General features: G+C 39.5%; 45 protein-coding genes (2 of these 45 cut by a window edge). 22 read left to right on the top strand and 23 right to left on the bottom strand.

The features are described 5' to 3' along the window. On the bottom strand, positions 1-89 hold the 5' portion of the coding sequence (locus PL9214_RS23480) for a formylglycine-generating enzyme family protein (protein ID WP_437126750.1). The gene continues 1,204 nt to the left of window position 1, outside the view; the window shows 89 of its 1,293 coding nt (coding positions 1-89); its start codon is at positions 87-89; its stop codon lies beyond the left edge, outside the window. A gap of 49 nt (positions 90-138) precedes the next feature. Beyond that, on the bottom strand, positions 139-537 hold the full coding sequence (tnpA, locus tag PL9214_RS23475; protein WP_072717176.1) for an IS200/IS605 family transposase: 399 nt from the start codon (positions 535-537) through the stop codon (positions 139-141). A 35-nt stretch (positions 538-572) separates the two neighbouring features. Here tnpA and PL9214_RS23470 point away from each other — a divergent pair, with 35 nt between their 5' ends. Next, the gene (locus PL9214_RS23470) at positions 573-1,799 is read left to right on the top strand and encodes an RNA-guided endonuclease InsQ/TnpB family protein (protein ID WP_222425192.1); all 1,227 of its coding nucleotides are present in this window, start codon (positions 573-575) and stop codon (positions 1,797-1,799) included. Here the strand turns inward: PL9214_RS23470 and PL9214_RS31555 are convergent. From PL9214_RS31555 to PL9214_RS23450, 4 genes are all read right to left on the bottom strand, one after another. Beyond that, positions 1,791-2,054: a hypothetical protein gene (locus PL9214_RS31555; protein ID WP_072721451.1), complete on the bottom strand. Its 264-nt coding sequence runs from the start codon at positions 2,052-2,054 to the stop codon at positions 1,791-1,793. The two genes, PL9214_RS23470 and PL9214_RS31555, sit on opposite strands and share 9 nt — an antisense overlap. 132 nt (positions 2,055-2,186) lie before the next feature. Then, the gene (locus PL9214_RS23460) at positions 2,187-3,266 is read right to left on the bottom strand and encodes a hypothetical protein (RefSeq protein WP_072721449.1); all 1,080 of its coding nucleotides are present in this window, start codon (positions 3,264-3,266) and stop codon (positions 2,187-2,189) included. Next, on the bottom strand, positions 3,259-4,257 hold the full coding sequence (locus PL9214_RS23455) for an AAA family ATPase (RefSeq protein WP_072721447.1): 999 nt from the start codon (positions 4,255-4,257) through the stop codon (positions 3,259-3,261). Before PL9214_RS23455 ends, PL9214_RS23460 begins: the two co-directional genes overlap by 8 nt. Beyond that, positions 4,254-5,282, bottom strand: coding sequence for a hypothetical protein (locus tag PL9214_RS23450; RefSeq protein ID WP_139295142.1), 1,029 nt, complete (start codon positions 5,280-5,282; stop codon positions 4,254-4,256). The genes PL9214_RS23455 and PL9214_RS23450 overlap by 4 nt, the downstream gene beginning before the upstream one ends. 407 nt (positions 5,283-5,689) lie before the next feature. On the opposite strand from PL9214_RS23450, the gene PL9214_RS23445 reads away from it, so the two are divergent. The 4 genes from PL9214_RS23445 to PL9214_RS23430 all read left to right on the top strand — a co-directional run bounded on the left by PL9214_RS23445 (position 5,690) and on the right by PL9214_RS23430 (position 8,304). Next, on the top strand, positions 5,690-6,199 hold the full coding sequence (locus PL9214_RS23445) for a cysteine dioxygenase (protein ID WP_083580158.1): 510 nt from the start codon (positions 5,690-5,692) through the stop codon (positions 6,197-6,199). Positions 6,200-6,281: 82 nt separating this feature from the next. Further along, positions 6,282-7,040 carry a hypothetical protein gene (locus PL9214_RS23440; protein WP_072721443.1) on the top strand — a complete coding sequence of 253 codons (759 nt, stop codon included), beginning with the start codon at positions 6,282-6,284 and terminating at the stop codon, positions 7,038-7,040. Positions 7,041-7,044: 4 nt separating this feature from the next. Next, positions 7,045-7,239 carry a hypothetical protein gene (locus PL9214_RS23435; protein WP_072721441.1) on the top strand — a complete coding sequence of 65 codons (195 nt, stop codon included), beginning with the start codon at positions 7,045-7,047 and terminating at the stop codon, positions 7,237-7,239. 72 nt (positions 7,240-7,311) lie between these two features. After that, positions 7,312-8,304, top strand: a complete 993-nt coding sequence (locus PL9214_RS23430; protein ID WP_072721439.1) for a hypothetical protein — start codon at positions 7,312-7,314, stop codon at positions 8,302-8,304. A 24-nt stretch (positions 8,305-8,328) separates the two neighbouring features. Here PL9214_RS23430 and miaA read toward each other — a convergent pair whose 3' ends face one another. Then, positions 8,329-9,252, bottom strand: coding sequence for a tRNA (adenosine(37)-N6)-dimethylallyltransferase MiaA (gene miaA, locus PL9214_RS23425; protein WP_245824345.1), 924 nt, complete (start codon positions 9,250-9,252; stop codon positions 8,329-8,331). Between the two features lie 189 nt (positions 9,253-9,441). Here miaA and gyrB point away from each other — a divergent pair, with 189 nt between their 5' ends. Together gyrB and PL9214_RS23415 are read left to right on the top strand one after the other, a co-directional pair. Continuing rightward, on the top strand, positions 9,442-12,132 hold the full coding sequence (gyrB, locus tag PL9214_RS23420) for a DNA topoisomerase (ATP-hydrolyzing) subunit B (protein ID WP_072721437.1): 2,691 nt from the start codon (positions 9,442-9,444) through the stop codon (positions 12,130-12,132). A gap of 127 nt (positions 12,133-12,259) precedes the next feature. After that, a complete protein-coding gene (locus tag PL9214_RS23415; protein WP_072721434.1) occupies positions 12,260-12,643 on the top strand; it encodes a hypothetical protein in 384 nt (127 codons plus the stop codon). 124 nt (positions 12,644-12,767) lie between these two features. On the opposite strand, the gene PL9214_RS23410 is transcribed toward PL9214_RS23415, so the two are convergent. Together PL9214_RS23410 and PL9214_RS23405 are read right to left on the bottom strand one after the other, a co-directional pair. Further along, positions 12,768-14,180 carry a M16 family metallopeptidase gene (locus PL9214_RS23410; protein ID WP_083580201.1) on the bottom strand — a complete coding sequence of 471 codons (1,413 nt, stop codon included), beginning with the start codon at positions 14,178-14,180 and terminating at the stop codon, positions 12,768-12,770. 128 nt (positions 14,181-14,308) lie between these two features. Continuing rightward, a complete protein-coding gene (locus PL9214_RS23405; RefSeq protein ID WP_072721430.1) occupies positions 14,309-15,889 on the bottom strand; it encodes a M16 family metallopeptidase in 1,581 nt (526 codons plus the stop codon). Positions 15,890-16,074: 185 nt separating this feature from the next. Here PL9214_RS23405 and PL9214_RS23400 point away from each other — a divergent pair, with 185 nt between their 5' ends. Next, entirely contained in the window at positions 16,075-16,683 is a 609-nt protein-coding gene (locus tag PL9214_RS23400) for a TetR/AcrR family transcriptional regulator (protein ID WP_072721428.1), read from the top strand. A gap of 6 nt (positions 16,684-16,689) precedes the next feature. On the opposite strand, the gene PL9214_RS23395 is transcribed toward PL9214_RS23400, so the two are convergent. Continuing rightward, positions 16,690-17,124 (bottom strand): DUF4332 domain-containing protein, encoded by a 435-nt coding sequence (locus PL9214_RS23395; protein WP_072721426.1) that lies wholly within the window; start codon positions 17,122-17,124, stop codon positions 16,690-16,692. A 191-nt stretch (positions 17,125-17,315) separates the two neighbouring features. Between PL9214_RS23395 and PL9214_RS23390 the strand changes: the two genes are divergently transcribed. Together PL9214_RS23390 and PL9214_RS23385 are read left to right on the top strand one after the other, a co-directional pair. Further along, the gene (locus tag PL9214_RS23390; RefSeq protein WP_072721423.1) at positions 17,316-18,695 is read left to right on the top strand and encodes an aminopeptidase P family protein; all 1,380 of its coding nucleotides are present in this window, start codon (positions 17,316-17,318) and stop codon (positions 18,693-18,695) included. A gap of 25 nt (positions 18,696-18,720) precedes the next feature. Beyond that, complete coding sequence (locus PL9214_RS23385; RefSeq protein WP_072721420.1) at positions 18,721-20,376, top strand: glycosyl hydrolase family 28-related protein; 1,656 nt, start codon at positions 18,721-18,723, stop codon at positions 20,374-20,376. A 13-nt stretch (positions 20,377-20,389) separates the two neighbouring features. Here the strand turns inward: PL9214_RS23385 and PL9214_RS23380 are convergent, their stop codons facing one another. Continuing rightward, positions 20,390-21,247: a DUF72 domain-containing protein gene (locus tag PL9214_RS23380; protein WP_072721417.1), complete on the bottom strand. Its 858-nt coding sequence runs from the start codon at positions 21,245-21,247 to the stop codon at positions 20,390-20,392. A 431-nt stretch (positions 21,248-21,678) separates the two neighbouring features. Here PL9214_RS23380 and PL9214_RS23375 point away from each other — a divergent pair, with 431 nt between their 5' ends. Then, entirely contained in the window at positions 21,679-22,743 is a 1,065-nt protein-coding gene (locus PL9214_RS23375; RefSeq protein ID WP_083580157.1) for a calcium-binding protein, read from the top strand. A gap of 312 nt (positions 22,744-23,055) precedes the next feature. Here the strand turns inward: PL9214_RS23375 and PL9214_RS23370 are convergent, their stop codons facing one another. Both PL9214_RS23370 and alaS read right to left on the bottom strand, forming a co-directional pair. Then, entirely contained in the window at positions 23,056-23,388 is a 333-nt protein-coding gene (locus PL9214_RS23370; RefSeq protein WP_072721414.1) for a hypothetical protein, read from the bottom strand. A 146-nt stretch (positions 23,389-23,534) separates the two neighbouring features. After that, complete coding sequence (gene alaS / locus PL9214_RS23365) at positions 23,535-26,165, bottom strand: alanine--tRNA ligase (protein ID WP_072721412.1); 2,631 nt, start codon at positions 26,163-26,165, stop codon at positions 23,535-23,537. 42 nt (positions 26,166-26,207) lie between these two features. Here alaS and PL9214_RS23360 point away from each other — a divergent pair, with 42 nt between their 5' ends. Beyond that, entirely contained in the window at positions 26,208-27,680 is a 1,473-nt protein-coding gene (locus PL9214_RS23360; protein WP_072721408.1) for a DUF3370 domain-containing protein, read from the top strand. Between the two features lie 91 nt (positions 27,681-27,771). Next, on the top strand, positions 27,772-30,969 hold the full coding sequence (locus PL9214_RS23355; protein WP_072721406.1) for a type ISP restriction/modification enzyme: 3,198 nt from the start codon (positions 27,772-27,774) through the stop codon (positions 30,967-30,969). Positions 30,970-31,524: 555 nt separating this feature from the next. On the opposite strand, the gene PL9214_RS23345 is transcribed toward PL9214_RS23355, so the two are convergent. Then, positions 31,525-32,139: a Uma2 family endonuclease gene (locus PL9214_RS23345; protein WP_072721401.1), complete on the bottom strand. Its 615-nt coding sequence runs from the start codon at positions 32,137-32,139 to the stop codon at positions 31,525-31,527. Positions 32,140-32,213: 74 nt separating this feature from the next. Between PL9214_RS23345 and PL9214_RS32800 the strand changes: the two genes are divergently transcribed. Next, entirely contained in the window at positions 32,214-32,342 is a 129-nt protein-coding gene (locus tag PL9214_RS32800; RefSeq protein ID WP_281250364.1) for a hypothetical protein, read from the top strand. Between the two features lie 60 nt (positions 32,343-32,402). Here the strand turns inward: PL9214_RS32800 and PL9214_RS31550 are convergent, their stop codons facing one another. From PL9214_RS31550 to PL9214_RS23290, 3 genes are all read right to left on the bottom strand, one after another. Further along, the gene (locus PL9214_RS31550; protein WP_186440445.1) at positions 32,403-40,025 is read right to left on the bottom strand and encodes a LamG-like jellyroll fold domain-containing protein; all 7,623 of its coding nucleotides are present in this window, start codon (positions 40,023-40,025) and stop codon (positions 32,403-32,405) included. Positions 40,026-40,237: 212 nt separating this feature from the next. Then, positions 40,238-40,894: a cadmium resistance transporter gene (locus PL9214_RS23295; protein WP_072721399.1), complete on the bottom strand. Its 657-nt coding sequence runs from the start codon at positions 40,892-40,894 to the stop codon at positions 40,238-40,240. 7 nt (positions 40,895-40,901) lie between these two features. Beyond that, complete coding sequence (locus PL9214_RS23290) at positions 40,902-42,020, bottom strand: bilin-binding protein (RefSeq protein WP_072721397.1); 1,119 nt, start codon at positions 42,018-42,020, stop codon at positions 40,902-40,904. Between the two features lie 552 nt (positions 42,021-42,572). On the opposite strand from PL9214_RS23290, the gene PL9214_RS23285 reads away from it, so the two are divergent. Beyond that, positions 42,573-42,812, top strand: a complete 240-nt coding sequence (locus tag PL9214_RS23285; protein ID WP_072721394.1) for a LapA family protein — start codon at positions 42,573-42,575, stop codon at positions 42,810-42,812. A gap of 40 nt (positions 42,813-42,852) precedes the next feature. On the opposite strand, the gene holA is transcribed toward PL9214_RS23285, so the two are convergent. After that, positions 42,853-43,854: a DNA polymerase III subunit delta gene (gene holA, locus PL9214_RS23280; RefSeq protein ID WP_072721391.1), complete on the bottom strand. Its 1,002-nt coding sequence runs from the start codon at positions 43,852-43,854 to the stop codon at positions 42,853-42,855. A gap of 34 nt (positions 43,855-43,888) precedes the next feature. On the opposite strand from holA, the gene PL9214_RS23275 reads away from it, so the two are divergent. The 3 genes from PL9214_RS23275 (at position 43,889) to cbiE (ending at position 46,696) form a co-directional block, all read left to right on the top strand. Further along, positions 43,889-44,671 (top strand): DUF1868 domain-containing protein, encoded by a 783-nt coding sequence (locus tag PL9214_RS23275; protein WP_072721386.1) that lies wholly within the window; start codon positions 43,889-43,891, stop codon positions 44,669-44,671. Between the two features lie 69 nt (positions 44,672-44,740). Next, entirely contained in the window at positions 44,741-45,352 is a 612-nt protein-coding gene (locus PL9214_RS23270) for a cobalt-precorrin-8X methylmutase (protein ID WP_072721384.1), read from the top strand. Between the two features lie 48 nt (positions 45,353-45,400). Then, positions 45,401-46,696, top strand: coding sequence for a precorrin-6y C5,15-methyltransferase (decarboxylating) subunit CbiE (gene cbiE / locus PL9214_RS23265; RefSeq protein WP_072721383.1), 1,296 nt, complete (start codon positions 45,401-45,403; stop codon positions 46,694-46,696). Between the two features lie 162 nt (positions 46,697-46,858). Here the strand turns inward: cbiE and PL9214_RS23260 are convergent, their stop codons facing one another. Further along, complete coding sequence (locus PL9214_RS23260; protein ID WP_072721381.1) at positions 46,859-49,603, bottom strand: efflux RND transporter permease subunit; 2,745 nt, start codon at positions 49,601-49,603, stop codon at positions 46,859-46,861. A gap of 84 nt (positions 49,604-49,687) precedes the next feature. Further along, on the bottom strand, positions 49,688-50,047 hold the full coding sequence (locus PL9214_RS23255; RefSeq protein WP_072721379.1) for a hypothetical protein: 360 nt from the start codon (positions 50,045-50,047) through the stop codon (positions 49,688-49,690). A gap of 66 nt (positions 50,048-50,113) precedes the next feature. Between PL9214_RS23255 and PL9214_RS23250 the strand changes: the two genes are divergently transcribed. Beyond that, positions 50,114-50,851, top strand: a complete 738-nt coding sequence (locus PL9214_RS23250) for a YdcF family protein (protein ID WP_072721377.1) — start codon at positions 50,114-50,116, stop codon at positions 50,849-50,851. 32 nt (positions 50,852-50,883) lie between these two features. On the opposite strand, the gene PL9214_RS23245 is transcribed toward PL9214_RS23250, so the two are convergent. Together PL9214_RS23245 and PL9214_RS31545 are read right to left on the bottom strand one after the other, a co-directional pair. Beyond that, on the bottom strand, positions 50,884-51,096 hold the full coding sequence (locus tag PL9214_RS23245; protein WP_072721376.1) for a hypothetical protein: 213 nt from the start codon (positions 51,094-51,096) through the stop codon (positions 50,884-50,886). Between the two features lie 23 nt (positions 51,097-51,119). Continuing rightward, complete coding sequence (locus PL9214_RS31545; RefSeq protein WP_186440444.1) at positions 51,120-51,293, bottom strand: hypothetical protein; 174 nt, start codon at positions 51,291-51,293, stop codon at positions 51,120-51,122. A gap of 431 nt (positions 51,294-51,724) precedes the next feature. Between PL9214_RS31545 and PL9214_RS23240 the strand changes: the two genes are divergently transcribed. The 3 genes from PL9214_RS23240 (at position 51,725) to PL9214_RS23230 (ending at position 57,270) form a co-directional block, all read left to right on the top strand. Continuing rightward, positions 51,725-54,814, top strand: a complete 3,090-nt coding sequence (locus PL9214_RS23240) for an ABC transporter transmembrane domain-containing protein (RefSeq protein ID WP_072721374.1) — start codon at positions 51,725-51,727, stop codon at positions 54,812-54,814. Positions 54,815-55,176: 362 nt separating this feature from the next. Then, positions 55,177-56,856 (top strand): beta-barrel domain-containing protein, encoded by a 1,680-nt coding sequence (locus tag PL9214_RS23235; protein WP_072721373.1) that lies wholly within the window; start codon positions 55,177-55,179, stop codon positions 56,854-56,856. 30 nt (positions 56,857-56,886) lie between these two features. Next, on the top strand, positions 56,887-57,270 hold the full coding sequence (locus tag PL9214_RS23230; protein WP_072721371.1) for a HetP family heterocyst commitment protein: 384 nt from the start codon (positions 56,887-56,889) through the stop codon (positions 57,268-57,270). A 369-nt stretch (positions 57,271-57,639) separates the two neighbouring features. On the opposite strand, the gene PL9214_RS23225 is transcribed toward PL9214_RS23230, so the two are convergent. Then, positions 57,640-57,671, bottom strand: partial view of a hypothetical protein gene (locus PL9214_RS23225; RefSeq protein WP_072721370.1) — the 3' portion only. It continues 292 nt past the right edge of the window; only the last 32 of its 324 coding nucleotides appear in the window; its start codon lies off the right edge, out of view — the gene reads right to left on this strand; its stop codon occupies positions 57,640-57,642.

The following is a 57,671-nucleotide window of genomic DNA, read 5'->3' as shown; positions in this document are numbered from 1 at the left end:
AAACGGTTAAGGCGACGTTCTCCAAAGTTGGCTTTGAGGCGACGGAGTAACAAGTCTCGAACTTTACAATAACCGTATTCAAAGCCCACGTCTTTCAAGCGTGGGATGTAGAATACCCGCCTTTAGGCGGAGTGAAGGCTAGTGAGAGTTTTGGTTAGCAATATACTTTTTGATAGTTTCACTAGAAACAGAACCAGCCGTCCCACAATAATAGCTTCGACTCCACAAAGAAGGTAGTTTAAGTAAATGAGGAAATTCTTTTCTTAATATTCTTGATGATGCCCCTTTGATTCTGAACATAATTTGATGTGGAGCAATCAAAGGGTGACAACTAATAAATAAATGCACATGATCAGGCATTATCTCCAGAGCTAGGACATCACATTCTAGCTCTTTTGCTTTTTGGTAGATAATTTCCTCTAATCTTCTGCTCACTCCGTTAACCAACACCCTTTTCCTCCTTTTTGGGCAAAAGACAAAATGATAGTTGATCAGACTAACTGATGTGTTTTTTCTTCTATATTGATTTTCTGTCATTGTCGATACACACGATTCATCAACCTTATGTTATCATGGATGACATGACAAAAATAACTCGGACGATTAAATTGAAATTCGTGGATCTCAACCGTTGTAAAGCTCAGGTGTTTGAGCAAATGACGGCAGAAAACACACGGGTTGCCAACAAGCTGTTGTCATTGCCGATTAAAGAACGGCGTAAAATGACAACAGCTAAAATTATGTCCGAGTTAAAATCTGCCCTTGTTAACCAAGTAATCCGACATACCACATCACCCACAGGTCGTAAAACCAAACAATATAAAGTTCTTCCTGTGGAAGTTAACAACCAAAACTGGAAGTTAACCCTAAAAGGGAATACTTATTCAATTAGTTTTCCAACCCTTAAAGGTGAAAAAAGAATTCCCATTGAAGTTGCATCTCCCCATTGGCAACCTGTTTTAGACGGATTGTTAGAGGGAACAATTCAAGGGGGTTCTTTTAAATTAATTAAACATCGAAATAAGTGGTATGCCTATCTGTCAATTACTGAGGATGTTCCAGAAGTTAAGACGGAGAAAAGATTAGGATGTGACCGAGGACAGAATAATTTAGCGGTAGTTGCACCTAAACAGGGTTTTGGTAAGTTCTTTAATGGTCAAAGCGTTAAGCATCGGAGACGTTATTTTCAACAACGAAGAAAACAACTTCAAGAAGCTAAAAAGTTTCGAGCATTAAAGAAATGGGACAAAAAAGAACGACGATGGATGGATGCAATCAATCATACAATCAGCCGTCGAATTGTTCGTTTTGCCGAATACCATAATGCTGATGTTGTTATTGAGGATTTAGAAGGATGTCGAAGCACAATGAAACAGAGCCAAAAATCTCGTTCTGATTCCGGTGAATCTCGACATAATTGGTCTTATTATTCTTTGGAACAGAAACTTAATTATAAGTTGGCTCTTAAAGGATTGAAATTAATTAAAAGACCTGCGCCATACACTTCCAAATCCTGTTCAACCTGTGGTTTTATTGGTAAAAGAAATCGACATGATTTCAATTGCCCTAATGGTCACTACCATAACTCTGATTTGAATGCTGCGAAAAACCTAGCTCAATGGGACGGTTTTTCTTGTCAGTTAGACCTACAGAGAGATGCTTCTGTAATGGATTCATCCGGTTTAACTGATGGGGTGCTTGGCACACCCCTGAACTCGGTGAATACAGTCAAACAAGAGTATATTCAACTGTCTCTGCTTGACTGGACTAGATACGAGAATCCCACCCCTTTAGCGTAGCGCAGGGGTGGGAGTGTCAACATCTATAGCATAGAGTTCCCGTCCGACTGAAACACAGAGGGAAGACAACAAGATATCCGCAACAGCAATAAAATCACAGTCAGGAACGAAATTTTCCCGCAAACAATATAACAAATGGGGCGTGAGGGCGAGGGGAAAAGCCGCATGACATAATAAGTCCATCGTCTTAGGAAAGCGTTCTGCAAAGGCTTCCAACCGATGGTCAGCGAGTTGTTGTCGGATGTCATGAACCATTAGAAACCGAGTTTTTATAGGGATTTTAACCTGTCATCCTTGTTCCCTGGTTCTACCAGGGAATATTAACGGGGAGCTCTGCCTCCAAATCATAGCAGGCGGAGCCTGAAATTAGGCATTGCTAGGTAGAACCTAGCAACGAGAAATCACACGAACCATTGCATTGAGTCCAGAACAGTTAAACTCAAACATAGGAAGATTGAGAGTTTCTATTATTCCTGCTGTGGTTGTATTTTGCCAACGATCTTCGGGTAAAGGATTAAGCCAAATTAAAGATCGTACTAAGGGTTCTATTTTATCAAAAAAGACTTGAGTTAATTCAATTCGTTCTGGATTATAATTTCCCCGTCCTGCACCTCCATCACTAAAAATTACCACAATAGTCCGATTTTTATGTAGGGTTGGGAGGATTTCATTGATGGGTTTCGCTTCGGGTTGGTTGGGAAATAAATAAAGATAATGATGGGGACAATTTCTAAAGTAATAAATTTGGGTTTTACCAAAGGTGTGTTTTTTTAGACTGGTGATCAATTGTTGGGCTAGAATATGAAACGGAATCATGGAACCATCCCAGTCTATTAATAGTAACAATTCCAATCTATTAACCCGGCGAGGACGTAAAACGGGTTCAAAGATTTGACCTTGACGGTAAATTTGAGCTAAGGTTGCGGGGATATCGAGTTCAGTTGCTTGACCTTCTGTAATGGGATAGCGTAAAAAACGCCAAGTTTGCAGAATTTGACGTTCTGTAACGGGTAAATTTTGAACGTTAAAACTAAAGTCTTTGGAGGTTTTTTTTGAGGTTTGGGGTTGAAACCCTTCGCGGCGTACAGCAATGGGAATTTGCACAGAACTCGATGGTTTTGGGGTAGGTATTTTGTCAGGAGTTGAGGAGGTTTGATTGGGGGTGATTTCGAGAGTAGGGGGAGTTGGAATTGTCTCAGGTTTTAATAAGGTTTCTGGTAATTTTTGCGACTGAAAACGGGCAAAATAACGATCAAATTCTGTATCAAAAATATCAGAGTTAAAAGATGCTTTGGGTTTAAACCACAGCAAACGACAGAGTTGTTTCAGGTCTGCTAAATTGCTTTGACCAAACCCTAAAGTTAATGCTTTTTGAAATAACAGATATTGTTCAACGGTTAGCGACATTCCCGCATCTCGTAGGTGTAGAAATAAACCTAAATAATTAGGGTGATTTGGGTTATTCATCGTGTTTCCGTTGATAGGAGTCCTGACTTTCTTTTGTTTTTAGTAAAGTTCCCAATAAAGGAAGATTACCCGCTAAATCTTTAATATCTTCAAATGCTTCAGATACAGGTTTATTGAGTAGAATTTTCATCAAGTCCAACAGTTCACTTGTTCCAGCTTTTTTAGTGTTTGGGCGGTTACTTCCCATGTCTCGTATATTTAAAAACTGATCAACGGCTTCATCAACTAATTCCCGTTGTTCCAAGTTGAGCTTAGGAAAATGCAGTTTAACAATTTCAATTAATTCTTCTTCATCGGGAAAATTCAAGTAATAATATAAACACCGACGGAGAAACGCATCAGGAAGTTCTCTTTCTCGGTTACTGGTAATAATTACAATAGGAGATTGTTCAGCTTTGATAGCATTATCTCCAGTGGCTCCAATTTCGGGTATTTCAAAACATAATTTATCTAATTCTAACAATAAATCATTGGGAAAGTCAATATCTGCTTTATCAATTTCATCAATTAATACAATGGGTCGATTTTCTTCGACTACAAAAGATTTCCCTAATTCTCCTAGTGTCAAGTAGGCACTTTGATTTTGCAATCGTTTAATCACTTCATCAATTTGATCTCGATCTAAATAAGTTTCTAAGTTATTCATCCCTAAAAATTGAGCATCTCTTAACCGTGCGATCGCATCATAGGTGTATAATCCATCTTGGGCGCGAGTAGTAGATTTAATATTCCAAGAAAAATAAGGCCATTCTTTAGTTCCTTGGAGATAACGTTGACCAAATTCATACGCAATAGCAGGTGCGAGTTGTGTTTTACCACAACCGGGTTCCCCTTCTAAAAGTAAGGGACGTTCTAAAGCGATCGCTAAATTAACCGCTTTAACTAACCCCGGTTCAGGACGATAGGGATACTGTTTCTTTCCCCGTTGATTCGGTTGCGGTTGCGGTTGATATTGTTCGCCTGTGTATTCTAATTCTAAAGGTTCATTCATAGGGTAAAACTCCGTTCTATATCTGAATAATAGTTTATACTGCAAGACTTACAAATTCGCTCTAAAGTAGAAATTGGCACAATATTTCGTTGTATAATATCTTTAATAGAATCTTGGCTCTGTTCTCTGGTGTATTTTTTTAAATCTGATAATAAATCAGAGAGTTTAGCACCTCCCCAACGCCTAAGTTCCTCAGCTTCAAAACCCTGTATAGGAGTTAAGTCAATGAGTAAGTTAGAAGGTGAGTTAAAAGTTTTATTCCCAACAACAAATAAGATCATTTTAAAGGAGTCTTCAGAATAATTATGGCTATTAGTTTTATCAATAACTTTTAACCAGACTTGTTCTAAAAATGACTCTAAACCTTGATCAACCTTATGAATATCTGTAATAGATAGAATGACAGTTTGAGTCGTCCAATGTTGATAAAGTTTTTCAGCGATCGCTTCAGGATTAGGTTTACATTTGATTGATTCTCCTATATCTTCCCAAAAATCTAGGAGAGGTTTTTTATGAAGAATATTAAAAGGTTTTTGGTAAGCGGTGGAATTATAAGGAATTAAACCTGCTAAACGGTTTACTAACCATCGTTGTCCATAGCCTTCTTCTCCATGTATTAAAAAGGCTCCAACAGAACCCATTTGTCCCAAGGATCTGCGAAAATGATATTCTTGATCAATATAATTCAGATCAAATAACGCTTTTTTGAATTGTTCTATAGCAGAGGTTTGTACTATGTTTTGAATGGTTTGCTGTTGGGGTGAAACACAAGTTAGAATTTGCCTGTAATCATTTTGTGTTAATTGCAAGCCTACACATAAAAATAGTTTATCAAGGGTACTTTCATCGACTCCGTTTTCTCTATCGAGAACTTTAGACACCGTATTACGGCTTAAACCTGCTTCTTGTGCTAATTGAGATTTGAAACGCGATGTTCCATACTGCTTTGATATAGCCGTTGTTAGCTTATCGAGTCCTTTCTCTGTTAGAATATATCCTGGTTTGCTTACTTTGTTGGTAGTCACAGAGTTACTATCGCGCTAGGTGTAACAAAACTGGTCTTGAGTAGCCACCGTTAACAACCTAGACTCAGTGTTACTCGGTGAAGCTCCCCAAAATAGAGATTTTAGAGGATTTTTCGGACTTTATCAAAAAAAGTTTTGCTAATAATTAGCAAATTTTCAACCTTAAATCGCTACAACCCTTGTCAAATCTAGGATAAAAAAATTTTTAGATGGGGATGCTAATTATTAGCAACTCCCTTTTGTGCTTGGTTTATTCTAGTTGGTATCGAAGGAAAAGCCCCAAAGCATCACGCTTTTGAGTTTCTTTGATATGAACCTTGACAATTGCATAGCAACCTTGGGTTGAGGCGATAAAAAGCCATTGATTCAGTTGCAAACACACAACCTTACCAAAGGCTTAAAAATTAATGATCACTCAAATTGTATCTCAGAACAAAGCTGTTCCGTCATCGGACAGGGATATTCATCCGTTAATCCTTGAGAAGTTCTTGATTGAAATCAAGACGATCCCGTCTCACCTGTTAACTCTGGATAAGCTGAAAGACCTGGTGACTCGCTTAGATTTACCAAAGGAATGCTGGGAAGCGTTTATGCTGTTTCTTCCTGACCGCTATGGGTGGCAAACTTTGGTTCGTAATGACGATTTTGAAATTGTGGTGATTTGTTGGGCTCCGGGTCAAACGTCCGGTGTTCATCCTCATCGAAATGCGGCTTTAAATGTTACGAAAGTGCTCCAAGGATCGATTACCCAGCAACGTTATATTCCTGATGAACAACGCCAATTAATTTTGTGGAAAGAAGAAACTGTAAACGCCGGAGATGTTACTTGGACAGAACGCTATGAGTTTCATCAACTGGTTAATCAAAGTTCTGAAAATTGCGTAACTTTGCACGTTTATTCTCCCGTTCGAGGTTAGCAATTAAACCCCAAGGAAAAGGTCAAGTTTAGCCTTTTCCTTTCTTCAGAATTGTCATTAAAAGAAAAGGAGGTTTTATTTTATGGATTGTCCAAGAGATCATAAACAGGGACGTAGAATGTGTGACTTAGTACAACTCCCAAATCATCAAGAATGGCTGTGCACTGAATGTAAGTCTGAATTTATTAAAAAAGGAGAAGGAGGTGATATTGATTGGGGCTGGTTACTGATTTGTATTTTAGGCTTTCTCTTCTTAGTATTAGTGCTGAGTGGGTGCGAGAAACCAGCCAATTTATTGTTAATCAGAATAACAGATATTAGTGCTTCAGCCTTAAATGATCCTGAGCAACTCAAAATTTCTAAAGATGCTTGTTTTGGGGTGGCTGATGTTGCTAAATCTGGGGATAAAGCCGCTTTAATTCAAGTCAGTCAAGATCTGATTGCATCTGATCCAACTGTGATCAAAGACCAGAGTGCTCTGTATTCTCTGTGTCATAAAAAAACTGAACCCACCAAAGGACAGGGAACCTATATTTGTGGTGCTTTAGAATTAGCTGGAGAAATGAGCGATCGCCATTCTGAAACTCTGATGGTTATTCTACAAGTTCAAGCCAACGAACAGGAAGAATTTTGTCCCAAAACCTTAACGAATTTAGGTGATAAAGTTGCTTCCCGAAACGGGATGTTATTAGTGGTTGGGAGTACCAATGATGGCAATACAGGCTTTAATTCACAACTTTGGGATAGTCTAAAAGACTTACATAATACCCACTTTTGTAATCAGAATATCCGCAACTGCGTTAAAGATTCAATTCAAAAAATTCGTTCTCATCAGGAGTAACATTATGATTTCTAAATGGGATGAAGACGTGATTTTACAGGAGTTAATGGCTGAGAAGTTGTTACCTGATCAACTCTCAACAATTTATACCCTTTACTCTCCATTATCTCAAAACATCAGCATTCTTGCCCCTTTAAAGTATGCGCTAGAAATGAAACGAAAATATCAAGATAATTCCCCTTCATCTTTTAAACCGTAAACCAGCATGGGAAATTGTTTTTAAACACACTTTCCCTACCCTTCAAGTTCTAGTAGTTTGAGGAATGAAACCATGAATTGGCATAAATTTTTTGTACTTTTTGCTGTGACTTTGGCTGCTTTAATGAATAGCCGTGCCCCCTATGCAGCCTTAGCAGGCTTTCCTGGGGAATGGCGATTAGTTTCTGCTCTATTAATCAGTTTTCCCTTAGTTTATTTCACTGAATGGGCGATTAGTTATTGGGTGGCTATTTCTAGCATCCAACGAGACATCCAGAATGATCAAACACAAATTAATCTCAAACACAAAAAGGCACAAATTACTGGAAATCAACTGATTGCCATTCGGGCTGAAGCAGAACAAGAGGTATTTAATGCGGTATTAAAAGACTATCTTCATCAAACAACAAAGTTGTTTGTGGCGTTAGCTCTCACTCTTTTAATAATTGAATACGCAGCAACTCTTTTCTATGTGAGATTTCAAGGGGAAGATGGAGATTGGATTACCTACGTTGTGCCGTTATTGGGTATTGCGTTAACAATTATTACAGCCTTTTATAAAGGTAAAATCGTTGATTATCCTCAATGTAAACGCCAAATTGCTCAAAAGTTTGACCTCTATTTTCAACACCGTAAAAGTGAAAACCTTAATACTATTAAAGACGCAAGCCGAAAATTTTGGGTACTGGATGGATTAACCCGATATTTGTTAAACTATCCCCAAGCAACGCCAGAGCAAAAAGACAAAAAGGAAAATCAACTTTGGATTGAACAACTGAAGCATGAATATCATAAAGTCTTAAAAGAATGGCAACAAACGATTCATGAAAAGGAACGGGAGTTAAGTCAACCTGCTATGGGTTTAATCAATCGAGAAGCTTGGGAAAATGCCATTAAACAGCAGATAAAAGCCATTAATGAAAAATTCAAATTAGAACTCCTTCAAATTCAAGATGAATTACAACAACGGGGCTATTCTATTGAATCCAATCATGGGTTATCGAATGGGAATGTTAATCAGGGTTTAAATCCTCAGTTCCAACTTAAATCTAATCCCCATTCTTAATGATTGAATGAAGTCTCACTAATGCTAGTGGGACTTTCTTGAATTTATAAAGTAGAAAACCTCATCTAATAGGTTAGGACTCTCTGCATCAAACCATTGAATTTCAGAAATTGCTCGAAACCAAGTTCTTTGTCGTTTGGCAAATTGTCGCGTATGCAATACCGTTAATTCCTTGGCGGTTTCTAAAGAAATATCACCCGCTAAATATTGTTTAATTTCCTGATATCCCAAAGTTTCTAACAAAGATAACTCACTCCCATATTTCTGACATAACTGTTCAACTTCTTGCACAAATCCTTTTTCAATCATCTCTTCCGTTCGCCTTTGAATTCGAGAATTTAATGCGTCCGATTCACATTGTAAACCTATTTGAAAAATCGGATAATCGGGGGGATTTTCCCCTTTTTGTTCAGAAATGGGGCGACCTGTAATATAATAAACCTCTAAAGCTCGTAAAGTTCTAACTTGATCATTAGCGTGAATTTTTTGCGCTGCCATCGGATCAATTTGCTGTAAGATTTGATAACATTGAAATTGACCTAATGCTTCAAGTTGCGATCGCAATTCAAGCTGAGGTGCAACCCTCGGAATTTTCATTCCCCGCACAATAGATTTAAGATATAATCCTGTACCTCCAACTAACAATAAAGGTGGAGATTCAGGAGCCTTTGCAATCAAATGTTGAGCTTGATCTTGATAATCTGCTACAGTTAAAGTCTCCGTCGGTTCACAAATATCAATCAAATAATGGGGAACACGCTGACGTTCTTCCCGCGTCGGTTTAGCCGTACCAATATCAAACTCTCGATACACCAACCGAGAATCCGCGCTCAAAATCACAGACCCCAAGCGTTCCGCCAACTGAATTGCTAATCCTGATTTCCCCGTCGCCGTCGCACCGCAGATTACAATTAACCGGGGTGGCTGTGATATTGTAGAAATAGTCAACTCTCCTCCTATTCAACGCCTCACTCCGAACTGAGTCTATTGGGTACATACCCTGTCCAAATTTCTTTTGAGAATGCTCTACAATCCTCTCCAACCTATTTGTGCTACAATTTTTGAAAGTTTTGTCATTTTACTGTAAGAACGCCATAAGAGACGTTTTTACTTTATCAATACTGGAGTCGTGATCAAATGACCAGCAATTACAGCGCCGACCAAATTCAAGTTCTTGAAGGTTTGGAAGCCGTTCGCAAACGCCCTGGAATGTACATTGGTTCCACCGGGCCGCGAGGACTCCACCATTTAGTATACGAGGTTGTAGACAACGCGATCGATGAAGCGCTGGCTGGCTATTGCACCCACATCGAAATTGATTTCAACGCCGATGGTTCTGTCACCGTCACCGATGATGGTCGAGGTATCCCCGTTGATACCCATTCTAAAACCGGAAAGTCTGCTTTAGAAACCGTGTTAACCGTTCTGCACGCTGGAGGAAAATTTGGCGGTGGTGGCTATAAAGTTTCTGGGGGTTTGCATGGTGTGGGGGTTTCTGTAGTTAACGCCTTATCGGAATGGGTAGAAGTTACGGTTTTTCGGGATAAAAAAGAATATCGCCAACGCTTTGAACGGGGAACTCCGGTGACGGAACTCACCTCAAAACCCATCAAAGAAAACAGAACGGGAACCTCTTTGCGCTTTTTCCCCGATTCCTTAATTTTTACGACTGGAATTGAGTTTGATTGTGATACAATTGCTTCGCGTTTACGAGAACTTGCCTACTTAAACGCGGGAGTTAAAGTCACTCTCAGCGATCATCGTTTAGAACTGTTAAAACGGGAAACTCCTCGGATAGAAACCTACTGTTATGAAGGCGGGATTAGGGAGTATATCGCCTACATGAACAACGATAAACAACCCCTCCATGAAGATATTATTTATATTTCTGGAGAACGGAATAATGTTCAAATTGAAGTCGCTTTGCAGTGGTGTACCGATGCCTATAGTGATACAATTTTAGGCTTTGCTAATAATATTAGAACCATTGATGGAGGCACCCATTTAGAAGGGTTAAAAACTGTTCTAACTCGAACTTTAAATACAATCGCTCGTAAACGGAATAAACTCAAAGAAGGAGAAGCTAATTTAGGCGGGGAAAATATTAGAGAAGGGTTAACGGCCGTCATTTCCGCGAAAGTTCCCGATCCTGAATTTGAAGGACAAACTAAAACCCGATTAGGAAATCCAGAAGTTCGGGGAATTGTTGACTCCTTGGTCGGGGAAGCGTTAACCGAGTATTTGGAATTTAATCCAGGAATTGCCGATGCGGTGATTGAAAAAGCCATCCAAGCGTTTAAAGCCGCAGAAGCCGCTCGACGAGCACGGGATTTAGTGCGTCGAAAATCGGTCTTAGAATCTTCTCCTTTACCTGGTAAATTAGCCGATTGCAGCACCCGTGATCCCCAAGAATCCGAGATTTTCTTAGTTGAAGGCGATAGTGCGGGCGGTTGTTTTTTGGATTGTACTTATATATCGCTGGCTGATGGTTCTAAAAAGACAATTAAAGAAATTGTTGATGAACAAGCTGAGGGGAAAGAGCATTTTTGCTACACCATTAATCAAAGTGGCAATATTGCCATTGAACGCATTATTAATGCACGACTGACCAAAAAAGATGCCCAAGTCGTGAAATTAACTTTAGATAATGGAGAAACCCTGATTTGTACTCCTGATCACCCCTTTATGTTAAGGGATGGTAGTTATAAAGCCGCAGCAGAATTAACCCCTGATGATTCCTTGATGCCATTTCATCGAAAAATTTCTCAGAAAGAAATAGAGGGGGAATTCAAGGATGAGGAACTGGTATGGAATCCAGGTTCTGATCAATGGATTGATACTCATTTATTAACAGAGGCTTATCAATTAAAACAACAGGCAGATCAAGAGCGTTTAGAATGGCAATGGAAACAAACGAATGAAAGCGATTATACTCAAACCATTGCGACTCTATACAAACTTTATTCTGATCTTGAAGACAGTAAAAGTGAGCAAGAACAGCAAACGGATAACAGTATATTGACCTTTAAAACGTTTTGCGATCGCTATTTTGATGGAAATGAAGTTGCAACTCGCATGGCAATTCGGAACTATAACCATCGGGTTGTTTCCATTGAATGGCTAGAAGAACGGCATGATGTTTATGATATCGAAGTTCCCCATAGCCATAACTTTGCGTTATCGGCGGGTATCTTTGTACATAATAGTGCCAAACAAGGACGCGATCGCCGTACTCAAGCCATTCTTCCTTTACGCGGAAAAATCCTCAATATTGAGAAAACCGATGATGCCAAAATCTACAAAAACAATGAAATTCAATCTTTAATTACTGCCTTGGGATTAGGCATTAAAGGAGAAGAATTTGATTCCTCTCAATTGCGGTATCATAAAGTCATCATTATGACTGACGCGGACGTTGATGGAGCCCATATCCGTACTTTATTGCTCACCTTTTTCTATCGTTATCAACGGGAATTAGTCGATCAAGGCTATATTTATATTGCCTGTCCTCCGTTGTATAAAGTGGAACGGGGACGCAACCATCAATACTGCTACAATGAGCGAGAATTGCAGGAGTATTTGGGAAGTTTACCCGCCAATGCGAACTACAATATTCAACGGTTTAAAGGGTTAGGAGAAATGATGCCAGAACAACTTTGGACAACCACCATGAACCCCGATACTCGCATGATTAAACAAGTTGAAATTGAAGATGCGGCGGAAGCAGATCGGATTTTTACCGTGTTAATGGGCGATCGCGTTGCTCCTCGTCGGGAGTTTATTGAAACCCATGCTCCCCGCTTGAATTTGACGGATTTAGACATCTAAAAAACAGGATTATTAGAGGGGATGGAATTAGGAAAACCCTGAGTTTCATTCCCTCTAATAATTTTAAGTTCGTTAAAAAGGCAAAAAAATGCTATGATTCAATTAAAAAATCATCACTAGCAATGCCATGACTCTTAATCTTCCGTCTCTAAAATTATCTCAGTCGCTTCCTGTAAAATTTAATATTTTGCTTGATCGTTCAAATGCAACGCAAATACGTGCATCTTTTATAGAACTTCCTAACTTGCAGGTTGAAACTTCAACGCAGGAAGAAGCCCTAGAAAATTTAAAAACCTTGTTGTATACTTATTATGATAAGCTAGAAATTATTCCTTTTGAAATAGAAGAAGTATCTACTCAACAATCGGAAAACCCTTGGTTGAAATTTGCGGGTGTTTTTCAGGATGATTGTGACTTTGCTGAAATTGCTAAAAGTCTTATAATTGAACGATGTGATGATGATAGCGATAATTATGATCCTGATAATTATGATGAAAAGATTTTTCCTTAATTTCTGGTTTAGTTATTGAAGATTGGACAGATCCCTTCCTTCTATTAAGAAAAGGAATTTTAGATGAAAGAAAGTTCGGGTTTTAACCTATAGGAGAATAAGGTGGGTAAAACCCACCCTGATATTAACTCCCAGGAATTGTCACATCAATAGTCGTAACCTTTGATTTTTGATCTAAACTGCTTAAGGGTGGATTAATCATCTTTTCATTTCCTACAATTAAAATCACTAAATTTTCGGGTTTGAGATATTGTTGAGCAACTCGTTGAACATCTTCAATCGTTGTTGCTTCCACTTGACGTTGATAATCAAAGATAAAATCCTTGGGATAGCCATAATATTCATATTGCATTAAACGCGACAAGGTTTGACCGGGATCTTCAAAATTGAAAATAAAAGAATTCAATGTTGATTCTTTCGCAAACGTTAATTCTTCCGGCTTAATGGGTTCTTTTTGTAAGCGTTCCAGTTCAGCTTTTACTCCTTGAATAAAAGGAACTGTTGTTTCTGAACGAGTTTGTCCACCTGCGTTAAAAATCCCTGGATAATCATAACTTACACCCCAAGATCCATAAACAGAATAAGCTAATCCTTGGCGCGAGCGCACATTATTAAATAAACGTCCACCAAACCCATCAATTACATTATTCATAACGCTTAATTCGGGATAATTCGGATCATTTAATAACCCCCCTAAATGCCCCATTTCCACATAACTTTGAGTCAGTTGAGGTTGATCAACAAAGAAAACTCCCCCCGTATTAACTTGAGAAACAGAAGGAAGGGGAGGAATCACAGCTTTTTGAGACGGTTTCCAATCTCCTAATTTTTCAGCAATTAATGCTTTCATTTTTTGCCGATCAAAATCCCCAACAACTCCCAAAATCATCGTTTCAGGATGAAAATATTGTTGATAAAAATTAACTAAATCCTCACGGTTGATTTTGTTTAATGTGGAATATTCTGTAGTTCTTGCATAGGGACTATCTGCACCATAAATGAGTTTAACTAACTCTCTGCCCGCAATTTCTTCAGGTTCATCATTCCGACGAGCAATCCCACCTTTTGCTTGAGTTTTTGCTAACTCTAATTTATCTTGGGGAAAGGTAGGATTGCGAATTAAATCCGCCAATAATCCAAACACAGTTGGTAAATCTTCGCTCAATCCTCCAAAGCTAATGCGACCGGATGTTGTATGAATTCCAGCTTCGATATAAGCGGCTTTGTCTTCTAAGATTTGATTGAATTGATCGCCGGGATGTTGAGAGGTTCCACCATTTCGCATCACCTCTGCGGTTATACTGGCTAAACCCACTTTATCCGCCGGCTCAAATCGATCTCCAGTCCGAAATAAAGCGGTTCCTCCGACTAAAGGAAGTTCATGATCTTCGATTAAATAAACCGTAATTCCATTATCTAATTGATAGCGCTCATAGTCGGGAAGTTGAAGTTCAGGTAAGGGGGGAAACGTTAAATCGGTGTAATGTTTGGGTGTGGCTGCAATGGCAGGAATATGCCAAAAAATAGTAACAACCATTGTGAGCAATAGTAATCCTGCCCACAATAATTTAGATTTTTTCGTGCTGAAAATATTGAAAGTCAACATAGTTAATCAAAAGTTGAATGAGACTGAAAAAAAACCAATAAAACTCTGAATTTTACCTCTTATTCGTCCGATAATAACCGTCCAATGGTACGATTTTCAGGACGAAACATAGTTTGGGCTACTCGCTGAATATCCTGGGCAGTAATGGCATCAATTTTTTCTAACTCTTCAAATAAATTGACCCAAGATCCTGTTTTAACCTCATACTCAGCTAAGGCAAATGCCATACCCATATTAGAATCTAAGGATCTCAATAAACCCGCTTTAGCTTGAGTTTTAACCCGTTCTAATTCAGTTTCAGATACTAATTCGGTTTTGAAACGTTCAATTTCTTGACGTAATGCTGTCGCCACTTCATCAACGGTATGACCCGGTGCTGGCATCGCGTAAAAGAACATTAAATTAGGATATTTATTCCCCGGATATCCATTTGATCCCTGGGCAGCTAAGGCAATTTTTTGTTCTTCCACTAAGGATTTATACAAACGAGAAGTTCGACCATCACTGAGGAGACTAGAAATTAGATCATAAATCACAGAATCAGGATGATTTAAGGCTGGAATTGGGTATCCTTCAAAATACCAAGGTTGAGTTTTTAATTTTAACGTAATTTCACGCGCTTCCGTTTGAGGCGGTTCGACAATATTCAATTGAGGAGGTTTGGGTTTGGCACTGTAACGACCAAAATAAATTTCAGCGAAATTTTTGACATCATCAGGATTAACATCTCCTACAATAACGGCTGTTAAATTATTGGGAACATAGTGGGTTTCAAAGAAATCTTTAACATTTTCACGGGTTAAATTTTCTAAGTCTTCCACATATCCAATAACAGGGCGACGGTAGGGATGAACTTTAAAAGCGGTAGCTGAAAATTCTTCAATCATTTGACCGACCGGAGAATTTTCGGTTCGCAAACGACGTTCTTCTAAAATCACTTGTTTTTCTTTATAAAATTCTCTGAAAACAGGTTCTAAAAATCGTTCTGATTCTAAAGACATCCACAGTTCTAACTTGTTAGCAGGAAGGCTATAAAAATAAAACGTTGCATCGGCGGAAGTTGCTGCATTCATGCCTACTCCCCCCGCTTGTTCTACAATTCTGCCAAACTCATTTTGTTTTACATATTGATCTGCTTCTGCACTTAATGTTTCTAACTCATCCATTAATTGCTTAAGTTTTGCAGTGTTTCCTTCTGCCTTGGCTTGTTTAATTTGTTCAAAAATTTGATCCTGCTTTTCAAATAGCGGTTTTTCCGCCTCATAGTTAGTTGTACCAATTTTTTGAGTCCCTTTAAATGCTAAATGCTCTAAATAATGGGCGACTCCTGTTTGTCCATCAGGTTCATTAACGCCGCCAACATCAGCATAAATTAAAAAAGAAACCACAGGTGCACGATGACGTTCTAAAACGATAAATCTCATGCCATTATCGAGAGTAAATTCAGTAATTTCTCGGGCAACTCGTTTTAAATAAGGTTGAATGGAATGGGTTGAGGGTGAAATTTCATCAGCCCAAACCGTTTGAAATCCCATCACCCAAAATAAACAAATGCTTAAAACCAGAGAAAACAAACGTTGTCCTAGAAAGGAGCATTTCTTTGTTCTTGGTTTCCCGGTGAAAAAATAACCCAAAGACATAGATTTTTATCGATGTAATTTGACAAGAAGGGCAGAAGCAATGATTGCCGAATCTATCTTAAAGCCTGATCATATCGGATTATAACCTGAGTATGAAGTCAAACTATGAAGAGTTATATCGTTCAAGGTCGGTCTTTGCAAACGGATGATAGGCTAAGACTACAGCCGCGTATGATCAGAAGGTTATGCCACATCTAAATCATTCCATATCATCGCCATTAGAAACGCAGATTTTACAGGCTGCACGACGGCTATTTGCCCATCAGGGGTATGATAGTACCACGACTCGTGATTTAGCCATCGCCGCAGGGGTTGCCGAAGGGACATTATTTCGACATTTTGCCAATAAAAAAGCTATTTTAATCGCCATTGTTACCGAAGGATGGGTCGAAATTTTAACCGATTTGTTAACAGAATTAAGTGCAATGGGAAACTATAAAGCCATAGCACAACTGTTGCATCGACGAATCATAAACCTACATGAAAATGCTGATATGATGCGAATTTGCTTTTTAGAAGCTCAATTTCATCCCGAATTACGCGATCGCATTCAATCAGAAATTATTGCTAAAATGACTACTGTAACTGAAGCGTTTTTTGAAACAGCAATGCAAAAAGGGGTTTATCGACCCATGAATCCTAGAATAGTAGCTCAAGTTTTTTTAGGAATGTTTGCTGTTGCTGGGTTTAGTTATAGTACCTTCCTAGAACCTAATGCCTCTCCCCAAGCGATGAAAGAAATGGCAGAAGGATTAGCCGATATTTTTCTGAATGGAGTATTAGCAAAAGACTGAAAAACGCTATAAAAATTTGGCTTGTTGCACCCATTGTTGAATTTGATCAACAGACGGACATAAATCTCTTCGCTGTAAATTAGCGACATAAAAACGTAAGATTTGTTGATGTAAACGGTGAACGGGTAACTTGGCTAAATGGCTAACTGAACTGACACCAGAATGAAGCAATAGTCCACAATATTGACACCCAACACTCGGAATTCTAGCTAAGTCCGCCATTGCAATCCACTTGTTTACATCTCTAATATTAATCTGAAGAAAATTCGCCAAAAGCATTTTATCTGCTGGGGTTTTGCCTTTTTTTAACAGTTGACAGGTGGTTTTAATGCCATAATTGTTTAATCGGGTTTGATTATCCGAATTCAAGCCCGGAAGTTGAGAAATCGGCCAATCAACAGCTTGAATGAGGTTATGGGCGTTTGGTTTAAAAGATGTCATAGTTTGAATTCTGCTAGTTTCAAGTTTAGGGTAGAGAGAAAGACCAATTTTATTTTAAACTGATTTCATCTGAAAATGGAGCACAGGGTTTTACCATCTCACTGAATCAATTTTTTCCTTGAGATTAATTTCACACTTCTCTAGAATTTTAGATTAAAATAAACTCAAATGATTTTGATCTTAATTTAATTATGTTATTCACTCCTTCACCATTACTGATTGATACCCTCCGTCAACGGCGCAAAAAACTCAGTTATTTAATAGATTTTCCAGCACTTTTGTGGTCAGGTTGTGCAGTTTCTCGAAATTTTCCCGCTAATATTTATTCGTTTCGTGCGAGTAGTCATTTTTTATATTTTGCGGGATTTCCCTTAGAAAATGCAGCTATTCGTTTAGATCAAGGTCGCTTAGAATTATTTATGGATGATCCTCCAGAAGGTAGTACCCTTTGGCATGGAGAAATGCCTCAACGGAATCAAATTGCAGAATTCATCGGTGCGGATGCTCATTATTCCTTAAAAGAGTTATCCAATTATCTTCAAGATGCTGCTACAATTGTGGTGCAAGATCCCATTACTGCCTCAGAACAACGTCAACTTTTAAACTGTCCTCTTGTATCCGCAAGTGAACCAAAAGGAATAGATTTAGAATTAACAAACGCGATTATTACGTTACGTTTAATCCATGATGAAGTCGCATTAAACGAATTACGCCAAGCCGCAGAAGTCAGTGTAGAAGCCCATAAAGCAGGAATTAAAGCAACAAAAACTGCTCAATTAGAAGCACAAATTCGGGCAGCAATGGAAGGAGTAATTATCAGTCATAATATGACCTGTTCTTATAATAGTATTGTGACGGTACAGGGAGAAGTTTTACACAATAATCACTATCATCATCCTCTCAAAACTGGAGATTTATTATTAGCTGATGTGGGAGCAGAAACCGAGATGGGATGGGCTGCTGATATTACCAGAACTTGGCCTGTTTCTGGAACCTTTTCTTCAACTCAACGAGATATTTATCAAGTAGTTTTAAAGGCTCATGATATTTGTATTGATTCTATTAGACCGGGGATAGAATATGAAGATATTCATCGCATGGCAGCAACGGTTATCGCCGAAGGATTAGTAGAATTAGGAATATTAAATGGAAGTCCAGAAGACTTAGTAGAACAGGATGCTCACGCCTTATTTTTTCCCCATGGAATTGGGCATTTACTAGGGTTAGATGTTCATGACATGGAAGATTTAGGAGATTTAGCCGGATATGAACCCGGACGGGTCAGAAGTCAACGGTTTGGCTGGTGCTTTTTGCGGTTAAATCGACCCTTACAACCCGGAATGTTAGTTACCATAGAACCCGGATTTTATCAAGTTCCAGCTATTTTAAATAACTCTGAAAATCGGGAAAAATATCAAAAACAAGTGAATTGGGAACGGTTAGAACAATTTGCCGATGTCCGAGGAATTAGAATCGAAGATGATATATTAGTAACGGAAAAAGGAACAGAAATTTTAACGAAAAATTTGCCAACCTCTATTGAAGAGATAGAAGCATTAATTCAACAGTAATCTTATTGTCTTCTTCAGTCAAATTATGCTTAAACAACAACGAGTTAAACGGTTTATAATTTTCTTTTTAGGAACGATCATTTTTATAGGATTAACCGTAGTAGGTTATGCCTTTACAACCCTATTATTGTCAGATAATTCTTCAATATTATCTTCCTCCCCTAGTTTGTCTACCTGTGGAAGCCCTAGTGGGGGAGAAACAGATAATGCAATTGCCTCTTTTTATGGAAATAATTCCTATTCTTGGACAAATAAAATTCAATGGAATTGTGTTTATAATATTAAAGATTTTACCGGTTCAACAGTAGTAGAACAGTTCAATGATGCTAGAGATGCGGCAGCAAATAATGGCGGAGGGGTTGTTTATTTTCCATCAGGAACCTATATTTTTGATGATAGCATTAAACTTAAATCAAGTGTTGTGATTCGCGGAGAAACACCTAATGTTAAATCGGCAAAATTAAATGATTATAATCCTCCGGCAAAATTAATATTTCCTGAATATAAACCCCAACTTTCAGGAAACGGAACTCCCAACGAAACCGCCTTTAAAAGCATTCAGACCCAAACTCCAAATCAAGATAGTAATATTGGCATCGTTAACCTAGATATTAATCGAGGTGCGATTAACTTTGTTGGGGATTTAGATAATACTAAAAGTAGTAATATTATTATATTTGGAATTCGCAGTAATAACGTCGCTAAACCCGATCCGAAAGTTCCAAACCTTGAATTTCAGAACCCTTGGCAACGTTATAGTCATCGCTTTGCTGCTAATATTGAACTCACGGTCTATCAAAATCTGTTAGTTGCTAATAACCGAATAAATGATAAAATTACAGATAATTATGAACAGCCCGGATATCGCTTACAGTCAAAAGATAAAAAGAAAGTTATAACCTATGAAGAAGGCAATAAAGTTCCATTTAATTATAGTAACCATTATGGAATTTCGGTTAACCGAGGGGGAAAAAAAGATGGGTTTCAATTAGCCGGAACTCCCACCACTGAACCTGGACTTTTTCGCAAAGGAATTGTGATTCGAGATAATTGGGTTTACCATACCATGCGAGTCGCTATTCATGCGGCTGGAGATGGGTTAATGATTCAAGATAATGAAATTAAAGATGAACCCAATAAACAATGGTGGACAGACCCCACAGGAACACGAGAAGCGACGGGTGCAGTAACGTTAGAAAATCGAGGAATTGACTGGTCAGGATGGAATGTTTTAATTGAAGGAAATGATTATCAAGTTTATCGTCATCAAATCGGAGAAACAAATTATTTAAGCGTAGATGGAGAAGGGATTTTAATTCAAGAATGTTGTGGGGGAACAACGGTTAAAAATGTTAAAATAAAAAATAACAAAGGCAATGCTTATATTGGACTTTATAAGGTTCAAGACATCAATAATGCCACGATTGAAAACAATCAAATCATCGATTCTGATATTTTTGTGATGGCAGATACTAATAATCAACCTTATAGTATGAACCAGGTTAAAATTATTAATAATCAAGTTTCAGGGAATATTATTGCTAAAGGCAGTTTAGGCGGTCAGGGGAATCAAATCTCTGGAAACCAAGGAAACCAAAGCGGAAAATTAAATTATTCTTGTTCTATTGAAGTTAATAATAATTCCGGTTTTAACGTTCAACCATGTTCTCCACTGCGCTAACTCATCTCAGGGTTTACCATAAACTTAATTGTATCGGTGTTTGTTCTAATTGATTCCAAGGAAGGGGAGAAATGGGCACAGAATGCTGTTCTAACAATTGTTGCACATATTTAGCGGTAGAGGGCGATCGCTCTTCTTGGGGACAATGAACAAAAAAATAGACATCTTTTCCTTGATTTAACCAGTGATGAATCGGGGTTATCCAGTCTTCTAAAAAAGGTTGATTAATCGATAATTGCGGATGAGAAATAAACCGAACTAAACTAAACGAAGACGTAATACTAAATTCTACGGGAACGTTAGGTTTTGGGCGTTCTGAATTCAGTTGAGGGTCATCATCACTACTATAAATAGGACGGGAATCTAAAATCACTCGTCCCACGTTATAGGATTCTAAAAGCTGTTTTAATTCATTAAAATTATTCTCTTCAAACCATTCAGGATGACGAACTTCTACTGCTAACGGAACAATTTGATGGGGCCAAGCCTGAATAAATTCTTGCAAATCTTCTAATAAATTAGGGGAATAGCTCGGAGGAAGTTGAGCAAAAATCGGCCCTAAATGAGTTCCTAAAAGCTGCATTTGTTCAATAAAGCTTAACGCACCTGGAATGGCAAGTTTCAGTAACCCTTGATGGGTTAAATCCTTAGGTAATTTTAAACAAAACTTAAAATTCGGGGGTGTTTGTTGTACCCAACGAGTCACCGTTTCTGCATTTGGAACTGCATAAAATGTTGTGTTTCCTTCAACTGTATTAAAACGACGACTATACAGGGATAGAAAATCCGTCACACGACTTCCGACTGGGTACAATTCCCCCACCCAATTCTTATACGACCAAACCGCACAGCCTAAATAAAATTGAACCATAACATTCACCTTGGAAAAGCTGACTCTACCTTAACAATAACGAGAAAATCGTAATTACAGCGATTGTAGCCTCCATTTCACACGACAAAATGGAATATAAATTTTTTTACCTTAGTATAGTCCTGAAAAAAACGTATTTTTTTAGTAGACAAAAATTATAAAAACATCTATCTTTAGATATAAGGTGAATTAGCTGCTATAATTTACTAAGCCTTTTGCTTTAAGTTACTAAAGCTTTTGTAATTATCTCTCATTTAAAAAATATTATTTTCGTTTTTATGTGAAGCTAGGGCTAATTTATAAGTCATATCCAGCGTACAAACGAGAATGTTCCGCACATAGGAATGGACTGAATCCAGGCTCAGAGTATTGTAGCGATTGCTATATATCACATTTCCAGTTGATAGCTCAGTTTCAATGAATTTAAAACTATGTCAAACCTTACATTTCCAGACATAACCTCAAACCAGCAAATTTTAACTGATCTCGCCCAGCAAATTCAAAACCGCCCAACGACACCTATAAGTGTATCTGAAGGTGAAAATGGAGGTTTAGTAATGGTTGGGTCACTAGACCAACCTAATGTATTGGCTGGAAGTTCAAAGGATGATGTCATCAAAGCCGGTGATCAAAATGATGCCATTGATGGCGGTGATGGTGATGACTTCATCCTAGGTTTGCAAGGAGATGATAGCCTTTTGGGTGGTGACGGGAACGACACCATTTATGGTGGAAAAGGAAATGATTTGATTTTCGGTGGTTCTGGAGATGACATCATTTATGGTGATGAAGGAGATGATACGGTTTTCGGGGGTGAAGGCAAGGATCTCATCTTTGGTGGAAAAGGAAAGGATGCCCTCGATGGGGGTTCTGGAGATGACACCATTTATGGTGGGGCGGAGGACGATACGATAGTTGGTGGTAAGGATAATGACCTGCTTTATGGTGATAAAGGGGATGATATTCTTGAGGGTGGATCAGGGATTGATACCCTCTATGGCGGTGAGGATGATGACTCCCTCAATGGTGGGTTAGACAAGGATTATCTCTATGGCGGTCAAGGTGACGATACCTTGGTTGGAGGAGAAGGAAACGATAGTCTCTCTGGTGATAAAGGTAATGATAGTTTAATTGGAGGGGCAGGAAATGATTTCCTAATCGGTGGCGGAGGAAAAGATACCTTTGTCTATGAGGGAGACTTTAATACTCTTGGCAAAGATACATTAACTGATTTTAACGCTTCAGAAGATGTGATTGCCTTAAGTGCTGCGGAGTTTTCAGCCATTGCTCCAGGTGTACCGGGTGCATTAGCCAACGGAGAATTCCAAACCATTGCTAACTTCTCTGGAAATGCTGCTGATGCAGGTAATGCGAATCTAATTTATGATCCTGAAAGTGGTTTACTTTACTATATTGATCAACAAGGAATTTCAACTCCTCTGTTAGATATGGGTCAAAACTTAACGTTAAGCGATGACAATTTTGATTTAATTTAAGGCGACGAACCTCAACAGCCAGCAGCATCAAGATTCAACAGTAAGATATTTTACCTGTCTCTTTTTGACCGATGCTCAATACGAGAATCCCAGCGCGACCTGAAAGGTCATTTGAAACAAAAATCCGATTTTTTCTGGTGATTTCCACCACCAGCCCTCATATCCCTCTTCTGTCACTCTCCGAAAACTTTTGATATTTCTGGATTTTAGAGCTTTTGCAGGCTTTGCGATCGCAAGATTTATTTCTACTAACAAATACAAAAACTTCGTTTTTGTAATAGGATAGCTTGTATTGGCTGACTGATAAAGGTTTTAGAGATCGACCTCTCGGAGAGTGACAGAAGAGGGATATAAAGTCTCATTATATTCTTTGTCACCCCGAAAACCTGTTCTTTCTACCTCAATAAAACTTTGAAGATGAGGATAATTTTTATGGTTTACATTCTGGCTATCAAATACTGATACTTTTCTGCTAACATTTCGTCCATGACTGACATCTTTTTCTTCATATACTGTTAAAGTTTTTTCAATTTGTGCTAAAATTTTTATTCGCTTGTGTAATTTAAATTGATTGCCTTTTGCCGTAATTAAATAATCATTTTTGCTCTCAATTATTGCCTGAGTTGTTGCCTTACTACTGTTCAATTATACTGTTTAACATGATTTTTTTAAAACCAAATAAAAGTGATCTCTTTTTAATTTTATCAAAAAAAGATCACTTTTATTTTCCTTTTTACCCCTGACTTTGAAAACCCCCTGCTGATCGGGGAGGGGTTAAGGCATAGGTTAACTTATTTCAACCCATCAATTAACTGCATTTTTGCGCTCTCTAACGCTTCTTTTAACTTCGTCGCATCCCGTCCTCCTGCTTGCGCTAAATTCGGACGACCGCCACCGCCACCGCCGCAAATTTTGGCAATACCGCCAATGAATTTACCCGCTTGTAAGCCTTTATTATTAACAGCTTTACTGAACGCTGCAACAAAATTAACTTTACCATCCGTTGTTGCTGAACCTAACACAACCGCACTTTCTCCTAACTTTTGTTGGAGACGTTCTGCGGCGGTTTTTAATGATTCTGCATCTGCATCATTCAGTTCTGCAACAATTAATTTAAACTCACCAATGGTTTCAGCCGTTGTTAATAATTGTTCGGATTTGGCGATCGCTAATTCCGCTTTAACTCCTTCTAATTGTTTCTGAGTGGTTTTTAACTCTTGTTGTAAATTAGTAATGCGGTCTGGTAATTCTTCAGGTTTGGCTTTAAAGCGATCGCCTAAATCTTTTACCACCGTATCCCGAACTTTCAAATACTCTAAAACCGACTGTCCGGCTACGGCTTCAATACGTCGAATTCCTGATGCAATTCCCGTTTCTGAAATAATCTTAAATAGCCCAATTTCTGCGGTATTACTCACATGAGTTCCCCCGCATAATTCCATCGAAACCCCAGAATAATCTACCACCCGCACCACGTCTGAATATTTTTCTCCAAACATAGCGGTAGCGCCTTTAGCTTTGGCTTCTTCTAATGCCATTTCTGCAATTACGGCCGGATGAGCTTCCGTGATCCAACTATTGACTTGATCTTCAACTTGTTGCAGTTCTTCAGTTGTTAACCCACGCGGACAATTAAAATCAAACCGTAAGCGTTCAAAATCTACTAAAGAACCCGCTTGAGAAATGGAGGGATCGACGATTAATTTTAACGCTGATTGTAACAAATGGGTTGCCGTATGGTTTGCTTGGGCACGACGACGACAAGCGCGATCAATTTGGGCATTTAAGGTCATTCCTGGGGTCACTCTTCCCCGTTCAATTCGTCCAAAATGGATGAAAATATTGGATTCTTTTTTAACATCATGAACCCGAATCACGGTATCACCATAACTTAAATAACCGCGATCGCCAATTTGTCCCCCAGACTCGGCATAGAAGGGCGTTTTATTCAAAATTACTTGAATTTCCGTTCCCGCTTCTGCTTCCTCAATGGGTTTTCCATTGACTAAAACTGCTTCAACTTTAGCATCCGAAGCTAACAACGTATAGCCTAAAAATTCCGTTGAGTGAATATGTTCTGCGAGTTGATCTAAACTGCCTTGAACGGTCAAATCAATCGTTTCATGGGCATCTTGAGAACGGCGGCGCTGTTCTTCCATTGCCGTTTCAAAGCCTTCACTATCCACCGTTAACCCATTTTCTTCAGCAACTTCTTGCGTTAATTCTAAGGGGAAACCGTAGGTGTCATATAACACGAAAGCATCTTGACCGGAAATTTCACTCTTAGCTTTATCAATAATTTCCGCTAACAGTTTTTCACCCCGTTCTAAGGTTTCCAAGAACCGGGTTTCTTCTCTTTGTAATTCCCCCTTAATTGCACTTTCCCGTTGACGCACATTCGGATAAGCTGCTTCCGATAATTGAATGGCAGTTTCAGCCACTTGGGTTGTAAATTCTCCGTTAATTCCAATTAACCGACCATGACGAACGACCCGCCGAATTAAGCGCCGTAAAATATAACCCCGTCCAATATTAGAAGCCGTAACGCCATCGGCAATTAAATGTACAACTGCCCGAATATGATCCCCAATCACTTTTAGGGAGACTTTAGTTTTCTCGTCAGATTTGTGATAATCGATTTTGGCAATTTCGGCGGCGGTTTTAATAATCGGAAAAATCAGATCCGTTTCGTAATTATTGGGAACCTGTTGCAGAATTTGTGCCATCCGTTCTAACCCCATTCCCGTATCAATATTTTTATTCTGTAACGGGGTTAAATTGCCATCATTATCTCGGTTATACTGCATGAAAACCAAGTTATAAAACTCAATAAACCGAGTATCATCTTCTAAATCAATATTCTCCTCGCCGCGTTCAGGATGAAAATCATAATAAATCTCTGAACAGGGGCCACAGGGGCCAGTGGGGCCAGATTTCCAAAAGTTATCCGCTTCTCCCATGCGTTTAATGCGTTGGGGAGGAACCCCAATTTTGTCGCGCCAGATGGCAAAAGCTTCGTCATCTTCCTCGAATACACTCACGACTAAGCGTTCTGGAGGTAACTCAAACACTTTGGTTGAAATTTCCCATCCCCATGCGATCGCTTGTTCTTTAAAATAATCTCCAAAGCTAAAATTACCCAACATTTCAAAAAATGTGTGGTGTCTGGCTGTTCTGCCTACATTTTCAATATCATTAGTACGGATACATTTTTGGGAGGTGGTGGCACGAGGAAATTCCGGTTGTCGCTGTCCCAGAAATATCGGTTTAAAGGGTAGCATCCCGGCAATGGTTAACAAAACCGTCGGGTCTTCAGGAACTAAAGACGCACTCGGCAGAATTTTATGCCCTCTTTCGGCATAGAAGTTGAGAAATTTTTGACGAATTTCGCTGCCAGTGGAAAATTTAGGGAAAAAAGTCATAACACTCACTTTAAAAAAAATCAGACCAACCTTTCAGCATAAATGAAAGATCAAATCTTACGTCGGGTAATTTCTATTTTAATTGTTGGCCTGTCTGCGGTGGGAGGTGCGGTCGGAGGAATTTTATTTCGCCAAATGGTCATTGTTGAACGGTTTCCCACCGTTTTGCCTCGGTTGCCCTTTGCCAATGCCTTACCGCCACTCGAAATTATTGCTGACAACGAAGTCCGTCCCTTACCAGGGAACCTGGATGAGGTGTTAATGTTTAATAGCAATAGTCCAGAATGGATTAAACAGGAAGGGATTTTACTCTCAACCTTTCCGGGGGGATGGCGTAGTCATCCTGAAGCCCATTTAGAATATCTTTTAACGGGAGAGTTTGAAGTTTTTGCTCATCATTTTACCCAGGCCCCTCCTGATTTAAAAACCTTGTATTTGGGGTTAATCGTTCATAATCCTGATGCTGAACCTGTTACGGTTGAAGTCTTATCAGCCGCAAGTTATTTATTGGAGCCAGATGCTCCTTTTAAAGAAAAACCGACTATCAGTGATAATACCAAAGGTGAGATTTATTCCGGGCCAGGAATTCGGGCCGTTGATGATGTTTTAAGGGAAAAGCGCCAATCTGAATTTCCTGAAACCTTAGAACTTGGCCCTGGTGAAAGTCAAATGTTAATGAATTTACCCATCCCAGTAAAGGGGTTAGACCGTCCGGTAAATGGGCGTTCAACGTTTATGCGGTTGAGGGTTCGGGGCAAAACCGATGATTCCGCCCCGGCTGCAATTTATATGGCTAGTTTAGCCCAATTTGCGAAGATGCACCCTGATGGCAAGGAACGGGCGCCAACTTTAGAAGAATGGCAACAGTTACTTGATAATGGCACTTTAGCACAACCCCGCGATAAAATACCTACTCCTCCAGAACAAACGGGAGGTCAGTTAATTTATAGTCGGGTGGCGGGAGTTCAAAAAGGGGCAACCTGGGAAGCAGATTTAGTCGATGAGGGCAAAGATTCTCTAACCATTCCTAATCAAGGAAAAGGGATTTCTTTTCCCATTAGTACCGTCCGGGCGGGAACATTAGGAACGAAACAAGTGCAAGCCGCACCGTTAATTGTACGTTATCCTGATACTGCCTATGAATCTCATGGCAATTATGGCGTACATTATGATTTACATATCCCGTTATTGAATGCAACGGATGAAACTCAAAGGGTAACGATTACTTTAGAAACCCCTTTTAAAGAAGAAACTTTATCGAAAAATGGATTAATTTTTAGACAACCGCCCTTAGATTTTCCGTTTTTTCGAGGAACGGTGCGGTTAAGATATGAAGATGAACAAGGAAAAACAATTGTTAAATATCTGCACTTATGGCATCGTCGAGGACAAATTGTTGACCCGTTAGTTAAATTAAAATTACCCCCCCAATCTTCTCGTTTTGTTAGAGTCGATTTTCGTTATCCCCCGGATGCAACACCTCCCCAAGTTTTAACGATTAAAACCTTAAATTAATTATCTCCCAGGACAAAAGAGGTAAAAAGAAGCCCAAAAATTTCGAGGTGGGGGATTGTTGTTAAAATAGTCTGATAGTGGAAAATTTATCATGACTCATCAAATTCAGGCCTATTTACAAGATGTTACGCAGATTTATCAAAAGGGTAATGGGACAGAGCATACCTATCGTCCTGCTTTGAAAAAATTGCTGGAATCTTTTGGTAATGACATTTTGGCGGTAAATGAGCCAAAGCGGATTGCTTGTGGTGCGCCAGATTTTTGGATTGGACAGGGAGCTTTAGAAATTGGACATCTTGAGGCTAAAGATATTGGTATTTCGCTAAAGAGTTTGGAAAAGAAAAACCAAATGCAGCGTTATTTCAATGCCTTGGGGAACTTGATTTTAACGGATCATTTAGAATTTCGGTGGTATGTGGGTGGTGAGTTACGACTATCGGCGGCTGTAGCTACTTTTGATAAGCAAAAGAAAATTAAGCCTGATCCTGATGGAATTGCACAGGTTGATCAGCTTTTGCGACAATTTCTATTAACTAAGGTTGTGCAGGTGACAACACCCAAAGCTTTAGCTAAAAAGATGGCGGCTTTGGCACAGTTAATTCGGGATGCGATTAATACAGCGCTAAAAGATAGCGATCGCGGTGGGATGTTGCGGCAGCAATTAGAATCTTTTCAAAGGGTATTAATTCGAGATTTGACGGGTGAGCAGTTTGCGGATATGTATGCTCAAACGATTTGCTATGGGTTATTTGCGGCGCGTTGCAATACGGATCAAGTCAGTACATTTTCAAGGGAGACGGCGGGGTTTCGCTTACCCAAAACAAATCCATTTTTACGCGGTATTTTTAATCAGATTGCAGGTTCAGAACTAGATGATCGCATCACTTGGGCGGTGGATACTTTAGCGAGTATTTTACAGCAAACGGATATGTCGGGCATTTTGAGTGATTTTGGTAAGCGTAGCCGCCGGGAAGATCCGGTGGTGCATTTTTATGAGACTTTCTTAGCGGAATATGACCCCAAAATGCGGGAGTCACGGGGAGTTTACTATACCCCTGAGCCTGTGGTTTCCTATATTGTGCGGAGTGTGGATTATATTCTCAAGGAGAAGTTTGGAATTAAAAAAGGTTTAGCAGATTCTAAAAAGATTCACGTTAATAATCCGAAGGATGAGGGAAAAATTGAAACTCATCAGGTGTTAATCCTTGATCCGGCGGTGGGGACGGGGACGTTTATGCACAGTGTAATTGAGCATATTTATGAGGGTTTCAAAAATCAGAAGGGGATGTGGTCTAGTTATGTGAGTCAGCATTTGTTACCGCGTTTATTTGGGTTTGAGTTGTTGATGGCTCCCTATACCGTGGCACACATGAAGTTAGGGTTACAACTTCAAGCTTTGGGTTATGATTTTAGTTCAGATGAGCGTTTAAAAATTTATTTAACAAATACTTTGCAGGAGGCGTTTCAAATTCCTGCGGCGGATGGTTTTTTGAATCGCATTCGGGATGAAGCGGAAGCGGCGAAGGGGGTTAAGCAGGATACGCCTGTGATGGTGATTTTAGGCAATCCTCCTTATTCCTATGAGTCGATCAATACTGATCCTTGGATTGTAAATTTGGTAAAGGATTATTATCAAGTTGATGGAAAGCCTCTTGGTGAGAGAAATCCTAAAGGTTTACTAGATGATTATGTAAAGTTTATCCGTTTTGCTCAACATCGAATTGCGGAAACTGGTTATGGAGTGGTGGCGTTTATTACTAATCATGGTTATTTAGATAATCCGACTTTTAGGGGAATGCGTCAAAATTTGATGCAAACTTTTGATGAGATTTATGTTTTAGATTTACATGGCAATAGCAAGAAAAAAGAAGTTTGTCCCGATGGTTTACCTGATAAAAATGTTTTTGATATTCAGCAAGGGGTAGCGATCGGGATTTTTATCAAGTATCAAAACAGTCAGCAGAATTTAGCTAAGGTTTATCATGCTGATTTGTGGGGAAGCAGAGAGGTTTATGAGAATAAGCAGTTAGTTGGTGGTAAGTATCATTGGTTGGAGGAAAATGATATTAGTTCGACTGAGTGGGAAAAATTAGATTCTACACCCGATTTTTATTTACTTAGTCCTCAAAATATTGATCTACAGACTGAATATTTTAATAATTATCAAATTACTCAAATATTTAAGATTAATAGCGTTGGTATATCAACTTCAAGAGATAGAATAACTATTCACTTTGATGAGCAAAACTTAATAAATATACTTAATCAATTCAAAGATTTTCCTATCCAAGAACTTAAATTACAACTGGATCTGGATAAAGATACACGTGACTGGACAGTTGAACTAGCACAAAAAGACATCAAAACTTCTGGAGCTTATAGCGATCATATTGCAAAAGTCTTATATCGTCCTTTCGATATTAGACATACATATTATACAGGCAGATCAAGAGGATTTCATAGTATGCCTCGTGGCGAAGTAATGGATCATTTATTTCAAAATGACAATCTTGCTTTATGTACTAATCGACAAGTTAACAATAATTTTCGCCATATTTTTGTAACAGAAAATATCACTGATGGTAATGCTGTCTCTCTCGAAACCCGTGAGAGAACATATATTTTCCCTCTCTATCTTTACCCAACCAACACCCCAACCCTATTTGAACTCGAACCAACCAACTCCCCAAATGGTCGCCGCCCAAACCTAGCACCAGAATTTATTAACGAACTTTCCGAAAAACTAGGTTTAGAATTTCTCCCTGATGGTAAAGGGGATCAAGTCAAAAACTTTGCACCAGAAGACATCTTTAACTATATCTATGCTGTTTTTCATTCGCCAGAATACCGCCAACGTTATGCCGAATTTCTGAAAATTGACTTTCCGCGAGTCCCCCTCACCAGCAATAAAAAACTATTTTGGGAACTTGCAAACCAAGGCGAAAAATTAGTACAACTCCATTTAATGAAAGCAACGGGAACTGAAATTAGCAGTTATCCCGTAGCAGGTTCTAACCTTGTTGAACAAGTCAAATACAACGAAACCCAACAACAAATCTGGATTAACTCAGAGCAATATTTTGCCAACATTCCGCCCCATATTTGGAACTTTTATATCGGGGGTTATCAAGTCTGTCAGAAATGGCTCAAAGACCGCAAAAACCGCGAACTTAGCTTTGATGACCTATCGCATTATCAAAATATTATTTCTATCTTGGACGAAACGATCGCAACCATGATGGATATTGACCAAATTATTAATAAATATGGAGGTTTTCCATTTTTATAGATGAGTTCTGAAAAGTTATTGGCAATCGTCAAGATAAATAATTTATAAGGAACTAGGCATAACACACCATTGGAGCGCACAATATTAAATTAAGGGATTTTGTTTTGAGTTGAGAGGCGATCGCTTACTGCTCAATTCAGCCGTTAGACCTCGCCAGCAATCTGTAATATTGAGACACTGCATAAAGAATTATGAGACTCCCTAAATTTATCTCAACAGAAAGTTTTGCCAGAATAGCTATCTTTTTGCTTCTAATTTCGGTTATAGGTGCTATCTTTGGGAACTGGTCAGATGGAATTAAAAAGGGATTGATAGGATTTTGGATTATTATTCCACCTCTATGGTTATGGTTTGAGTTCTGTTTTTTATTTGATCAGGGCAAAACCCAGTTTTCAAATGATTTCGAGAAGTTTAAATATGGTCAAGAACTCACAAAGAATCTATGGCTATCTATCTCAGCACTTCTGTTGCTAGTCTATTTCGGCAAGCTCCCAGGCTTTTAGTATAGTAATGATTAAAACCTTAAATTAACGTCTGGTTTGGAGTCCTATTTTATTAAATCACTCCGGCTTTAAATATTTGTTCAGCCGTTAAACTTAGCTCTGGAACAACGAAGGACTGAATACGCTCATTTTCTCGATATTGAGTCACTTGGTATTCTCCATCGACTAAAAAGTAAACAGAAACAGTTGGTTTTTTGGGATTACCAATCAATTTACGAGCACCCAGAGCTAGATAATCTACAATCCAATATTCAGCAATTCCAATTTCTTCGTACTCTCCATATTTTTTATAATAATCATCTCGCCAATTCGTGCTCACGACTTCAATTACTAAAGGAATAGACTGACCCAAAGTTACAGTAGATTCTTTCTTCCAGAAAGGTTCATTCACCAAATGAGAACGATTCAATAATAAGATATCGGGCGAGTAAGCCGACTCGCTCGAAGCTGATTTAACCAGTGCCGTTTTCGGTATAGAATAAGAAAGATGGAGGCGCACATATTCTAAGGTCAGTTTTTCAGCTAAAAACCCTACAATATCTTCATGTTCTCCCGTCGGTTGTGGCATTTCAATAATTACTCCTTCATGGAGTTCATAGCGTTTGCTATCGGGTTTCCACTGAATAAATTCAGAAAAACTTGTTGGTTTTGGTAAGGAGTAAACCATAGTTTATATCCATTGCAAGAAATCTGAGTTAGTAGTCATTAAAAAACAATAAGCATCTATATTTTAGCATAAAATTGATTGATCATGTCTTTGTCCTAGATGCTTCAGGAAATTGTTGTTTTGCGGGTTATGTGGGATGGATTCATTCTCAAAAATTCTATCAAACTTTACAGCAAATTCAGAATGATTTTTCTGGGGTTTAAAAAGCGATCGCCCTTAATTTTAAGAGGAAGGAAAATGATTTCCCCCCTCTTAATAATTAACTATTTAGGCTGTTGTAGGTAGTTGAGAATTTTATCGAGTTTCTCCTCTAATTTACGGTTAGCATCCTCCAACTTGGCAATTTTATCCAGTATTTGTTGATTTTCTGTAATCGCAGCGGCAGCCCGCAATTTACGGACATCTCGACCAAAGCCCATCAAGGCTGGACGTTCCACATAAGTAACGCGGTGCAACACCCGCCATGCTTTATTGGGCTTACCTGCTTGGGCCTGACGCAAAGCCCGTGCTTCTTCATCGTTGCTTTGTAACCATTCGGGGTCAACCACATAGTTAAAGAAGTCTTGGAAGTGATTGGTACTCCCTTCCAGGTAGAAACTCATAAACCGATAGCGATCAACTTTTTCCCCAGGCAGAATGGGGCGATCGTTGTAATCAGTGACGCCTTTATATTCCAAACCGCTTAGGTCTACATTCAACTCAAAACCCTTACTCCGAGCTTCGGTTTTGTTCATGGTTTGGGTCAAATTGACAGTAGCTTGAGCCGTTAGTTCTACATCAGCACCCACTTTGAATGAACTGTCAACCCCTAACTTGGCATTCATAGTATAAGAGCCACCAATGGTATGTTCTACGGTATTGGCAAAGCTTTGTTGCTCTGTTCGCAATCCACCATCAGCATCCCAAACGTAGGTGTTGACGATGTTGCGCTTGCCAGCCCGAATTTGAATATCTTCCATCCGTTTCTGCCAACCCTCAAAACTCTCAGTAGCCTGCATTCGTTTCTCTTGGTCTTTAATTTGGCTTTCGATTTCGGCTTGTTTAGCCTTGGCAGCAGCGTTTGTATTCTCGGAAGCAGCTAGAGTATCTACTTGAAATTGTTGAAATTTATCCTCTTGGGCTTGTTTGTTTTCCTCGTCAGTCATTTGGGTGCTGGGTTTATCTTCTTCCCGTTGTAGTCCAGGCATAGTTGGTACATCACCACTATCGATATTCCGAGCTAAAGAAGTTTCGTCCACTAAACGCACATCAAAGTTAGAGAAGTAAGATTCCCGTCGCTTGTCTTCGGCTTCAATCTGGCGTTTGAGGTCATAAGCTTCTTGCAGGCGATAATAACTGGCAGGATATAGGGAACCATACTGACTTCGCATTTCAGGAACGTGCTTGAAGAAGCGATCAGTCGTAGCACTACTGCCCGTCATGCCATCCAAACTACCATTCATCGTGTAGGCTGGATTCATCAAAAAAGTGATGGTATTAACATCCGGGGGAATACCATCCACAGGTTGAACTTGGTAGCCGACCATTTTGCCACTGCGAGCCAGTCGGGTGACAAACACATCTGCTATTGCAGAAACGACCAAAGCGTAACCAATATTTTTGGGAATAAATCGTGTGCCTAAATGGGAGAATTTAGGGGTTTCTTCCGGGGTTCCTCGCAGTTCTAACTTATCCGTCATGCTTAACGATGAACTGGAGGTGATGCTACTCTCATTCTGGAATTGATAGCTGAACTCAAAGTTGCCTTTGAAACCAGCCTTGAAACTTGTGTCTATAGAAGTTCCCATACCCATAGGTGCAGTGAGAAAAGACATTGTTTCTCCCGCACCAATGAATGTCTCGGTTGTCGAACCCAACCCGCTATCTTGTGTCCGTTTCCAGCTAAATGCCACATCTTCAGACATGGTTAATTCTACAGAAGTCGCACCGTTATAATCGTCTGATAAGGTTAGGTTTTCACTGGGTACGGGGGGAGCGCCTTCGATGTAACCTAACAAGGTTGGGGCAAACTGGGCGTTACCAATCCATTTCAGTTCTAATTGTTCAATGCGCTTGTCGGATAGTAATGTTACTCCATCTTGAGTGGGATAGCCAAGGAAGCACCGCATGATTGCTTGTTTGCGCTTAGTGATTGGGTCGATGGTAACAGTGCTGTACTCGCTGCATACGAGGGCGTCAGGTTGGCTTTCTAGGGTGTCAGCTTTGCTTTCCAGTTTGCCAATTGGCGCAGTACAACTCCACCAGCAGTCTGCACGAGATACCGTGCCATTATAGCCATTCCCTGTATGGTCGAGAACTTTGGTGTCTGTGGTTTCATTCATGGGATAGTAAGCCAGTAATCCCGGTTCGTTGCCAGTCAGTAGAGTTTGACTGTTGACGGCAATTTCTTCTTCACTTAAGGCGATTCCCCAAATGCGGATTTCTGCTAGTTTCCCAAATTGCTCTCCTTGAACACTGTTACCAATGTAGTAAACATCGCTGGTGACTTTCAGAACTGCTTTCTCGATGTCTTTAACCTTTTGCTCGGCATTTTTGTAGTCTTGAGTACCCTTAGATATGTCTGCCAGCGCAGCTTTTGCCTCTCCAAGCACTTTGGCTTTAACATCGCCAACTTTCTTGCCATCAATATAAAACAGGGTTGTATCACCTCGACCTACAGCAGTGAGATGATGCCAGCCTGTGGTTAATAACTCCAGATTATAGCCACTATCGTAGAAACGATCCGCCAGTCCTTCGGGCAGATTTTCCAGATAAATCCCTAACTGTTTGCCATCTTTAACCCGAATGTGATGTCCACTCTTCTCCCCTTTGGTTAAAGTATTCCATTCTGTTGTTTCTTGAAGTGGAAAAGGATAGAAGAACCATGCTTCTATCGTCCAGTCTCCAATCAGACGCAGAGGTTTGGATTGATTGTTCTCATCTTTTAACAGAACAACGCTGTTGGACTCGATCAACTTTAAGCAGACTCTTCGAGCATCAGGAAGCCACTGTTCAACGGTGGAATTATTACTATCGGCTGTAACATCATAGTTTATTTGCCGCATCCGACCTTCGATGTCGAAGTAGCTCAGTTGCACGTTACCTTCACAAGTTTCAATGGCGTTCAAGCGGCTGGCAGGCTTCACAAAGCCGAGGATAGCTCCTTGAGTTACCAATCCCTTGACTTTCTTAATTGGGGACAGAGTTTGCGGCTTTGGTTGGGCTATGCCAAGGATTTCTCGGTTTTTCGTTGTTAACTGAGGCTCAATTTCTTGGTCAAGCTGTTTTTTGATTTCCCCCAACTCTTTGTTGAGAGCGTCTTTATCCAGTTGTAAATCTTTTAATTTTGACTTGGCATCTTCGAGCTCTTTTGTCTTATCTTTCCAGTTTTTTTCACAATCAGAGATTACATTATTGAGTGGTTCTACTCTTTCGAGTTGCCAGTAGGCACACTGCGATTCTGTGCTTAGCAATACACTGTTATAGCTAGTGTTAATCGTGCTTAGCTTTACAATGTTACCTATTGAGAATATCGTCAAGAATTTGTACTCACTCTGGCTCTTAGTGTTTTCCAATTTAGTAGTCTTAGAGGATAGATCCAGTTTCCATTCCTCGAACCCCTTTTTAGGGTAATTTGGGCCGTCTCCAACACCCCCATAAGAGTAGTTGTCACGTTTGAGGTAGACATCTAAGTAATCGTTGTATTGTTTGTTCTTGAGTTTGAAAATATTCTCAGTAGAAGTAGGCTCTAGTTGCCACCATTGCGTCGGCTTTTTACTGGATGCCTCAACAATAGCCCACTTGTCACCATCAAGCCCTAACACCCAACTTATGTCTACATTATTCTTAATCTCAAGCCAGTAATTGACAGGATTTATGAATTCCTGATTGTATTTGTTTTTTGCGTTTTCCTCTTCTTTTTTTAGCTTTTCAATCAGATCAGTTTGTTTCTGAAGACTCTTGTTTCCTGGCTTCAGCAGTTCCTCTATCTCTCGTTTTCGCTTGAGCTTATCAGCTTCTTCCTTCTCTAATGGTTCCAGTTCGCCCAATTTTGTAGATAGTGTTGCCTGACGATCAGCCAAAGTCTTCAAAGTCACGCTATCGGTATACTTAGCCTCGGTAATACTGTCAGACAACAAGCGAATCCGATGTTTACGAATTTCGAGGGATGTCCAGTCACCTTTGATATCCTTAATCTCAAAGGAACGTAATAGACTCACCCCTTCAGGAATGGTAACGTTGCAAGAAGCTTTATACCAACCGCCATCCGAGGCTTTAAATTCATTTTGCTCACCGTTGATGCTTATTTCCTCTTCCGCATTCCGACTTCTTTTACCCCAATAAGAGAAGGTAAAAATCTGGCCTTGACCATCTGCATTCTTTAAATAGTTAAGATCGACTACGACTAGCTTTGAGTCATGCTTCACCTTAAACTCAAAGCTTTCTTCATAAGTAGCCCGTTCACTAACAGCAAATAGCTCAGGATTGCTATATTTAACTGCGTCTGTTTTCCCTGTTAGTTTGCGCCCCAGTTGTTGAGCACTGACATAGACATCCCCATAGACAGTGCCATTGTTACCATTAACTGAAAAGTCAATAACTTGGCCTTCGCTGATTGCCCCCAAACGCCAGTAACCCACTAAACCGACTTCTTGACCAGTCAGTTGTAGATACATATTGTTCTTGATGTCTTCGGCTGTGCGGGCTATATTCCAGATTTGGACATCGCTAATTTTGCCGATAAAGGAGTCTCCGATACTGGATTTGAATTGGTTTTCTGTTGGGACAGTAAAAATATAGGCGCTGCCTGCATCTTGTTGTTTAGAGTCAGTATCTTGATAACAAGCACCGACAATAGCTGTATCTTCACTGATAGCGACGGAGTTGCCGAACTTAGCCTTAGCTTGCTTGTTGCTGGCTTGGAGTTTGGCCTTCTGTGTCCATGTGCCGTCTGCCTCGCGTTGGAAGATATAGGCGCTGCCTGCATCTTGTTTAGAATCAGTATCTTGATAATAAGCACCGACAATAGCTGTATCTCCACTGATAGCGACGGAGTTGCCGAAGTTGGCGTCAGCTTGCTTGTCGCTGGCTTGGAATTTAGCCTTCTGTGTCCATGTGCCGTCTGCCCCGCGTTGGAAGATATAGACGCTGCCTGTGCCCTTATCTTCTTTAGGAGCACCGACAATAGCTATATCTCCACTGATGGCGACAGAGTTGCCGAAGTTGGCGTCAGCTTGCTTGTCGCTGGCTTGGAATTTAGCCTTCTGTGTCCATGTGCCGTCTGCCCCGCGTTGGAAGATATAGACGCTGCCTGTGCCCTTATCTTCTTTAGGAGCACCGACAATAGCTATATCTCCACTGATGGCGACAGAGTTGCCGAAGAAGTCGCTATCTAGCTTGTCGCTGGCTTGAAGTTGGGCTTTCTGTGTCCATTTGTCGCTGCCTGCCTTGCGTTGGAAGATATAGGCACTGCCTATGCCAGTATCTTCTTTAGGAGCACCGACAATAGCCGTATCTCCACTGATGGCGACAGAGTTGCCGAAGGCGGCGTAAGCTTGCTTGTCGCTGGCTTGGAGTTGGTCAACCTTTGTCCATGTACCGTCAGCCTCCCGTTGGAAGATGTAGGCACTGCCTGTCTCCTTCTCGCTTAAGAGAGTAACTCTAGCACCAACAATAGCTGTATCACCGCTGATAGCGACGGCTCTGCCGAAGTAGTCGCTCCATCCGTTGTAGTTGTCGCTTTGTAGGTTGTAGTTGACATGGAGTTTGGGCTTCTGTGTCCATGTGCCGTCTGCCTCGCGTTGGAAGATATAGGAGCTGCCTGTGCCACTATCTTCTTTAGGAGCACCGACAATAGCTGTATCTCCACTGATGGCGACGGAGTTGCCGAAGTTAGCATTAGCTTTCTTGTCGCGGGCTTGGAGTTCTTGTTGTGGTTCTAGAACAGTGACATTGTGCTGGAAAACTTGTGGGATTACCTCTACACCGTTTTTGCACAGCATTAGCGTGGTTTGCCGAGTTTTTTTATTACTGTCAACTACCCCTGCATAATGAACCCATTGATTTAGTGGTAAAGGATTAGGGTCTACTACCTCCTGCAAAGAACCGTCAATTAAGGCTTGGAAAGCAACTTGGCCCTTTTGGTTGATGATCAGCTTCATAGAAGCGTCTTTTTGACCCACAATTAACTGCTCTGTTCTTTCTAACACAGAGCAGTTAATCCATGCCGAACAGGTTGCCCCAAAGTCTTTGTTGTCGGAGGGTACTGTTAAGACATCATTAGGAATTTCAATGTAGTCCTGATGACCATCAAACTCTATCCCGCGTCGCTTCTGAGCTAACCGTTTTATATTAATTGCTTCCCCCATTGCCCACTTGCGTTCAATCACAAAATGGGTATCATCAATTTTCTGTACGGGATAGGTGTTGTTGTAGTCTTCTGTACCCGTAATTTGGACTTCATCGCCATTTTCTAAACCATGATTGGGACAGGTGACTCGTAATTTACCATTGGCAGTTTTTTGATAAGCCGTAATCATGCCATCAAAAATTAAACCACCTTCTTCTGAGTCTTCTTTTTCCCAAGAACCGAGTTCGCTCCCCGATGGCAAGTCAATATCAAAGGTATTATTATCGACTTTTTGGGTGCGATATAAACCTTGATAATCACTGGTTCCTGTAATTTTTACGAGGTCGCCATTGGCTAATTCTGCGGCTTTGCCATCAGTCGATATTTTGACTAAATCTTCGATTTCTTCTTCGTCGGTTCCTTCTGCAAACCCCGTAATACTTGCTGTGGGAGGGGGTGTTATGTCAGCAAAGGATTTGATTTCATCTAAAGTGTTTAACGGTAATAATACTTCTCGCTGACGACTGCGAATAATCGTGCTATCGGGTGTATCATCAATTTCTGCTAGGGTGCCATCGCCAGCAATGCCAAAACTGAAGGCTGCTGTCCCTTTATCGGTGGGAACTGCTAACATTAATTTCGTTGCGGTTTTCAACAGTTGTTCTTCCCCAGATTGGGTTTGCTGGGCCTGTTGTAAATCGTATTTAGTGGCTGATAAACCGTTGGTAACAGCTACACCCTTAATATCTAAAGTTCGTTTAATAATTCCTGGGATTCGGCGAGGAACTAGAGTCTCATTTTCTTCTTCAAAAATGGTATAATCTTGAACATCAAATAGCCCTTCTCCAGAAGCCCGAATGGTGGTTAATTCGACTTTCTGAGTTTGACTATTATAGGCAAAAATATGCCAGCGATAAACATCGTTTTCAATCGTGGGAACTAATACGATAGAAAACCAGCCTTTGTACAGGTTATTAATTAAACATAATTCTGTGGTGGGTTCGTAGAAAAAGTTACCGTTAGCATCACGGAAGTCCAAGGAATCAATATTAACGAGTCCATTAGACCCCTTGTTCATATTTTTCGTAGGTGTATGCTTCTGCTTACTGCGCTTAAACCGAACTTCTAACTTGCGGTTTAGATTATTGGTCATCCCATCTAACACAAAACGGTCTATTAACAGAGTATTAGACTTGGACTGGCGGAAAATGTAGACGTGTCCCAGGGCAGAAATCCCTTGAACAGGGGCGACAGCAGATTCAGTTTGAGTTTTGTAGCGTGACCTGAGAATAAAATTGCTGGTGTCTTTCTGGTGGGTGAGTTTCGCTGTTTCTTGATTAATGACGGACTGGTCATCTGCTTCATTGGGGAATTCCAAATATTGCCAGTTTTCCCAACCTGTTCTTTGGTCTGCGGGGGTGTTGAGATAGCTATCCTCAAACCCATCTTGTTTAACAGTATAGGAAATTTTACCGTCGGCATCGGTGGCAAATACAACAACTTTACCTTCATGGGTAACGGTATTGAGGTGTTGGAGGTTTTGTTTTGAAAGGTACATAGGTTTTTGAATGGTGGAATCTGTATATTAAAGATGTCAAAATTACATCCTCCTTATGATATATATTTTTTCTCTGATAGCAAGATTTGATGCTTGATCATTTACAATTGTTTATCAAACTTGAGGAAACTTCTTAACTAACCTCAACAAAAATTGCAATTTCAAGCAAAATTTTACAATCCTTAATAGGGCTTAAAAATCCGTTACAAGGTTTAGAACTTAGGTAGGAGATGGTAACTTTCACTTTCTATTAAAATAAAAATTCCTAATGCAATTAAAATATAGGGGGTTATTTTTTCGCCGTATTGAGTTAAAAATCGAGCTAACATAGGATGACGAGTTAAGAAATAAGCGATCGCACACCAAACCCCAATTAAGATATAAAAAACAATCAGAATAATTCCTAAACTCAACCCATTAGAATTCGCAAATAAGGGAATATAAATCCCAATATTATCACCCCCATTGGCAACAGTTACCGCAGCGACATTAAATAAAGGTGTATTTAAAACCTTTCCCAGAGAACGTTTCCAAGCAGATCGAGACTCTGCGGTTAAAGAATCAAAAGCTACTCCTTGAATTTCCTCTTCCTCTTTTTCCCCTTGAAATAACTCTTTAATGCCAATAGCAATTGGGAGGAATCCCAGTAATCCAATCACGGTTTTAGGAAGAATTAAACCTCCCATAAATCCGACTAAACTCGCTATTACTAAACAGGTAAATCCCAGATATTGACCCCCAATAATATGTTGAACCGTAAACTGACGATTCAGTTGAGAGAAAAATAACATTAAAATGACAATATCATCAATATTGGTGGCAATAAAACTGGTGATTCCTGTAGCAATTGCAGTCCAGACTAAATTCATGAATGTCTCAATAAACGACTCGATCAGAAAATATTTCAGTTATGGTATGAATATAGGGCAAAAACACTTTATAATTTTCTGGACTCAAACTATAATAAAGTTCCCAAAGCAAAGAATTTAACATATCCTGCACCAACTCCCAACTTACATTTAATCGGGGATATAAAATCACACACATCGGAAATAACTCTTCTTGCACGGGTCGCAAACTGCCTTCTAACGCACACAAGCATAAATAAATTTGAAAGAGTTCAACATCTCGAATACTAGAATAGTGAACCATAGAATTTGCTAAATTGCCACTGATGCTTCGATAGCCGGGATGTAAATGACAAACTCGGTTATAAACATTATGGGCGATTGTTGTTGTTTGAGATAGTAATTGTTGTACAGCAATTAAGGCTTCTGAATCTGCTTTATGGGTAGCGGCTAAGGCATGAACTTCTGCAATGGGGGCATGAAGATAATCTTCTACTGCTTTGAAATACAGTAAAAAAATCGAGCGGGATTTTAGGGGAATCCAATCTAATAAAATTTTGCCTACATAGTTAAATTCCATTGCTAAGACCGCTAGAAATACAGCACTTCTATTGGAATATTTACGGCGAATGGAAATAATCTCTCGACCCACTAAAACCGCTAACCGGGAAGGATATTCATATTGAGCATAAGCTTCTATGGTTTCTCGATACAGATGGCAAGTATCTTGAATAATTTCTTTGGGTTTAATTAATTCTAAAAGATTTTGATGAGATTGAAGATAAGATCCGAGTACGGCATCAATTTTATTCCAGGCAATTTCCCCGGCTATATTTAACATTTGGAAAAGCTGGGAAACAATACGGGAACGCTGTTCATCAAACTCAGTAATATCAACAGGTTGATCGGGTTCAATCCCCGTCGATGAATGAGATGGGTTGGGACTCCAAATCATTGAGTAATATTGTTTTGCCCATTCAACTGCCATTAAGGTCATCATTTCAGAAGACTTAGAACTGGGGTTTTCATCTGGGCATTCTCCTGATATAATAGACCCAGAACAAGATGTTTGATCTAAAATAGTAAGGATTTTAGAGGCATCTTGATTCCAGTCGCAGACGGGTGAACCTTCGTATTCGGGTTTCATATTGAATCCAGCCTCACTTGTCTTTGTAAATTCGCCTTTGCTCATGCCAAGGCAGTAGCCAGAGAGTAATAATTGATTAAGACTCCCTCAACTCATATTTAAGTGTCCGTTTAAGGCTAGATCCTCTGAAAATTAGAGGCGTAAACCTAATGAAACGGGGTTTAAGTTCAATATAAAAGAAAAGAAAAGAATCGTACGCCTTCGGCAGACTGAACCCTTTTAACTCCAGTTTTAGAGAAAAGTATCTGGTGCATCAGGATGGATGTCAGTCTCGGCATTAGATTCACCACAGAAAAGGTTTAAGTCTAGCTTGATTTTGAATTATACCATAATCTCCTTGATGGATAGACCCTGGGACGGCAAATGTTAAATTTTTATAAAGATTAGTTTTTCTAATCTTTGACCGAACTCCATTTTTAATAAAATACAGAAATGTCCGATAGGGGGAATAAGCTCAATAAAGCCGATTTTTTCCTCAGCGTAAGTATTTTCCTGTCTCGATTAATTAGAATAGAAAAACAAATATCCTCGTTTGACCAATTGTTGTAATCTATGCCTAACGCCCCCGCTATTGTTACCAGCTTTATTGTTGCAGTTTGGATCGGTGCGATCGCAATTCTCGCCGTTCAAAATGCCGCCCCCATTTCTTTGAAGTTCCTCTTTTTTGAGTCCATTCAACTCCCCGTTGGTGTGATTCTAGCATTTAGTGTGGTGAGTGGTCTTCTCGGTGCCGCCTTATTCAAACCCATAGTACAGTTAGCAGAAGGGGGAGAGGGGGAAAGGGGAAGATAGGGGAAGAAGAACACTGACGTTAGATGTACACCCTACCCCTCTATTTTCGTTGAAATAGCTGACACAACTCAATAACATGGGTTTGGAGAGTTGAACGTTCATCTGCGCCGCCTTTGAGATGAGCTTCAAGTTGAAGTAACAAAGGTAAGCTGTGTTGTAGTTGATTTAGGGTGAGGGTTTGTACTTCTTTTTGCAAAAAAAAGACACGGTTGGGGTTGCCAATTTCGGCGGTTTTCGCAATTTCCTGTTTATCCCTGACTCCGGTTTCCATCATTAATTTAATCCATAACCACGTCCGAAATTGACTGACTAAAGTGGCGACAATTTTTAATCCCGGTTCATTGTGTTGGAGTAACTCTGTAATTAACTCTAAGGCTTTACTGGTTTGTCCGGCTTTAATACAAGTGGCAAGTTTTAAGCTATTTTGAGTATTAGCCTGAACTAATAAGGAAATTTGCTCAAGGCTGAGGGGTTGATGAGTATTCCCCGCAAATAGCTTGAGTTTTTCCAATTCGTTATAGAGTTGTCGAGTATCATTTCCAACTAACTCTGCTAATAAAGTAATCCCATTAGGACTCAAATTGACCCCACGTTCCGTTGCTAAAGTTTTAACGTGCTGTTCTAATTTATCGATTTCCCAAGGTTTAATTCGAGAAAATTCTCGCAATTCTCCTTTAGATTTGTCAATATATTTCTTGAGTAATGTTGTGGACTTTAACCGACCGTCGGGTTTGTTAGAACCCGTTAAAAGCAACGTTGTCGTATCGGGGATCACCGAAAGGGTGCGTTCTAACTCTTGATAAACGTCCGTTGGACATTGCTGGAAAAGGGAAGTATCCACTAACCAAACGAAGCGTCCACCCATCCCAAAAGGAGGAGTCATGGCTTGATTAAGTCCCATAATCACAGAATTTTGTTGATCGGACAGAATTCTGTCAAAATTAAAACTAGCCCAACTGGGATCAAGGACGGACTCCCGCAATCGTTCAACCGCTTGCATTAAAGCAAAGTCATCGTCTCCCCAGTAGAGGTGGATAGGCATAATAACTTAATTTTTTCAAAAGAGGCGATTAAAATTGGACGATACTTATCAAGTTTATGTGAATCGGGTCGCGCGATTAACGCTGCCAGAATCCTATCACTCTCAGCTTGAGTATATTCAGGAGTCCCCTAAGTTTAAGCCTGACTCCCAGGGTAAACACCAAGCTGTGCCTTTTCCGGGTTATAGTATTATCACTCCTCCGGCTGAAGATGATGGGGACAATGGAGAATTTTATCAGAATCTCCAAACTTGTCAGCAGCAACTCAGTGAAAAGTTTGATCCCAATTTTTGGATTCCGATTCCCCAGGAAAGTTTACACTTTACCTTAGCGGATTTGATTTGGGATAGTGCTTATCGAGATGCCAGCAAAGAAGATCTCAGTTTTGATCCGAAGTTGCATCAAGCGATCGCTCAATCGTTTCAAGGTTTTAAATCCACACCAATTCCCCAGGGAATTCGTTGGCAAATTTTCGGTTTTATGCTAATGCCAAGGGCGATCGCCGTTTGTCTGGTTCCCCGTGATCAAGAGTCCTATCAAAAAACAACTGAATTCCGGCGTGCTATCTATCAAAATCCAAGTTTAATTCCATTAGGTGTCGATCAACAATATTATTTAACGGCTCACATCACATTGGGTTATTTCGGAACAATTCCTGAAGATTTAGATCGGGGTCATTTTTGTAATATTCTCTCTTCTTTCAATCAACAATGGTTAGATTCTACTCAAGAAATTTGGGTTAAACGAGCAGAACTCCGCAAGTTTGATGACATGACCCGCTATTATCGAGAACCAGACTGGCCTGTTTTTAAATTTTAGACCTTAAGCGTTGTTGGTTGATGGTTAACCGTTAACTGTCAACCAATAACAAACCATCCTTGAGAGCCAATGTTTATAGAAATTCATCCGATTCAATCCCAGAGTTTTGCAATTATTGATCAAGAAATTGGTGAACATTCGTTTAATTCGGCTGAATATGCGATTGTAAGACGAGTTATTCATAGTACGGCTGATTTTGAATTTTCCCAGTTAATTCGGTTTAGTCCAAATGCGATAGAACAGGGAATTTTAGCCTTAAAACAACAAGTTCCGATTATTGTTGATGTGGGAATGGTTAAACAAGGAGTCGCTAATTTAGTGGCTAAAACCTTTAATAATCCCTTAATTTGTGCGGTTGAAATGGCATCTACTCCCCTGGCGGGTAAAACCCTGACCGAAACGGGATTAATTCATGTTGTTCAAGAGTTTCCCCAGAGTATTATTGTGATTGGTAATGCTCCAACCGCGTTAATTTCCCTGTGTTCTTTAATCGAACAAAAGTTAGTTTCTCCGAGTTTAGTAATTGGGGTTCCGGTGGGTTTTGTGTCTGTAGTAGAGTCTAAAATGATGTTAGCTCAAATGTCCGTTCCTCAAATTCGAGTGGAGGGAAGAAAAGGAGGTTCTCCGGTAGCAGCAGCCATTTTAAATGCTTTAATTGTTTTAGCTACCTCTGAAAAATAGGGTTCAAAAAATATAAGGATTGTACATTAATTATTAATTTGAAATTCAATAATGATTTATGTTGTTGGTATTGGGTTGGACGGGGCATCAGGACTGAGTGAGTCTGTTCTTAATGTTATTGCAGGTGCAACTATATTAGTCGGAAGCGATCGCCATTTAAGTTATTTTCCTGAACATCCAGCCTTTCGTTTAATCTTAGGAGATTTAACAGAAACCATCGTTGCTATTCGTCAGCAATTAACAAGATGGGAAAGTGAAAAAAAACAATCTACTAATAATTATATTGTCATTTTAGTATCGGGTGATCCGTTATTTTTTGGATTAGGTCGTTTATTAATTGCTGAATTTCCGTCCGAACAATTAACCTTTTATCCCCATATTAGCTCGATTCAATTAGCGTTTAATCGAATTAAAATTCCTTGGCAAGATGCTCGAATTCTGAGTGTTCATGGTCGTTCCATGGAAACCTTAATTCAAGCTTTACAGCAGGGAGCAGAAAAAATAGCAATTTTAACGGATAATCTTTATAATCCCCCGGCGATCGCTCAATTAATCAAGAGTTTAGATTTACCGAGTCGTTATCAATTTTGGGTCTGCGAAAATCTAGGGGGGAAGGATGAACGAGTCCAACAATGGGAGATAGAATCTTTAAAAAATCAAGAATTTTCTTCCTTAAATATTGTAATATTATTACGTGAATCTGCTTTGGGACTAGAACCTTTCGATTTATCTAAAATTCCGACTTTTGGCATTCCTGATCAATTGTTTTTCAGTTATAGCGATCGCCCTGGACTGATGACAAAACGGGAAGTTAGGACTTTAATCTTAGGAGAACTAGCTTTACAGCCAAAACAAACGATTTGGGATATTGGAGCCGGGACGGGTTCGGTTTCCATCGAAATTGCCAGACTTTTTCCTGATTCTACAGTTTATTCTATTGAAAAAACAGCCGCTGGAACCACTTTAATTGAACAAAATCGCCAACGATTTCAAGTTAATAACTTAGTTTCTATTCATGGGGAAGCTCCCGAAATTTTACATCATTTACGCTCACCGAATCGGATTTTTATTGGAGGAAGTGGAAGCAATTTAAGCGAAATCTTAGGGATTTGCAGTATTCGTTTATCTCCGGGGGGTGTGATTGTTTTAGCTTTAGCAACGATTGAACATTTAAACACGGCGTTAAACTGGTTAGACCAACGAAAACGCATTGAACGCAGTTGGAGTTATCGGATTTTAAATGTACAATTATCCCGTTCCGTTCCCGTTGCTAATTTAACCCGTTTTTCTCCTCTCAACCCCGTTACTTTGTTAACGATTTCTCACCATAGCTTATTTGCGTAAGCTAAAAGCCTTGAAATTAATTTCAGGCGTAAGGGCGAGGCGCGCCTCGCCCCTACAAACCCGTTAAAACGGGTTAATAAAGAACAGTTTTAGTCATCTATTAGATGACGTAGAGACGTGCCATGTAACCCCCTCTACAGCCTGAAATGTAAGTTCAGGGCATTATGATTTAAATCGTTGTTTAATTTTTAACCATTCATCTTCTAACAATGTATTTAAAACAGGAACCACAATTAAACTTAATAAGGTCGATGTCATTAACCCGCCAATAATTGCAACGGCCATTGGTTGTCTTAATTCTGCTCCTGCTCCTAATCCTAATGCAATCGGTAACATCCCTAAAATCGTTGAGGCGGTGGTCATAATAATCGGTCTTAAACGTACAACCCCAGTTTCAATAATGGCATCATTTCGATTCATGCCTTTTTGACGAAGTTGGTTGATATAATCCATCAGAAGTAATACATTTTTATCTAATAATCCTAATAAGAAAATTAACCCAATTAACGAGATAATTCCAAAAGCACTTTGAGTCACTAATAACGCTAACATTGCGCCGACTAAACATAAAGGAAGCGTTAACCCAACCACCGCAGGTTCTACCCAACGACCAAATAATAAAAATAGTAACCCCAGCATACAAACCACCGAAAACAGCAGCGTTACCAGAAAACTATTTAAAACTTGACCAATTCTGGCAGAATCTCCGGTTAATTTTAAGGTGACTCCATTAGGAATTAAAGGTTGGGCAATATTTAATACTTGATTGGTTGCATCTCCTAATAATTGACCTTGGCTTAAATTTGCCGTAACATAAGCCGCCCGTTGACCATTAAAGCGTTCAATTTGGTTAATATCATTAGATGTATTTTCTTCTCCTGTTGCTCGAACATCCACAAAACCAGGTAATTTTGCCACTTTTTCTTGAAGCGTTTTTGCGGTCTTTTTTAAGAGATTTACATCGTCTCCCACTAATACAATTTGTAAGGGTTTTTCATCTCCTGTTTCCACAAATTGCAAATCTTCTACACTAACGGTAACATTATTAAGAGAGGGTAAATTTTCTCGAATTTGATCTTGTGCTTCTAAGGTGGTGAGTTGACGATCATTTTTTAGTTTTACATAAATTCTGCCTTTATTGGGTTGTCCTTTAATACCAATAATAGTAAACGCTTCTTCCACATCAGGCGTATTCAAAACAACCTGTTCAATTTTGTTCCCCGTTGTGCGAGTTTTTCTCAGAAATAATTGAATGGGATTTCGGGCTAAATCGGTTAACCAATTAAATGCTCCTGGCTGTTTAAAAACATCCGTTTCTCCGGTTGGTGTATCGGTGGGGGTTTCTTGGGTTTGAGAATTATTTTGAAGTTTAAAATTAGAAATTTGAGGTAAAGGATAGGAATAATTAATTACAAATTCTCCTCGGTCTAATCGAGGTAAAAAGCCTTGAGGAACTAAAGGAATTAAAGCTAAACCTGCAATAAAACTTAAAATAGCGATTAAAATAACCAGTTTACGATGGTGGAGTGACCATTGTAATAATCGACGATAGGTTTCGATGATAAGGTTAGGTTGAGGATGATAATTTTCGGGTTTATTTTGAATGGGTTTTAACCAATATACAGCTAAAACTGGAGATAAAGTTCTAGCCACTAATAAGGAGATTAAAACCGCCGAAGAAATCGTTAACGCAAAGGGTTTAAAAAACTGTCCTAACGCATCTCCCATAAAGGCAACGGGGAGGAAAACAGCCACAATTGTTAAGGTAGAAGCGGTTACGGTTAAACCAATTTCATCTGTTCCTTTAAGGGCAGCATCTCTGGGGTTTTCTCCAGCATCAATTAATCGGGCAATATTCTCGACATCAACAATGGCATCGTCAATGACAATTCCAATTACTAACGCCAAGGCTAATAACGTAATAGTTTCTAAATTAAATCCCGCTATTGCCATCACAATACAAGTTCCTAACAACGACGTGGGAATGGCTAAAGCGGTGATGAACGTAGCTCTTAAATTTCTTAAAAAAGGAAAGACAATAGCAATCGCTAAAATTATTGCTAATAATAGTTCTTCAATTGTAGAATGGGTGGCTTTACGAATATAATCCGCTTGAGTTTCTGCTAAATTTAGCTTGACATTCTGGAGCTTTTCTTGTATACTATTAATAGCAGTTTCAACTCTATCTACAACTTCCAAGGTATTAGCATCACTGCGTTTTATCACCTGAACTGCTAAGACATTTTCTCCATTATATCGAACTAATATTGGCGGGTCTTGAATTAAGGTTTGAGAACTGGATAAAGAAGCGATATCTGATGTTCCTTTCCGGGTTAATCCATCCCCTAATAAATTTACCTTGAGCACACCGGGTAAAGCGTTAAGTTGAGGAATAATTTCAGTTTTTGTTAGTTCTGTTAATTCTTTTAACGTTAGACTTTGACTTTGAATGGCGTAGGTAATGGCTGTTGATTCATTTAAGTTTAACGGAATAACAGTATAAGTTGTTTTCGCAGGCAATTGAATCGTTTTTAAAGTTGTCTCTACCTGGTTTGTAGAAGATTCTAAACTCGTTCCGACTAAAAAAGCTAAACTAATAATACTTCGACCTGGGTAAGTCGATGAGCGAAAATCATAAACCCCTTCAATAGATTTTACTTGATTTTCAATGGGTAAAGTTACCTTTAATTCCATGTCCGTTGCGGTAGAAATCGGTGCAGTGGTACTGACAACAACCACCGGAAATGTCACCTCTGGAAATAAAGCATATTTGAGACTACCAAATGCCAGCATTCCTGCTACAATTACCCCAATCCAAAACCCTATCACAATTCGAGGATGAGCAATCGAAATCCGAGAAATATTAAACCTTTCTCGAATAGCAGGTTTTAGAGGAGACTGAATCATAAGAGATCTGGACAATTAATGAGCATTAAACTATGTATTGTATCGTTAAGGGTTGATTTTGAATGGTTAACCCTCAACATTCGTTTAGTTAAGCAATTGGGTCGCACAATCAATGCCTACATCCACAAACTCATCGGGGGATTCTTTCGTCTTTTGAGCTTGAGTATAAATTTTCAGAAATTGCTCAAAACTATATTGAGATTGAAAGCGATTAATTGTACACTGACAAACCGTTTTTGCCTGTTGCTCGGTTAAACCTTCTTGGATACTTCGTTGACGACAACTACTGATATAAGTATTAACAATTTCTTGGGGATATTGATATTTGGGTTTCGGTTGACTCGCATTATTTTGGGCAAAAGTCGAAACCGGATAAAGTCCAAACCCCCAGAAGAATGTCAAAGAAAACAAACTAACAGCGATAAGAGGATTGATAATATTCATAGAGAATTGATTCTAAATCCTAGAATAACTTTCAATTTCCAATCCTAACGAGAACAATACTCCCAGATGAATTGGCAACGTTTACAATTTAAACACAAATTCTGTCTCAAAATTTTACTCCTCGGCATCGTGATGGTGTTCATTGTGTTGCTGAGTCGTGTATTCCATCAAACTCAAGGGTTGTCTATGGGGTCTCAACAACCTGTGGATACATTTTTTGTCCTGGGGGGAAGTATTCGACGGGAAATGTATGTGACGCAACTGGCCAAACAAAATCCTGATATTCGCATTTTAATCTCAACGGGATCAGATGATCCTTGCATTTTAAAGTTATTTGAACGCGAACAAGCATCAACGCAACAAGTTTGGTTAGAAAAGTGTGCACAGTCTACCTTTGATAATTTTTTTTACAGTCAACCCATTCTCACCAAATGGCACGCTCATCATGTTAAATTAATCACCTCTCCTACCCATTTACCCCGTGCCAAATGGATGGCTCAAATTCTGTTAGGAGCTCATGGAATTTGGGTCGATGTAGAGACTGTAAAAGAAACGGGGGTTCCTGCTAATCGAGAGTTATGGTTAAAAACAGGACTTGATCTCACCCGAACTGTTTTATGGGCCTTAGCAAGTCAAGTGATTCAACCGTCCTGTTCTAATTTTATTCAGCTTCAGGAAGTCAATCTTAAAAAGTGGTGTCAGGAAAAATTTCAGTGTGAATATCAAAGTGGTCTGGAGCCGGAATCAATTTGTCATCAGTCAATAGGGAACAGGGAACAGGGAACAGGGAACAGGGAACAGTAAGAAATGAAAGGGTTTCGGAATTTAGAATTGTCCTAATTGTTTTGTGACTTCATTTTATCATCATTTGTCCATTCAACAAATGCTTGAAAATCCTCAATTTTCCCTTTAAAATCACCTGTTAAAGTCTTAGCTAATCCTCGATTATCGCGAAAATCACCATCATAAGGGGAAAGTTTTACTGCATTTTCACAGGCATAGAGAACATCTTTTGCAGATCCATTCAGGCTACTTTGTCGAGAGTTCAAGACATAACAAAACTCTCCGGCTTTTAAGGCTTGATATCCGCTTGACGTTTAATATAGGTGGGAGCATCAACGGGTAAACCCCCCCACTTGATAAATAGAATGAGACATAGAGGTAAAGAAATTCGAGTTAGTCTAAACTTAAATGTGCGATCGCCACTTTCACTAACCGTAACGTTGGAAACCCTAGTGATGATCAAGGGTCGGAATCTTAACCTTTATATAAACTTTTGAAACAAAAGTCCCTCAACCTTCCATCTCATAGGTATTACAAGCCCTAGGATTTCACCTATCACTGTAAAGATAAAGTTAAAGATTTAATTAACTTGAGCGCAATGTCCTGAAATGGAAGGACACCCTGGATCAATATATGCCATTATGGCAACAGATCTTACGTCTATAGACAACTGGGTTGAATATCAGAATCCTCTACTCATCTGAAAGGCAATCTTGTTGTTAGACCGCAGTTTTTACTGAATTCCGCTTGACTCTTGTTTGTGGGAATCTCCCTAATCAAGGGGGTTTTACCTTTGCTAAGAAGCATGGAACCGAAGGCTAGAGAAGCCTAATTTCATATTTCTACGGGTTGTTTCACGGATTGCTAATCTACACTATTTATTCCCTCGGAACAATGATTAATCCCAACTTTACAGAACGGGATCGGGTGTCTAGCTCTAGCTCAAACCGATCTCCATCTTTATTAATGGCAACCTTAGAAAATTTATTAACACAAATCCAAGCCGATACTACTTATGTTGAAGCGTGGAGTCAACACTGGCATTTGCAATCGTTCCAATTAGGAGATTGTATTGATCGTTTACCGCCTTCGGCTGAAACAAAAGTTAGTCATCAACTTAACGGTAAGTCTTTTGTTTATTTAGTGCTCGAAGGTCGAGTTCGACTTCTGGCTGAGGACAAACATCTCAATCGAGAGGTTTCGGTTTTAGTTGTTGAACCCGGTGAAACCTTTGGTGGCGATGAAGCGGGATGGGAATACGCTTATTTATCTTATCAAGCGATCGCCGCCAGTGATGTTATCGTTGCTTCGATTCCGATGGTCAAACTTCAGGCCCAAATTAAACAGATTCCTCCGCTACAAACCTATTTACAAACCTCTATTGAAAACCGACAACGGTTATTATTCTTTAAAACCCAAACCAACTTGCGACGGTTCACCAGTCACCGACTCCAAGAGATTTTATCCAACTGCATCGAACATCGCATCAGTGCTGGAACTGCCTTACAGAAGGCGATCCCAACGGAACAAGGACGATTTTGGCTGTACCAAGGACAAATTACAGGGGCCGATACCGTTCCCCAAGTGGGTGACAGTTGGGGAGAACCCGATCCTGTCCCCTCAGAATGGATAGCATCAACAGAGTTAGTTGTGTATCAACTTCCCCCCGAAACCTTACAGACCACATCTGTACAAGAGCGAAAATCCCAGATGCGGAAACAACAGATAACCGTATCCCCTCAACCTGCAACGGTGAACCCCCCTGCGGTTATTGTTCCCAAAACCGCGCAAATCCTTAGTTTTCCCCAACCTAAACGTCAACGAGTCTGGCGAGGATTTTGGCAACGCTATCCGTTTATTGAACAGCAAAGTTCCTCTGACTGTGGGGTGGCTTGTTTGGCGATGATTAGTCAGTATTGGGGGAAATATTTGAGTATTAATAGCCTGCGTAATATTGCGGATGTAGGACGCTCAGGGGTCTCCTTAAAAAACCTTACCCTTACCTCCGAACGCTTAGGGTATCAAACGCGACCTGTACGGGCAAGTTTGAATCGTTTAGAACCTGAAAAAAACCCTTGGATTGCTCATTGGCAGGGGGATCATTATATTGTGGTTTATAAAGTCCGTCGTCATCAAGTCGTGATTGCTGATCCGGCGGAGGGCAAAAAAACCCTCTCTCGTCAGGCGTTTTTAACAGGATGGACGGGCTATGCTTTACTGTTAGAACCGACGGAGCAATTTTATGAACTCAAAGAGCAAAAACGCTCTCTCGGTCGGTTTGTGGGGGTAATTTGGCCCCATCGATTTTTGGGATTACAAATTATTCTGTTATCCCTCTTAATTCAGGTCTTTGGGATTGTCACTCCGTTATTAACCCAGATTATTTTAGATCGGGTGGTGGTGAATAAAAGCGTCACAGGTTTGAATGTATTCGCCTTGGGATTGTTATTATTTGGGGTGTGGAGTTTAGGGTTATCTTCGATTCGACAATATTTATTAAGTTATTTATCAAATCGTTTGGATTTAACCTTAATTGGGGGTTTTATTTATCACGCGCTACAACTTCCTTTAAAGTTCTTTGAGTCCCGTCGTGTCGGGGATATCATTACTCGCGTTCAAGAAAATCAGAAAATTCAACGGTTCCTCGTCGGTCAAATTTTGTTGTCTGCGTTGAATGTTATGACGGGGTTTGTGTATTTAGGATTGATGCTTTATTACAACTGGAAGCTGACAATCTTAATTTTAGGAATTGTGCCTTTAATTATTATCCTAACCTTAGCAGCAACGCCCATGTTACGGCATATTTCTCGTCAAGTCTTTAATGCTGCTGCTGATCAAAATTCAACTTTAGTAGAAATGATGACGGGAATTAATACGGTGAAAGCAGTCGCGGCGGAACCGGAATTACGGTGGCGTTGGGAAGAAAAATTAACCCAACAGATGAATGTTCAGTTTAAAGCCCAGAAATTAGGAATTAATTTGGGATTTATGAGTGGGTTAATTAATTCTATTGGGAGTACATTTTTGCTGTGGTTTGGTGTCAATTTGGTCATTCAAGATCAATTAACGATTGGTGAGTTTGTCGCCTTTAATATGATGCAGGGTTATGTCATTACTCCGATTCTGGCTTTAGTGGGATTGTGGGATGAATTGCAAGAAGTCTTAATTTCCGTAGAACGGTTAAATGATGTGTTTGAGCAGGAACCGGAAGAAAGCCCCCAAAAGCCGTTAATTCTATTGCCGAAAATTCAAGGAGAAATCCGCTTTGATAACGTTACTTTTCGGTATCAAGAAGATGCAGAAACGAATACTCTGCAAAATATTTCATTCCAAATTTTTCCCGGTCAAACTATTGCAATTGTTGGGCGTAGTGGTTCAGGAAAAAGCACCCTTGTTAAATTAATGCAAGGGTTATATCATCCCACAACCGGACAGATTTATGTGGATGGACATGAAATTTGTCATGTTTCTCCCCCGTCTTTACGCACACAAATGGGCGTTGTTCCCCAGGACTGTTATTTATTTTCAGGAACGATTTTAGAGAATATTACTCTGTATCGAGATGAATATCATTTAGATCAGGTGATTGAAGCTGCTAAATTAGCAGAAGTGCATGGATTTATTCAGGGTTTACCATTAGGATATTATACCAAAGTTGGAGAACGAGGTTCAAGTTTATCAGGAGGACAACGGCAACGAATTGCGATCGCGAGAGCCTTATTAGGTCATCCTAGAATTTTAATTTTAGATGAGGCAACCAGTTCTTTAGATACTGAAAGTGAACACCGTTTTCAACGGAATTTAGAACAGATGCAACGAGAGCGCACCACGATTATTATTGCCCATCGTCTTTCCACCGTCAGAAGTGCCGATTGTATTCTGGTTTTAGACCGGGGGATTTTAGTTGAAAAAGGAACCCACGAACACCTCATGGCGGCTCAAGGGCTCTACTACCATTTAGCCCAGCAACAACTCGATTTATAAACATTAACAAACCTGAAATAGAAACATCCAATCGAGATGTGGGGTTTCGCCTATCGGCTCTGTTTACAAAACTTCTTAAACAAAGTTGCCAAATTGGCAGTCTCAAATTAGAAGTTACCCTAGTATAAATACAGAGGATTCTGATCAATGCCAAAACACTAGCCTAAACGTAAGATTACTGAAACCCTGGGTGTCGGGCTACAGCGCGTTTATATGCGGTTGTAAGTTTCAGTCACCGTGTAATCTGTGCCGTTCTTTTTTTGTCAACCGTCAATTTTAAATCCCTGTTTTCCAATTCAACCTAATTTCATAAAAAACCATTGAAATAATTAACTTTTGTCGGCTAGTTTCTACATCAGCTTATGAAACCGTACAAACTGTTTTCCTCTTTCAAGACCAATATTGATCATGACCCAGACCCCCAATTATCGATAACCGCAGAGGAGGAATACTTACAGGATCTACAATTCAGTCGGGAAGAGCGAGAACAAACCGAGCAGATTTATGGCGGGATAACGGGTTCTGTCCCCTTCCCCCAATTGGCTCCCCCCCAAACCGTCCCCAAAAAATCTCCCCCTCTACCCAGTGTTCCGACTCCAAAAGAAGACTGGTCAAGTGCTTTACAATCTTTACTCGATCAACCGCCAGCGTCTTTTCCTCTGCAATTAATGTTAGGAGGATTTATTTTTTGTGTGGCGTTTGTCGCCTGGGGATATTTTGGAACCGTTGATGAAGTGGGTCAAGCCAGAGGTCAATTAGCACCCCAAGGGGAAGTTTATAAAATTCATGCCGTTGAGTTAGGAAAAGTTTCTCAAATTCCGATTAAAGAAGGACAAACTGTTAAAAAAGGTGAGGTTTTAGCCGAACTGGATCGACAGATTGCTACGACAGAATTAACGAGATTACAACAACAACTCACCGCCTTGAAAGCTGAACTAACTCAAAAACAAGGCTTAATTGAACGGATTCATTTAGAAGCACAAACTCAATCGGCAATTGCCAGGGCTCAAATTCAAGCTCAACAGGCAAGTATTGAACGAGTAAAAAGCCAAATTGCCTCGAATCAACGGTTACTGGATCAACTCAATTTTGAAGCCAAAGCTACTCAAGAACGAGTTAAATCTTTACAACCCTTAACAGCAGAAACTCAAACCTTAATTGAAAAATTGCAGGAGGGAGAATTAGCGGCACAAGAACGACTAGAACGGTTAAAACCTCTGTTACAGAGTGGTGCTATTTCTAAAGACTTAGTGTTTCAAGCTGAACAAAATCTACGGGATCAAGAACGAGGTATTGTTCAAGCACAATTATCAGAAAAAAATAGTACCCAAGAACAGATTTTTCAAGCGGAACAAAGTTTCCGAGATCGGCAACGATTAATCACCCAATCTCAAGGAGAATTACAACAATCTCAAGTTGAAATTGAACAATTGAATGCGGAATTAGCCCAAAGACAAGCGGAGGCGAAAACAATTCAAGTCGAAACCCAGCAAAAAATTCAACAAACTGAGTTAGAAGTGACACAGTTACAAGCCCAAATTAAAGACACTCAAAATTTGATCGCAATGGCTGAAGCAAAACTTCAAGAACGATACCTCTATTCCCCCGTTGATGGTATTGTTTCTACGTTGAATGTGTTTAATTCGGGAGAAGTGATTCAACCCGGACAAACCGTTGCTGAAATTACACCCAAAAATGCACCTTTGATTTTAACCGCGAGTCTCCCAAACGACAAAGCCGGATTTGTGAAAACCGGAATGTCGGTTAAAGTCAAATTTGATGCTTATCCTTATCAAAATTATGGGGTGTTTGAAGGGACGGTTAACTCAATTTCACCCGATACTAAAATCGATCAAGGAGTTGGCCCTGTTTATAAATTAAAAATTGTGTTAAAAAAGGACTATGTTTTGCAACAAAATCAGAAAATTCAGTTAAAACCCGGACAAACGGCTAGTGCGGATATTATCATTCGTCGTCGTCGGATTCTGGATATTCTGCTTAATCCGATTCTGCAATTGCAGAAAAATGGGATTGATTTGTAAAACACTACTTACAGATTAGGAGTAAAGGAAATGTCGGCTCAATATTCCTACAGCACCTCGAAAATCGCTAAAACCCTCAGTGAAGAACAATTTGAACAAATCCTAGAGGCAATTCTATCAGGAAAATATTCTTGGGCTTGTGTTTTAATTCTTCGTTTTGCTGGGTATAATCCACTGCACTATATTCCCTATCGGACTTACAACCGATTGACTAAGGATAATAATTCTAATCGTCAGTCTCCCAGTAACACTGTTCCGGTTCAGTCCAGCCTGAAAACTAAGACCTCTGCTCATGTTACCCAAATTCGGGACTTAACTTATTTAGAACCGATTCCCGAAGTGGGTCATGGCGTTTCGGGGGGATGTCGGAATTTACAGGTTCACGAAGGTTTGTCTAGTTGGACATTAAACTAAACCCCCTATCAAATTTCAATTTTCTGTTTGGCTGAGTTTAAAATAATTTTTTTGAGTCTCCTTTTCAAAATTCTTTAAAAAACCGCTTTTCTACATCTTGCCATCTTTTACAATCGCCTGTATTCAAGCAGGTTTTTTTTTGAACCTTGTTTAAAAAATTGCCATTATGGCAACAAGCATCCTGAAACTTAATTACAATACTATTTGATGACCTTGAATAACTTGAATAAAATGACCTCCTCTGAAAGTTAAAAGTAACTTTCAGAGTTTACTTATGATTATTTCATTTTGATTAAAAAGATTTAAAATATTAAATACTCCCTTTACTCTTCATAAAAAGGGAGTATTTGAATTAGGTCACAAAATTAATTAGTTGGGCAAGTCTATTGCTTTTATCTTCA

The organism is Planktothrix tepida PCC 9214 (genome assembly GCF_900009145.1).
GTDB lineage: Bacteria > Cyanobacteriota > Cyanobacteriia > Cyanobacteriales > Microcoleaceae > Planktothrix > Planktothrix tepida.
This window is presented reverse-complemented; position numbering and strand designations above follow the sequence as displayed.

What these genes read in the sequence shown, in the direction of transcription:
- tnpA (WP_072717176.1), bottom strand. Translation starts at nt 537, where the DNA reads ATGACAGAAAATCAATATAGAAGAAAAAACACATCAGTTAGTCTGATC.
- PL9214_RS23470 (WP_222425192.1), top strand. Translation starts at nt 573, where the DNA reads ATGGATGACATGACAAAAATAACTCGGACGATTAAATTGAAATTCGTG.
- PL9214_RS31555 (WP_072721451.1), bottom strand. Translation starts at nt 2,054, where the DNA reads ATGGTTCATGACATCCGACAACAACTCGCTGACCATCGGTTGGAAGCC.
- PL9214_RS23460 (WP_072721449.1), bottom strand. Translation starts at nt 3,266, where the DNA reads ATGAATAACCCAAATCACCCTAATTATTTAGGTTTATTTCTACACCTA.
- PL9214_RS23455 (WP_072721447.1), bottom strand. Translation starts at nt 4,257, where the DNA reads ATGAATGAACCTTTAGAATTAGAATACACAGGCGAACAATATCAACCG.
- PL9214_RS23445 (WP_083580158.1), top strand. Translation starts at nt 5,690, where the DNA reads ATGATCACTCAAATTGTATCTCAGAACAAAGCTGTTCCGTCATCGGAC.
- PL9214_RS23440 (WP_072721443.1), top strand. Translation starts at nt 6,282, where the DNA reads ATGGATTGTCCAAGAGATCATAAACAGGGACGTAGAATGTGTGACTTA.
- PL9214_RS23435 (WP_072721441.1), top strand. Translation starts at nt 7,045, where the DNA reads ATGATTTCTAAATGGGATGAAGACGTGATTTTACAGGAGTTAATGGCT.
- PL9214_RS23430 (WP_072721439.1), top strand. Translation starts at nt 7,312, where the DNA reads ATGAATTGGCATAAATTTTTTGTACTTTTTGCTGTGACTTTGGCTGCT.
- gyrB (WP_072721437.1), top strand. Translation starts at nt 9,442, where the DNA reads ATGACCAGCAATTACAGCGCCGACCAAATTCAAGTTCTTGAAGGTTTG.
- PL9214_RS23415 (WP_072721434.1), top strand. Translation starts at nt 12,260, where the DNA reads ATGACTCTTAATCTTCCGTCTCTAAAATTATCTCAGTCGCTTCCTGTA.
- PL9214_RS23410 (WP_083580201.1), bottom strand. Translation starts at nt 14,180, where the DNA reads ATGGTTGTTACTATTTTTTGGCATATTCCTGCCATTGCAGCCACACCC.
- PL9214_RS23405 (WP_072721430.1), bottom strand. Translation starts at nt 15,889, where the DNA reads ATGTCTTTGGGTTATTTTTTCACCGGGAAACCAAGAACAAAGAAATGC.
- PL9214_RS23400 (WP_072721428.1), top strand. Translation starts at nt 16,075, where the DNA reads ATGCCACATCTAAATCATTCCATATCATCGCCATTAGAAACGCAGATT.
- PL9214_RS23395 (WP_072721426.1), bottom strand. Translation starts at nt 17,124, where the DNA reads ATGACATCTTTTAAACCAAACGCCCATAACCTCATTCAAGCTGTTGAT.
- PL9214_RS23390 (WP_072721423.1), top strand. Translation starts at nt 17,316, where the DNA reads ATGTTATTCACTCCTTCACCATTACTGATTGATACCCTCCGTCAACGG.
- PL9214_RS23385 (WP_072721420.1), top strand. Translation starts at nt 18,721, where the DNA reads ATGCTTAAACAACAACGAGTTAAACGGTTTATAATTTTCTTTTTAGGA.
- PL9214_RS23380 (WP_072721417.1), bottom strand. Translation starts at nt 21,247, where the DNA reads ATGGTTCAATTTTATTTAGGCTGTGCGGTTTGGTCGTATAAGAATTGG.
- PL9214_RS23375 (WP_083580157.1), top strand. Translation starts at nt 21,679, where the DNA reads ATGTCAAACCTTACATTTCCAGACATAACCTCAAACCAGCAAATTTTA.
- alaS (WP_072721412.1), bottom strand. Translation starts at nt 26,165, where the DNA reads ATGACTTTTTTCCCTAAATTTTCCACTGGCAGCGAAATTCGTCAAAAA.
- PL9214_RS23360 (WP_072721408.1), top strand. Translation starts at nt 26,208, where the DNA reads ATGAAAGATCAAATCTTACGTCGGGTAATTTCTATTTTAATTGTTGGC.
- PL9214_RS23355 (WP_072721406.1), top strand. Translation starts at nt 27,772, where the DNA reads ATGACTCATCAAATTCAGGCCTATTTACAAGATGTTACGCAGATTTAT.
- PL9214_RS23345 (WP_072721401.1), bottom strand. Translation starts at nt 32,139, where the DNA reads ATGGTTTACTCCTTACCAAAACCAACAAGTTTTTCTGAATTTATTCAG.
- PL9214_RS31550 (WP_186440445.1), bottom strand. Translation starts at nt 40,025, where the DNA reads ATGTACCTTTCAAAACAAAACCTCCAACACCTCAATACCGTTACCCAT.
- PL9214_RS23295 (WP_072721399.1), bottom strand. Translation starts at nt 40,894, where the DNA reads ATGAATTTAGTCTGGACTGCAATTGCTACAGGAATCACCAGTTTTATT.
- PL9214_RS23290 (WP_072721397.1), bottom strand. Translation starts at nt 42,020, where the DNA reads ATGAAACCCGAATACGAAGGTTCACCCGTCTGCGACTGGAATCAAGAT.
- PL9214_RS23285 (WP_072721394.1), top strand. Translation starts at nt 42,573, where the DNA reads ATGCCTAACGCCCCCGCTATTGTTACCAGCTTTATTGTTGCAGTTTGG.
- holA (WP_072721391.1), bottom strand. Translation starts at nt 43,854, where the DNA reads ATGCCTATCCACCTCTACTGGGGAGACGATGACTTTGCTTTAATGCAA.
- PL9214_RS23270 (WP_072721384.1), top strand. Translation starts at nt 44,741, where the DNA reads ATGTTTATAGAAATTCATCCGATTCAATCCCAGAGTTTTGCAATTATT.
- PL9214_RS23260 (WP_072721381.1), bottom strand. Translation starts at nt 49,603, where the DNA reads ATGATTCAGTCTCCTCTAAAACCTGCTATTCGAGAAAGGTTTAATATT.
- PL9214_RS23255 (WP_072721379.1), bottom strand. Translation starts at nt 50,047, where the DNA reads ATGAATATTATCAATCCTCTTATCGCTGTTAGTTTGTTTTCTTTGACA.
- PL9214_RS23250 (WP_072721377.1), top strand. Translation starts at nt 50,114, where the DNA reads ATGAATTGGCAACGTTTACAATTTAAACACAAATTCTGTCTCAAAATT.
- PL9214_RS23240 (WP_072721374.1), top strand. Translation starts at nt 51,725, where the DNA reads ATGATTAATCCCAACTTTACAGAACGGGATCGGGTGTCTAGCTCTAGC.
- PL9214_RS23235 (WP_072721373.1), top strand. Translation starts at nt 55,177, where the DNA reads ATGAAACCGTACAAACTGTTTTCCTCTTTCAAGACCAATATTGATCAT.
- PL9214_RS23230 (WP_072721371.1), top strand. Translation starts at nt 56,887, where the DNA reads ATGTCGGCTCAATATTCCTACAGCACCTCGAAAATCGCTAAAACCCTC.